Genomic DNA, 41,431 nt, shown 5'->3' on the forward strand with positions numbered 1-41,431 from the left:
CTCAAAGGCCGGACATATGGACGCAAGCGATCGAAAACGACGCAAAACAACCGTTGCAGGCAGGGCGCCGTCCACATATGGATCCCAGGGTCTCCGCGACGCCGCTTCGCGGCTGCTACGCCCCAGGATGACGAAGCTGGGCTCACGCGCTGCGCCGCTCGGCCGGCAGCGCATCGAGCAGCTTCTGCAGCTTGGCGATCGAGTTCTGCTCGGCGAGCGGCGTGTAGACGATCAGCTTCATGTCCGAGCCGTCGTCGATCGACAGGCTCATATGCTCGAACGCCATGGCACCCGCTGTCGGATGCCTGACATGCTTTACACCCGACAGGTTACGGGCCACGTCGCGTAGCGGCCACCAGGCGCGAAACTCCGGGCTCGAGCGCGTCATCAGCGCGATCAGCCGCTCGAAATCCGGATCGCCGACATATCTGGCGCTTTCTGCCCGGAATGACGCCAGCACGGCACGTGCCAGTTCCTCCCAATCAACGAGCAGGCGCCGATGCTGCGGGCTGGTGAAAACCATATGGACGATGTTGCGGGCATCGCCCTCCAGCAGGCCATAGTCGCCGAACACGGCTGCCGCAGCAGAATTCCAGGCCAGCACGTCCCAGCGCCGCCCAAGGACATAGGCCGGCTGCAGGACCAGGCTCTGCAGCATGTGCAGCAACGGGCTATCGACTTTTTCCGGCGCGTCGACGCGACGCTCCGGCTGCGGGCGGCCGGCAAGAATGAACAGATGCCGTTGCTCGGCCGTGTCCAGGCGCAGCGCCCGGCTGAGCGCCGTCAGCACTTCCACCGACGGCCGAACGTCGCGGCCCTGCTCCAGCCAGGTGTACCAGGTCGTGCCGACGCCGGCGATCATCGCCACCTCCTCGCGCCGCAGCCCGGGCGTGCGCCGGCGCAGGCCGGTCGAAATGCCGGTGGCCGAAGGCGTCAGCCTTTCGCGCCGCGAGCGCAGAAAGGCGCCAAGCTCGCGGCGGCGGCTGTCTTCGGCGGAGTGTGTCGGTGAATCCATCGGTGCTATTATAGCAGTATCGATACCAGGATAAAGCTTGAACTGTTTGGCAAGTGGCCGGTGCCCCATCTTTCCGTTCAGAGCGATGACATGGAGGCTCTGAACATGGAACTGAAAGACAAGACAATCCTCATCACAGGATCGACCGACGGCGTCGGCCGCGTCGTCGCGCAAAGCCTCGGCGCCGGCGGCGCTCGTATCCTGGTGCATGGCCGCGACGCGACTAGGGGCAAGGCGACCGTGGCCGAAATCGAAGCCGCCGGCGGCAAGGCCGAGCTGCTGGTCGCCGACCTCTCCTCCCTGGCGGAAGTCCGCCGCCTCGCCGAGGCGGTGCGCGCAAGGACCAAGCGGCTCGATATCCTTATCAACAATGCCGGCGTCGGCACAGCCGGCCCCAACTCCAAACGACAGGTTAGCGCCGACGGCTACGAGTTGCGCTTTGCCGTCAATTATCTCGCCGGCTTCCTGCTCACCATGGAGCTGCTGCCGCTGCTCAAGTCCAGCGCGCCGGCGCGCATCGTCAACGTCGCCTCGGCCGGCCAGCAGGCGATCGACTTCGACGACGTCATGCTGACCCGCTCCTATGACGGCGTCCGCGCCTACTGCCAGAGCAAGCTGGCGCAGATCATGTTCACCATCGACCTGGCGGAGCAGCTGCACGGCACCAATGTGACCGTCAACAGCCTGCATCCGGCAAGCTACATGAACACCACGATGGTGCGGCAGGCGGGCATCACGCCGTGGAGCTCGGTCGAAACCGGCGCCGAAGCCATCATCAACCTCGCCACATCGCCGGCACTCGAAGGGCGAAGCGGCCTCTATTTCGACGGCCAAAGGGAATCCCGTGTCGATGCGCAAGCCTATGACGTGAAGGCGAAGCAGCAGTTGCGCGAATTGAGTCTCGGCCTTGTCGGGCTCGCACCCGTTTCCGCAACATCGAAGAAAGAAAATTCATGACCGAGAAAACGCAGCACGCCGTGATCGTCGGCGGCTCCTCCGGCATCGGCCTCGCCACCGCGAAAAAGCTGCTTGGCCCGGGCATGAAGGTGACGATCACCGGGCGCAACCGGGAAAGGCTCGACAACGCCTGGCAAAGCCTTGGCGGCGCAGTCGAAAAGGCTGCCTTCGATGCCGCGAAGCCGGACGAGGTTCGCCGGTTCTTCAACGATCTCGGCCCTTTCGATCACCTGGTGCTGGCCGCCAGCGGCGGCAAGGGGCTCGGTCCGTTCGAAACGCTTGACCTGACCGACATCGGCGGTGGCGTCGACGAGAAGGTCCGGCCACAGCTCTCCTGCCTGCAGGCCGCCTTGCCGACGCTGAACAAGAGCGGCTCGGTGACTTTCATCTCGGCGGTGTCGGCGCAATTGTCGGCGCCGGGTGTCGCCGGCATCGCCGCCGTCAACGGCATGCTGCTGACCGTGGTGCCGATCCTGGCAATGGAGCTGAAGCCGCTACGCGTCAATGTCGTGGCGCCGGGCGTCATCGACACGCCGTGGTGGGATTTCCTGCCCGATGAACAGCGCCATGCGGTGTTTGCCGATTATGCCGGCAAGACACCGGTCGGCCGCATTGGCCGCGCCGAGGACGTCGCTGAGGCAATTGCGTTCCTGGTTTCGAACAGCTTCGTCACAGGCCAGATCCTGACCTGCGACGGCGGCTTGCGGTATGCGGCGTGAGCGGCTGCCTCCAAGAGGCATCAGTCGTTGTCAAAGCGGCTGCGCGATCAGCGCCAGAAATCCTCCGGCCAGCGCGACGTTGCCGACAAAGCCGTTGATGCGGGACGCGCGCTCCGGGCCCTGATGATCCCAGAAGTTATGGAACATCGGCGTGGCGACGATCAGGAACAGGATCAGGCATGCCGCCGCCGGAGCGGTCCAGATGCCCGCGATCACCAGCGCTCCGGCAGTGATTTGCAGGACGATCCCCAGCCAAAGAACCAGCCGTGCCTGCGGCACGCCGCGCGTCGTCATCAATTGGCTCACCAACGCCGCGTTCTGAATGTTGCGCAGGCCGGCAAAGACAAAGGCGCCGCCAAGCAGCAGGCGGGCGGCGAATAGGATCTCACTATCAAAGTTTGAAAACATGCTGTCGGGTCCTCGGGCAGAAAAGAGGCGCGCGGCGCAAGGCCCCGCGCCTGGTCCATGCTCAGGCGGCCAAGACTGCTGGCATCGGATGGATTGCATGAAACGGAACGCAAAGCCGGTTCCAGGTGTTGATCATGCCGAGCGCAACCGAGAGCTTGACCAGCTCCTCTTCCGAGAAATATTCGAGCGTCCTTGCATAGAGTTCGTCCGACACACCGTTGTCGGCAATCCTGGTCAGCGCGTCGGTCCAGGCCAAGGCCGCGCGTTCGCGCTGTGAAAACAGCGGCGATTCCTTCCATGCGGAGACGAGATAGAGCCGCTGCTCGCTTTCGCCGTCGCGGCGCGCTTCGCGGCTATGCATCTCGACGCAATACGAGCAGCCGTTGATCTGCGACGCCCTGAGCTTGATCAGATGCAACAGGCTTTTTTCGAGCCCGCATTCGTCGACTGCCTTGTTGAGCGCCGACACCGCCTTCATGATCTCCGGCGCCGCGCCGAAAAATTGCAGCCTCTGTTTCATCGTCTGTAGCCTTTCATGCTTGCTTGGTTGAACTTGATTTCTGCGGCCGCCGATGGCGCTCGACGAAGGCGCAGTTCGCGGCGACCGAACGGGGATCGGCATCGGCCGTATATTCTGCAACGATGTCGGACAGCCGGGCGTCGGCGAGCGCGGCGCGATAGGCACGCTCGGCCTTCAGCATGGCTACGTTGATGCCGCAGGGTTTGACATAGACCGAGGCATCGAGCTTCGCTGGGCCGCGCTGGCGGATTTCGGCGCAGCGGAACGCCGGTTCACGCCCCTCGACGGCCAGCACGATATCGAGCAGCGTTATGCGTTCCGCCGGCCGCGCCAGCCGGTAGCCGCCGGACGGCCCCGGCACTGATTCCAGAATGCCGGACGCAGTCAGCGCGTTGAGATGCTTAAGCAGATAGCTCGGCGACAGCCCGAACGCTTCGGCCATGGCCGCACCTGGCAAGGTCGCGGCGCCATCAACGCCGGCGAGCATCGCGACGCAGTGGATGGCCGCTTCGACGCCTTCGCCCAGCTTCATTGCGCTCTCCTGTTCATGGATATAGATTATCGTGGATAAATTTTATCTGCAATAGGAAAGTCAAAAAGCGGCGCCCATGGACGCCGCTTTTTTCGCAATGCTATTCCGCCGCCACCTTGGCCATCGGATTGTTGGGATGCGTCGTCCAGTTGGCATAGATCGGCGACACCGGCCTGCCGGTGCGCTGGTCCATCACGCCGACCGCCAACGCCTCCATGGTGATGCAGTTCTCGACCGGACAGACATTGACGCAGAGATTACAGCCGACGCATTCGGCCTCGATCACCTCGAAATGCCTGACGCCATCGACGATTGCGGTGATCGCCTGGTGCGAAGTGTCCTCGCAGGCGATGTGGCAGCGGCCGCATTTGATGCAGGCATCCTGGTCAATATGCGCCTTGGCGACGTAGTTGAGGTTGAGATACTGCCAGTCGGTGACGTTGGGCGTGGCGCGGCCGACGATGTCGTCGAGCGTGGCATGGCCCTTCTCGTCCATCCAGTTTTCCAAGCCGGCGATCATTTCCTGCACGATCTTGAAGCCATAGGTCATCGCCGCCGTGCACACCTGCACATTGCCGGCGCCGAGCGCCATGAATTCAGCCGCGTCGCGCCAGGTGGTGATGCCGCCGATACCGGAGATCGGCAGGCCATGCGTTTCCGGATCGCGCGCGATCTCGGCCACCATGTTCATGGCGATCGGCTTCACCGCCGGGCCACAATAGCCGCCATGCGAGCCTTTGCCGTCAATCGTCGGCTCCGGTGCGAAATTGTCGAGATTGACGCCGGTGATCGAATTGATGGTGTTGATCAGCGACACCGCGTCGGTGCCGCCGGCAAGGGCAGCGCGTGCCGGCTTGCGGATGTCGGTGATGTTGGGCGTCAGCTTGGTGATGACAGGCATGCGGGTGTTGGCCTTGCACCAGCGCACCACCATTTCGATGTATTCCGGCACCTGGCCGACCGCCGCACCCATGCCGCGTTCCGACATGCCGTGCGGGCAGCCGAAATTGAGTTCGATGCCGTCGGCGCCGGTCTCCTCGACTACCGGCAGGATCGCCTTCCAGGCATGCTCCTCGCAAGGCACCATCAGCGAGACGACGATCGCCCGGTCGGGCCAGTCCATCTTGACCTGCTTGATCTCGCGCAGATTGACCTGCAGGTCGCGGTCGGTGATCAGCTCGATGTTGTTGAGGCCGAGCAGACGACGGTCGGCGCCCCAGATCGCGCCGTAGCGCGGACCGTTGACGTTGACCACCGGCGGGCCCTCTTCGCCGAGCGTCTTCCATACCACGCCGCCCCAGCCCGCCTTGAAGGCGCGAATGACGTTGTAGGCCTTGTCGGTCGGCGGCGCCGAAGCCAGCCAGAACGGGTTCGGCGATTTGATGCCGACGAAATTGTTGCGGATGTCTGCCATGCTCATGCCCTCCCGTTCGAGGTCAGTGCCCGATGAATGCTTTCCGCAGCATCGCGGCCTTGTGCGACGGCCGAGACTGTCAGGTCGTCGCCGCCAAAGATGCAGTCGCCGCCGGCCCAGACGTTTGGCAGCGAGGTGCGGCCTTCGGCGTCGACCTTGATGCGGCCGGCTTCCAGGTCAAGCAAAGCCCCGCTGCCGTTGAGCGCAGCCGGGACAAAACTCTGGCCGATCGCCTTGAACACCTGATCGGCGACGAGCGTCAGCCGCTCGCCGGTGCCGACAAGCCGGTCGCCGTGCATCGCGGTATATTCGAGCTCGATCGCCGACACCTTGCCGGCGTCGGCAATGACCCGCTTCGGCTGCAACCAGTGCCGGATAATGACGCCGTTGGCGGCAGCCAGATCCTGCTCGAATTCGGAGGCATTCATGTGCTCCGGGCCGCGCCGATAGCAGATCGTCACCTCTTCGGCTCCGAGCAGCTTCGACTGCACCGCCGCGTCGATCGCCGTCATGCCGCCGCCGATGACGACAACACGCCGGCCGACCGGCAGGCTGGCCAGATCACTGGCCTGACGAAGCTCGGCAATGAACTCGACGGCGTTGGTGACGCCCTGCACCTCCTCGCCATCCGCTCGCAAGGCATTGACGCCTGCAAGCCCCATGCCGAGGAACACCGCATCGTAATTCCTGGTCAGGTCCGACAGCTGGTAATCACGGCCGAGCGCCTTGCCGTTCTGGATGTCGATGCCGCCGATCGACGTGACATAGTCGACTTCGGCCTGGGCAAAATTGTCGACGCTTTTATAGGCGGCGATACCGTACTCATTGAGGCCGCCGGGCTTCGGGCGGGCTTCCAGGATGGTCACGTCGTGGCCATGACGGGCAAGCCGATGCGCGGCCGCAAGCCCGGCCGGTCCGGCGCCGACCACGGCGACCGTCTTGCCGGTCGGTTCGGGGCGCTCGTAGAACTGCTTGTTTTCGGCCATGGCGACATCGGTGGCGTAGCGCTGAAGGCGACCGATCTGCACCGGCTTGCCTTCGGCCACCTCGCGCACGCAGACTTCTTCGCACAGCGTCTCGGTCGGGCAGACGCGGGCGCACATGCCGCCCAAAATGTTCTGATCAAAAATAGTCTTGGCCGAACCGATCGGATTGCCCGTCGAAATCTGGCGGATGAACAGCGGGATGTCGATCGAGGTCGGGCATGCATTCATGCACGGCGCGTCGTAGCAGAAATAGCAGCGGTCGGACTCGACCAACGCCTCGTGATGATCGAGTGGCGGGTGCAGATCGGAAAAATTATCCGCGTATTGCTCGGGCGACAGCCGGCCGCCGGCAATGCCTTCCCTAAAATGACCGGTCGCCATTCCTCTTCCCCTTTGTTTTCGTTTTGGGGAAGGCTAGCACGTTTTATTTTTTTATCAATTGGTCAATTTTCGGCGCAAGTTGCTGAAAAGGCTTTATGAAAACATGATAAATGAACTCATGTTATGGGAGGAAGCATACCTGTTTCGGATGCGCGTTCATGGATCGACTTGATCTCGTTCGCGACCAGTTTCTGCAGCCGCCACAGATTGCAGTCGCGAATACCGAATTCCTCGAGATGACTGACGGTATTGTAGAGATATTCGGCACCCGACCCGACATGCCCGCACGCCCGCGCCAGCACCTGAGCCACCCTCTCCAGCGGCTGCCTGAGCGACGTGCCTCTGCCAGTCACGCCAACCCAGAAGCCCAATGCCCTCAATGATCCTTGGGCCGTACGCACGGGAAGCCATCTGACCGAGCCGACACTTTCGTGGTCGTCGATCTCGCGCCGCAACAGCCTTTCGATCCGCTCACGCTTCTCGCCGTCGGGCAAGCGGTAGATCACCCCGTTGCACCGGCCGCCCCGCTCCAGCGCCATCATCAGCCCCGGCTGCTCGGCGCTGCCGCGCCAACGGACCATGTCGAGGCAGAAGGACCGATGCCAGCCGAAAGCAGTGGCGCGTTGTTGTTCGACGGATTCGAAGGCCGGCTTCCAGATCAGAGAACCATAGGCGAACACCCATAACGGCCCCTCGTCGGCTTCGCCTGACAGCCGCAAGGCAAGGGCCCGGAAATCCTCATCGGTCAGTTGCGTCCAACTCGAGTCCGGACCGGGATCGGTCTCCTCCCGATGGCACAGTGCGACAAGCTCCGGCGTAAGCGACATCAGGCGCATGGATCGACACCCCTCTGTTGAAGGTAAGCAAAGTCGAAAACCGCAACGCACGCAAGATTGCGAATGAGGGACACCTTGCCGCCATCGGTTTCCGGACCAGATGTCGGATTTCTGTCGCAAGGATCGTCCTAGGATGGATCGAACTGCGATCGATGCATGAAACGGTGAGGAGACCGACAATGCCCAAATCCCCGATGCCCTTCTTCTGGTACGAACTGATGACCACCGATCTCGATGCCGCCGAGGCGTTCTACACTGCCGTAGTCGGCTGGAAGGCACAGCCCTTTGACGGCTCGCCGGGCATGCCGCGCTATGTCGTCATGAATGTCGGCGAGCGCGGCGTCGGCGGGCTGATGGCGCAGCCCGAAGAAGTACGCAAGATGGGCATGCCGCCGGCCTGGGTCGGCTACATCCACACCAGGGATGTCGACGCCGCGACGAAGTCGCTGAAGGCGGCTGACGGCACTGTTCACCGCGAGCCCAACGACATTCCGGGCGTTGGCCGCTTCGCCGTCGTCGCCGATCCGCAAGGCGCGGTGTTCAATTTCCTGCAGCCCAGCGGCCCTGACCAGCCTCCCCTGCCGGCCACCACTCCTGGCAATATCGGCTGGCACGAGCTCTATACATCGGATTGGCAGGCTGCCCTCGATTTCTACTCCGAGCAGTTCGGCTGGGAGAAGGGCGATGCCATGGATATGGGACCGATGGGCATCTACCAGACCTTTTCCGCCGGCCCCGAATCCGGCGGCGGCATGATGAACAAGCCGGAGCAGATTCCAGTGCCGGTCTGGATGTTCTACTTCAACGTCCCCGCCATCGATGCGGCGGCCAAACGCGCCACCGACAATGGCGGCAATATCCTGATGGGTCCGATGGAGGTTCCCGGCGGCAGCTGGATTGTGCAGGGCCAGGATCCGCAGGGCGCGCATTTCGCGCTGATGGCGCCGGTGCGGTAGCAACGTCGCGTCACGATTGGCGAAACCGGCAGCAAAAGCCGATCTCCCCCTCGTGGGGTTGAGGAGTGGTCCGCGCAGCGGACGGGAAGCCAATTGCTTGGTTTTCCGAACGACGAAAGCCGGCTGGACAGAGAGGGGCGCTGTCCTTCCAACCTTACGCTCTTTGAGAACTACTCCGGCGTCAGCACGGAAACTTTGAGATCGGGCTTCTTTGCGCCGCTGAGCTGGATGGTCGCCGGGCCGGCGGTCAGCTTGAAGCGCAGGCTCTTGCGGATGCCCGGACAGGTCTTCACACCGCTGAAAGCCGCCGACTTCACGGCTTTGCCGTCCTGAACGACATCGATCCAGGCCTCATCGGACAGGCTGATCTGGAGCTCTCCCTCCGGGGGCACGGCCACGCTTGCCGTCGCGCCGAATGTACCGGCTGCCGGCGCGCGTTCCGGCGGAACGGTGAAGCTGATCGTGTCGACCGGCGCCAACGCCACATCTGCAGCTTCGCCGACCGAAAGGTCAGCGCCGGACTGCGCGGCGGGCGCCGCCGCGAACAGGGCGGCCTCGCGTGTCACTGGCCATTTGAAGGCTTCACAGCCGGGATCGTCGGCCATAGCGAAGCTGGTGCCTGCAAGGATTGCGAATAGGCTGACGGCGACTTTTCTCATGGCAAAGGGAATCCACATGGTTTGAGTATCTGGACATCAATACAACTATAGCGTTCTAAATACAACCCTAGCGAGAAAAAACATTTAAGGGACAAGGAACGTTGCCAATCACCGATTGTTGATGGCAGGCCGTGCGAAATGAATGGCCCCTTGCCGGGCGACAATCTATGGCCGTCCGGGAGGGTAAAATGGAGTTTAGATGAAGCTTTTTGACGGTCTTGCCAGATACCAGTCGCAGGCCTTGGCCGTGCTGCGCATCATGACCGCGCTGCAATTCATCGAACATGGCACGCAAAAACTGTTCAATTTTCCGGTCAGCGACCATACCGGCGCCTTGACCGGGCTGACGCTGACCGCGGGCATCCTCGAATTCGCCGGTGGCATTCTCCTGGCGCTTGGGCTGTTCACCCGCCCTGTAGCCTTCCTGCTGGCCGGTGAGATGGCCATCGCCTATTTCATGGCCCACTACCCGCGCGATTTCTTCCCGATCAACAACAGCGGCGATTCGGCGATCTCGTTCTGCTTCATCTTCCTCTATCTGGTATTCGCCGGCGCCGGCGCCTTCGCGCTGGACAACCGCCGGATTTCGTAATTCACCGTCTCCCGGCCGTGGGCCCGCTGCCTCCGGCAGATCCCCAGCGTTCGGAACCTTTCGCCGGGCCACCGGCACGGCGAATTCGCTGCGCGAACCGGTTCCTCACCCGCGCATTCGCTCGAAATTGGCGTCGAACAGCGGCGCCGATTGCATGCGCGCGGCATGACGTTTGCCCAGGAGTTCGATCTCGAAACCATCGGTCTCCTCGGCGATCTCCTTCGGCACATAGCCCATGGCGACTGATTTCTTCGAATGATGCGCATAGCCACCTGAGGTGACCCAGCCGCGCACGGCGCCGTCATACCAGATCGGCTCGTCACCAATGACATCGGCATCGGCGGCATCGACGACAAAGGCGCGCAGCCTGAGCTTGCCGCCCTGCTTGCGCTCGGCAAGCGCTCCAGCCTTGCCGATGAAATCGATCTCCTTGCCATAGGCGACGAAACGATCGAGCCCAGCCTCCAGCGGCCCATAGATCGGCCGGTATTCGCGCGCCCAGGAGCCGTAATTCTTCTCCAGCCGCAATGCGTTGAGCGTGCGCGAGCCGAACAGGCCGATCGAAAATTCCTCGCCGGCCGCCATCAGCGCCTGGAACGCGGCACGCTGATATTCCGGCGCCAACCACATCTCGTAGCCGAGATCGCCAGTATAACTGACGCGACCGACCAGGCACGGCGCCATGCCGATATCCATCCTGGCGATGGCCATGAACGGAAACGCCACATTGGAGACATCTGTGCGCGTGACCTTTGCCAGGAGTTTCCGTGCTTTCGGTCCCGCGATCGACAGGCCTGTCAGCTTCGGCCCGAGCGCCTCGATGCGGACCGAGCCATCGTTTGGCAGATGCGCCTCGAACCAGCGCATATGGTACTGCTCGGCGACGCCGGAGCCGGCGAGGAACCAGCCTTCTCCGTTGGAATTGAGGCTGCCGAGATTGGCGAGCGTGAAATCGCCGATGAGCTTGCCATCGTCCTTCAGCATCGGCGCCAGGGTCATGCGGCCGGGCTTCGGCAGCTTGCAGGCAAGCAGCCGGTCGAGCCAGGCTGCAGCCCCCTCGCCTGTCACTTTGTATTTGGCGAAGCTCGAAATCTCCGCCAGGCCAACGCCGTCGCGAACCGTCTTCACCTCGTTCGCGACATGCTCGAAATCGCTCGAGCGCCGCCACGAGAACTCGTCCCGGACGCCTTCCGGCGCGTACCACAGCGGCACTTCCAGCCCAAAGGCCACGCCCCATTGCGCGCCCTTGGCCGACAGCAGATCATAGACCGGCGTGGTTTTCAGCGGCCGTCGGGCCGGCAGCTCCTCATTGGGGAAACGGATCGAAAACCGTCGCGAATAGTTCTCGCGCACCTTGGCGTTGGTATAGGCCATCGTCGCCCAGTCGCCATAGCGCGAGACATCCATCGCCCAGATGTCGGCGCCGGGATCGCCCTCGATCATCCAGTTCGACAGCGCCAGGCCAACGCCGCCGCCTTGCGAAAAGCCGGCCATGACCCCGCAGGCGACCCAGAAGCCCGGCAGGCCACGCACCGGTCCGACCAGCGGATTGCCGTCCGGCGCGAAGGTGAAGGGCCCGTTGATGATCTGCTTGATGCCGGTGTTCTGGAAAGCCGGGAAATGCCGGAAGCCGATCTCCAGCGACGGCGCGATGCGGTCGATATCCGGCTCCAGCAATTCATGGCCGAAATTCCAAGGCGTCTGGAATTCCGACCACGGCTTGTTCGCCTTCTCATAGGTGCCCATCAGCATGCCGCCGCGCTCCTGGCGCAGATAAAGCTCGCCGTCGAAATCGACCGCGTGGATGATCTCCGTGCCGGTCTTGGCGTTCCAGGCGGCGACCTCCGGCATGTCCTCGGTAATCAGGTACATATGCTCCATCGCCAGCACCGGCAGTTCCAGTCCGACCATGCGGCCGACCTCGCGCGCCCACAACCCGCCGGCGTTCACGACATGCTCAGCAACCACCTCGCCCTTGTTGGTGATGACGCGCCACAGCCCGTCGGGTCGGCGCACGATGTCCTCGACCTTGGTGAAGCGTTCCACGTCCGCCCCAAGTTTCCGCGCGGCCTTGGCATAGGCGTGGGTGACGCCCGAGGGATCGAGATGGCCGTCCTCCTTGTTGCGCACCGCACCGACGAACTGCTTGGGATCGAGCAACGGCATCAGCTCGGCCGCCTCATCAGGCGAGATCACCTCGAGGTCGATGCCGAGATAGCGGCCCTTGGCGACGACACCGCGCAGCCAGTCGAGCCGCGCCTCGGTCGCCGCAAGAAGCACGCCGCCGGTCAGATGCACGCCGGTCGCCTGTCCCGACAGCTCCTCGATCTCCTTGTAGAGCGAGATCGTGTATTTCTGCAGCTTGGCGACGTTGGGATCGCCATTGATGGTGTGCATGCCGCCGGCGGCATGCCAGGTCGACCCGGAGGTCAGCTCGTCGCGTTCCAAAAGAACGACATCGGTCCAGCCGTGGCGGGCGAGATGGAACAGCACGGAACATCCGACGACACCGCCGCCAATGACCACGACCTTTGCATGCGACTTCATGATTTTTCTCGTTATTTCAGGGCGTTGTAGGGGTGAGTGGATTCAGGATGCGAAGCGCGTTTTGTCGGAGGATCGCGACCGTCACGGCTCGCCCTGCCCAATCGCTTCTTTGCGCTTTGTCACATAGGCCTCCAGCGCTTCGCGCACAGCCATATCCATTACCGGCTGGACGTATTCCTCCAGCGCCTTCTTCCACAGCCGCGTCGCGCGCGCCGTGGCGTCGAGCCCGCCGGCTTCCTGCCAGGCCTCGTAATTCTGCCAGTTGGACAGCATCGGCTGATAGAAGGCGGTGGCGTAGCGCTCCAGCGTGTGCGGCTCGCCGAAGAAATGGCCGCCGGTCGGCACCGCGCCCAGTGCCTCGACCGCAAGCTCGGCCTCGCTGACCTCGATCGGGCGCAGGAACTCCATCATGTGCTGGATCATCTCGACGTCGATGATGAACTTCTCGAACGACGCTGTCAGCCCACCCTCCTGCCAGCCGGCAGCGTGATAGACGAGATTGCCATGGCCGAGCACGGCGCCCCAAAGCGCCATCAGCGTCTCGTAGGCGCCTTGCGCATCGGCGGCGTTGGAGGCCGAGCCCGGTGTCGTGCGATAGGGCAAACCATACCGCCGCGCCAACTGCCCGGACGCGATATTGGCCTTGGTATTCTCCGGCGTGCCGAAGGCAGGCGCGCCGGACTTCATGTCGACATTGGAGGTGAAGGCGCCATACATGACCGGCGCGCCGGGGCGCACAAGCTGCGTCAGCACCACGCCGAACAGCGCCTCGGCGTTCTGCTGCGCCAGCGCGCCGGCCAGCGTCACCGGGCTCATCGCCCCCATCAGCGTGAATGGCGTCACCGCGACCGACTGGCCGAATTCGGCCATGGTCATCAAGCCCTCCGCCATCATCTCGTCGAAACGGCGCGGCGAGTTGACCGAAATGATGGTAGTGATGCCGGGATCATCGCGCATCTGGTCCAACGTCAGCCCGCGCGAGATCGCCATCATCTCGATGCCGTCCAGCGCCCTGCCCCGCCCGATGGCCGAGACATGGAAGCTTTTGTCGGTCAGCGTCAGATTGGTGAAATAAGTGTCGAGATGGCGCGAGTTGGCCGGCAGCTCGACCGGTGCGCAGACCTGGTTGCCGAGCATATGGATGCAGTTGAAATGCTGCGCCAGCCGGGTGAGATCGGAATAATCGCGCAGATTGCCGGCACGGCGGCCGCGCTCCATGTCATGCACATTGGGCGGGCCGGCAACGAGCGTGAAGTTGATCGTGTTGCCGCCGAGATGGACAGCATGGGCTGGATTGCGCGGGGTCAGCATATAGTTCGACCGGGTCGTCTTCAGCGCCTCCTCGACCATGGCCCGGTCGATGCGGACATTCGCCGATGCATGATCGACCGTAGCGCCCGCCTTCTCGAACAGCGACAGCGCCCGGGGGCTCATCACCTCGATGCCGAAATTTTCCAGGATGTGCATCGAGGCCTGGTGGATCGCCTCGACCTGGTCGGCCGAGAGCATCGCCATCGGCGGATAGGGATTTCTCACCTGCCTGGGCGGCAGTTGCGGAATGGCGGCTGGTCCCCTGTTGCTGGTTCGCTCTGCGCCGCGCTTGCGTCTCGGTTCTGTCATGCCCGGCATCAAAGCGCCGTGGCTGAAACCAGGCTGTCAGAAATCCGTCGCCCACGGGCGCGATTTTAGCCAAGGCGGCATATCAGGAATTTCGTCTTGGCAAAAGCGACAGGAAAGGTCGCAATACCTACACTCGTTCTGCCTAGGCCAAAGCGGCCGATGGGCCATTAAGAAACACAGCAAGATTCCTTTTATGTTTTCGGCCTATTCGTCTTCCAATGCGTAGGTCGAGTTTTAGTAAAATTGTAGCCGTCTCCGTGCTGCTGGCGCTTTCGGCCTGCGCGACGCCGCCAAGCCATATCAATGATGTCTGCGCCGTGTTCGACCAGAATGACGGCTGGTTCGACAACTGGCAGGCGGCGGCACAACGCACCGAGCAGAAATACGGTGTGCCGGTTCCCGTGCTGATGGCGACGGTGCGCAAGGAATCCGGCTTCAAGAGCAACGCAAGGCCGCCGCGCACCAAGCTGCTGGGCTTCATTCCCTGGAAACATATCTCCAGCGCCACCGGCTTCTCGCAGGCGCTCGACGGCACCTGGGCGCAATACCAGAACGAGACCGGAAGCTGGGCGGCGCGCCGCACCAGGTTTGCCGATGCCGTCGATTTCGTCGGCTGGTATCATTCCAAGACCGCCGACACGCTCGGCGTCGCCCGCAACGACACCTACAATCTGTATCTCGCCTACTATCTCGGCTGGAATGCCTACAAGCGCGGCAGTCGCGGCGACGCCGACGTGCAGCGCTATGCGCATGCCACCGAACAGATGGCGCAGGACTACGCCGCGCAGCTACGGCAATGCGCGCCCTAGCCTATTAACGGCTCTCAGCCGCCCTTGGGTTTGCGCGGCTTGCGCGTGGCGTCCTCGGCCTGTCGGCCGTCGCCGACAGTCGGCGGCATGATTGGTGCCACCACGCTGTCGGCAGAGCTTGAGGTGCCGGTCTCTGAAACCTCGTCGCGAACCTCGTGACGGCGGGCTTTGGCGACCGCTTCGGCATTCTCCACTGCCTGGCCCTCGGCATCGGCTTCAACGCTGCCAGTCTTTCCATGCGGGCGCTTGGGCGGATCTCCGGCAAAGCCCGGGCCAACACCGTGGTTTGCATCATCCGGCACGCCCTCATTTGCGGCGTGCTCCTTGTCGAATTTGATCACCGGCTCCATTTTCGCCAGCACGTCGTCGGACAGCCAGCACAGGCTCATATGGCCGTCGCCGAGATTTTTGACTGGCGGCACCTTGGTTTCGCAAAGGTTGTCCGGCACCAGTTTCTTGTAGCCGCAGCGCGTCTGGAACGGACAGCCGGACGGCGGGTTCATCGCCGAAGGGATGTCGCCCTCCAGCACGATGTGCTTCTTGACCACGCTTGTGTCGGCGATCGGGATCGCCGACAGCAATGCCTCGGTGTAGGGGTGATAGGGCGGCGCGAATATCTGGTCGGTCGTGCCTTGCTCAACGATATAGCCGAGATACATGACGACTACGCGGTCGGCGATGTAGCGCACCACCGACAGATCGTGGCTGATGAACAGCATCGTCGTCTTGTTCTTGCGCTGGATGTCCATCAAGAGCTCGGTGACCGCGGCCTGGACCGACACATCCAGTGCCGAGACCGGCTCGTCGGCCACCACCACCTTGGCGTCGCCGGCAAAGGCCCGCGCCACGCCGATGCGCTGTTTCTGGCCGCCTGAAAGCTGGCGCGGCTTGCGCGTCTCGAACGCCCTCGGCAGCTTCACCAGGTCCAGCAGTTCCAGCATTCGCTTGCGGCGGTCGGCCACCGTGTCGCCGACGTTGAACTTTTCCAGCGTACGGATGATCTGCGAACCGACCGAATGGCTGGGATTGAGCGTGTCGAACGGATTTTGGAACACCATCTGGATCGATGACACCGTGTCGACGCTGCGCTTCTCGATCCCGGTCGACTGAATCTCCTTGTTGCCGAGCTTGACGCGGCCGGAGCTTGCCGTTTCGAGGCCGAGCAGCACCTTGGCCAGGGTCGATTTTCCGCAGCCGGATTCGCCGACGATAGCGACGGTCTCGGATTCGCGCGCCATGAACGAGATCGTCTCGTTGGCCTTGACGACACGGCCCTCGCTCGAGCCGAACACTTCGCTGCCACCGACCTTGTAGTACTTCCGGAGGTCTTCGATCTGGAGCACCGGCGCACCGGGTACCACCCGCTCGTTGACCTTCTTGGCGCCGGGTGGCAGCGCCTCCCAGTCGATCTCGTTGAAGCGCACACAGCGCGAGAAATGCCCGTCATGGCCTTCGACCGCGATCATCGGAATTTCGGCGGCGTTGCAGACGCCCTCGACGAAATGGTGGCAGCGCGGGCCGAAATTGCAGCCCTTCGGCCGCTCGTGCGGTAGCGGCAACTGCCCCGGGATGGATATCAGCGGCCGCGAATTCTTGTCGGCGCCCGGCAACGGGATCGAGCGGAACAGGCCTTGCGTGTAGGGATGGCGCATCCGGTCGAAGACGTCCTTGATCTTGCCGGTCTCCACCGCTTCGCCCGAATACATCACCGTGATGCGGTCGCAGGTCTCCAGGATCAGGCCGAGGTTGTGCGACACGAAGATCATCGAGGTGCCGAACTTCTCGCCCAGCCCCTTGACCAAGTCGACGATGCCGGCCTCAACCGTCACGTCGAGCGCTGTCGTCGGCTCGTCGAGCAGAAGCAGCGCCGGCTTCGACAGCAGCGCCATGGCAATGACGATGCGCTGCTGCTGACCGCCGGAAAGCTGGTGCGGGTAGGAACGCATCATGCGCTCGGGATCCGGCAGCTTCACCGCGCGCACCATTTCCAAGGCGCGTTTGTAAGCTTCGTCCTTCGAGACCTTGTCGTGGATCAGTGGCACTTCCATCAGCTGCTGGCCGACCTTCATCGCCGGGTTAAGACTGGCCATCGGCTCCTGGTAGATCATCGCGATCTTGTTGCCGCGGATAGCTCGCAGTTCCTCGTCGGACAGTTCTCCCATGTCCTTGCCCTGGAATTTGATCTTTCCGCCGACGATCTTTCCGATGTTGGAGAGGTCGCGCATGATGCCCAGCGACACGGTCGACTTGCCGCAGCCGGATTCGCCGACAATACCCATCGCCTCGCCAGGCATGACCGTGCAGGAAAAATCCATGACCGCCGGGATCTCGCCCTTGCGGGTGAAGAAGGAGATCGACAGGTTCTCGATCTCGATGATCGGCCCATTGGTCGGCTTGGCGGGATTTCGAACTGCCTCGTTCATGGGTCGCTCCAATCCTTGTTCTTCAGGCATGTCGGGCCGAACCCGGCATCGATCTTCCCGGCATCAATCTTTCATAGACTGTTCACGCAACGAATCCGCCAGGAGGTTGAGGCCGAGCACGAACGACATCAATGCGATCGTCGGCGGCAGCGCCGGGTGGATGAAGGAGCGCAGCAGCCGGCTTGCATCCTTGATCGCCGTGCCCCAGTCCGGGCTTTCCGGCGCCAGTCCCAGCCCGAAATAGCCGAGCGTACCGAGCAGGATCGTGGTGTAGCCGATGCGCAGGCAGGCGTCGACGATAAGCGGCCCGCGCGCATTGGGCAATATCTCCCACAGCATGATGTACCAGGGCGATTCACCGCGCGTTTGTGCCGCCGCAACATAGTCGCGCGTTTTGATATCCATGACCAGGCCGCGCACGATGCGGAACACGCCGGGGCTGGAGGCGAACACCACCGCCACGAAGATGTTGAGCTGGTTGGGATCGATGTGGATGATCTTGAACGGATCGGCATCGAAGACAAGGCCTGCATAGATCCAGCCGCCAAGTACCAACGTCAGGCCAAGCAGGATATAGAGGCGGTCGGGGCGGTTCTTGTAGCGCGTCCAGAACAGCACACTGAAGAAGATGATCGGAAACAGGAAGAACAGCCCTGCCATCGCGTAGGGGATCGGCGTGTCCATGATACCCGGCGTCACCAGCAGGTAAAACAGGAGGATCACCGGGAAGGCCAGCACAAGGTTGGCGAGGAAGGACAGCACCGTATCGATCTTGCCGCCATAATAGCCGGCCGGCAGGCCGAGCGTAATGCCGACCATCAGCGCAAAACCGGTCGCCGCCGGCGCGATGATCAGCACGATCTGGCTGCCATAGACCATGCGGGAGAACACGTCGCGGGCGAGCTTGTCGCCGCCGAAATAGTATACAAGTTTCGACGCCGGCTCGATTGCGCCCGGCAGCGCGTCCTTCATGATCGGCACTTGGGCGAGCGGATCGAAGGGCGAGATGGTCGACGCGAAGATCGCCGTAAACAGCCAGAACAGGCAGATGCCGACGCCGACGATGCCGACGCCGCTGTCGAAAAGCTGGCCGTAAAGGCCTAGCTTCTTCTTGTAGCCGAAGCTCGCCCCCATCACCAGGGCGAGAGCGATCCAGACCGGCCAGAAGCGGGTAAGCACGCCGAGTACGACGTTGAAGGCGCTGAGATATTCGACCTGCATCCGCCGGTCTCCTATTGAACTCTGATGCGCGGATTGAGGAACGCGTAGCCGACATCGGAGATGAGCTGTGTGATCAGGACGATAAACACCGAGACCAGCGAGCAGCCGAGCAGAAGATCGATGTCGTTGTTGCCGGCGGCCTCGACCAGGGTGTAGCCGAACCCCTGGTAGCGGAACATCACCTCGACGATGACGACGCCGGTGAGCAGCCAGGGGAACTGCAGCATGATGACCGTGAATGGCGCGATCAGCGCGTTGCGCAGAGCGTGCTTTATCACCACGCTGCCGAAGGAGAGGCCCTTCAGCCGGGCGGTTCGGATATATTGCTGTGTCATCACCTCCACCATCGAGGCGCGGGTCATGCGAGCGATGTAGCCGATGCCGTATATCGCCAGCGTCATCACCGGTAAGGTGAAATTATAGAAGGTGATGCCCTGGCTGGCCGAGGCCGCCGAACCGTTCAGCACGCCGAGCCAGGAGGCAAAGATCACGGTGAAGATGACGCCCGAAACATATTCGGGCGTCGCCGTCGAGGCGATCGAAGCCACCGACAATGTGCGGTCGGTGCGTGAACCCTCGCGCATGCCGGCGAGAATACCGATCAAAAGCGAGATCGGCACCATTGCGGCCAGCACGCAGAGCATCAGGATGCCGGTGGCGCTGAGCGCCGGAAAGAGTTTCGAAGCGACCGTCGTCTTGAACTTGGTCGAGCAACCGAAATCGCCTTGCAGGATGCCGGAGAATGTCGGCACGACCGGATCGTTGCAGAAGGAGAAACGCTGTGCGGGCTTGCCGGTCGCCGGGTCGGTCACCGGCTGCTTGGGCATGATGCCCAGCCATTGGCCGTAGCGGATAAAGAAATTCTGCCGATAGCCGTGGTTGACCAGCCAAGCCTCAAGCTGCTCGGCGGATGTGTGCATTTCGGTCTGGCTGATCGCGAGCTTCTTCAGATTAGGCCCGAGATTGACCAGGAAGAAGACGATCATCGTCAGGCACAGCATCGTCACTGCCATGGTGCCGAGACGCCTGATAACGAAAGAAAGCATGGCGGTCCCCTGCCGGTCGGGTTGGGGGGTGGAACCGGTTTGCAAGCCGTGCGCTGCCGCCAGCGGCAGAACAAGCCTTCAGACCAGTCCCAGATGCAATACCCTTTTTATTGCAGACCCAGGCCGAAGAGTCCGCAACTTTTTGCTGCGCCGACTTCCGGTCCAAGGACCATGCAAAGAGCGAGGGAAAGGGGCGAGACGCCCCTTTCCGGATCGTCCGGTCAGGCCTGGTCGAGCCAGACCTTGCCGTAGTCGCGCTCGAAGGTCGGGTGCATCTTGTAGTTCTGCACCGCCTTGACCGAATGGCTGTAGAGCTTGCGCCAATAAGGCTGGATGATAATGCCGGAATCCTGCAGGATCTGCTCGATATCCTTCATCATTTCCTTGCGCTTGGCGGCGTCGGCAACTGCCAGCGCAGCGTTGAGCTTGGCATCCCACTCCGGATTCGACCAGGCCGTCTCGTTCCAGGCCTCACCTGTGCGATAGCCGATCGCCAGAACCTGGACGCCGAGCGGCCGCATGTTCCAGTTGGTCATCGACAGCGGATACTTCGTCCAGTCGTTCCAGAAGGTCGAACCCGGCAGCACCGTACGCTTGACCTTGATGCCGGCGTCGCGCATCTGCGCGGCGATCGCATCGCCTGTGTTCTTGTGCCAGTCTTCGTCGACCGTGATCAGTTCGTGCTCGAAATCGGCCTGGCCGGCTTCGGCCATCAGCGCCTTTGCCTTGGCCGGGTCGCGAGCAATCTTCGGCAATTCATAGTATTCCGGATGGATCGGGGCGACATGGTGGTTTTCGGCAACCGTGCCGGCATTGCCGTAGCCGAGCTGGAGGACGACATTGTTGTCGACCGCGAGCTGCAGGGCGTTGCGAACCTTCTGGTCGCCGTAAGGCTTGTTTGTGACGTTGGTGCGGCAGACGATCGTCGACGCGGTGACGACCTCCGACTTCGCCAAGTCCATGCCGTCGAGAATGGACACATAGTCGGCCGAGGTTTCGAAGTTGGTGTGCACTTCGCCTGCCTCGAAGGCGCTGACCATGGCCGCCGGATCGGTGCCGTAGTCGATGAACTCGATGCCGTCGAGGAAGACCTCGCCGTCCCACCACTTGTTATCTTCACGACGCTTGTAGACCACCTTCTGGCCGACATCGTAGGAGACCAGCTCGAACGGCCCAGTGCCGATCGGGCAGGACTTGAAGTCGCCGCCTTTTTCGTCGAACGTCTTGTGGACGATGAGGCCGGGATAGTCGCACACGTTGGGAATGAGAGCGATATCCGGCTTGCTGAGCGTCAGCTTGATCGTGTGGTCATCGACCTTGGTCACCGCGCTCTCATCCAGCTTGTCGTCCTTGACCAGCGAACCGAGGCGACCCGGCATGGAATTGCCTTCGGCCTTCTTGTCGGCCCAACGCTTGAGGTTGAAGATGACGTCGTCTGCGGTGAACGGATCGCCGTTGTTCCAGGTGACGCCTTTGCGCACATGCAGCGTGTATTCGGTGGCGTCGTCATTCACGTCCCAGCTCTCCAGCAGATAGGGGCGGAACGTGTATTCGGTGGTGTATTTGACCAGCGGCTCGAGCGCCTGGCGCTCGGCATTGGCGATTTCCGACCAGTCGGACTTGCGCGGATCCTTCGGATCCTTGATCCATTGCGCGACCTTCAGTATGCCGCCTTTCTTGCCCTTCACCTCTTCCGCCTTGGCCGGCGTGGGGTCTGCGAGGCCAAGCATGCCATAAGCCATCGCCGTCGAGGCGCCGAAGACGCTGGCGAGAGCCAGAAATTCGCGACGATCCATCTTGCCTGCCTTGGCATCTTCGGCCATGGCCAGGATGTGATCGGGAACGCGGTCGCCGTTACTCTTGTAGATCGTCATGACTAACTCCCATTGTTGGCTTTCTGCCTTTTAACATTCCGCATCCGCGCCATGATGTCAAAGACGGCACGGATTGGGAACATGCCAAGGAATGTGCAACTTTGAAAGCAGGGCGGTTCGCGCGATAACGACAGTCTTGGCGCAAATTTGCTACTGCGCCAGGGATTTCGTCTGAAATCTCAACGGGCAATTAAACTGGGACATTCGCCGCTGCGCCGCTCGTTCTTCAGGCAACCAACTGTTCTGCGCGAACGGCCGGTTTCAATATTCCCGTTCGTAGAAAACACCGCCTTTGGCTTCGCCGGCGTCGGTTGCCTCGCCACGCAGCTTGACGCCGCGCCCGACGTCGAGATCGACGGTTGCCTTGCCCGAGCCCGGCCTGTCGCCCTTCTGGATCGTCACGTAGGTGCGGTCGTTGAGATACTTGCCCGCCGAGACGGCGGTGCCGCCCTGTTCGTCGGTGATCACGTCGAGGTCGTCGACGCCGATCGCGCTGCGCAGGTTCTGCAGCAGGGAGGTCGAGCCGCCGACGCCGGCCAGTTGTCCGGCAGCCTCGGCAAGCTGCGCGATCTGCAGCGGCGACAGGTTCGACATCGAACGGCCGAAGATCAGCTGCGCCAGCACCTCATCCTCCGGCAACGCGGGTACCGAGGAGAAGGTGAATTTCGGGTTGGTCGCCTCGCCCGACACCACGATGGTCACGGTGGCGCTGGTCGTCTTCGACTGCGCCGTGAGATTGAGGTAGGGCACCAGAGAGCCGGAAAAACCGACGGTGCCTTCGGTGAAGGTCAGCCGCTTTGCAAGGATCGTCAGCCGCCCGCGCCGCAAGGTGAAGGTGCCGACCGCCTGGGGTGACGACGCCGGACCTGTCAGCCGCAGCGAACCGCCGAGCTCGGCGTCGACGCCCCTGCCCTGGATGAAGATCTGGCTCGGCGCATTGACCGTGACGTCGAGGTTGAGGCCGCTGCCTCCACCGCCGCTGCTTGCTGCGGCCGGGCGCAACGCCTTGTCCTGTGCACGCACGGCTGGCGGCGCATTCTTGTGCTTGACGTTGAGCTCGGCCAGCGAGCCGGGTAGCCTTTCGGGTACGGTGATGACGGTCTTGGCCAGGTTGACGGTACCGGAAATCACCGGCGCGGAGGTGAGCGGTCCCTTGATGGTCAGGTCGCCGCCGAGATTGGCGGTGACCACCTTGCCGTCGGTATAGCGGCCATCGACGAGCTTGACCGACAGGTCGGCCGGAAAACCTTTTGCCGGATCGATGCCGACGGTGCCGCTGGCCGAAAGGCTGCCGCGTGTCGACAGCGTGCCGGTCAGGCGGTTGATCCTGGCCACGCCATTGCCGATAGCGACATCGGCAGTGATGTCGTTGATCGCAAGCCCCGATCGCGCATCGACCAGACGGGCGCCCGACGTGCGGACCGTGCCTGAGATCACCGGCGACGTCGCCGGGCCGCGCACCTGCACATCGACGTCGGCCGTGCCGCTCAAGGACAGGCCTTGCGCAGCGAGTGTCCTGGTGAGGAAGGCGAACGGCACCTTGCCGGAAAAGTTGAGATCAAGGGTGGGCCCGCCTGATGTCGTCATCGTGCCGCCGCCCTTGAGGCCGAGACCGGCGGCATCGCTCATGTTGGCGTCGAAGGTCAGCCTGTTGCCCGAATACGTACCTGAGGATGAGACGCCCATGCCGCCGAAACCTGCACCGCGGGTCTGCGACGTCTGAACGCCTGCGGCGTCGATCTTGAAGGCAACGGCGGGATTGGCCGGCGCCCCCGTCACCTTCACTGTGCCCGAGATGGAACCGGCGGCATCGAGGCCCGGCGAAAAACTGTTGGCTATCGAGATCGGGACGCGGGTCAGCGTCGCGTTGAGGTCGAACGCCTGCCCAGCCTTGCCCGTGACCGTCGCCGTGCCGCCGCCGAGGTTGAGCACCAGCCTGTCGAGGCTGGTCACTCCATTGGCGATGTTGATGGTCGAGGCCTGGGCGATGGCCGCCTTGATGCCGCGGATGGTCGCCTCGCCGGAGGCAAGTTCGACCGTCGTCGTGCCCTTGACCGCCTTGACCCGGCCGGCCGCCCTCAGCGGAATATCCTTGACGGTGGCGCCACCGGAAAAGCCGGTCCATTCGCCGTCGCGCTTGAGATCGACGTTGACGCCCCGAATAGCCGTGCCGCCGGAAGTTACGCTGTCGGCACGGATTTTGCCCGAGATCACCGGTGCCGCCAGATAGTTGGCGATCAGCGCATCGATGCTCACGGCCTTGGCCGAGACATCGCCGCGCGAGATCGAGGCCGTCGTCGCCTTGACGGCGACTTGCGGCACGGTACCCGCCTTGGAGAAGGCGATCGTGCCGCGCACATCGCCATCGGCCTTTTCCAGCGCCAGGGCCGCAAGCGGACCGATATCGGGCAGGTCGAGCGCCACGGTGCCGGCCGGCAGGAAGGCATCGTCGAGCGCCAGGTCGCCGGAGATACGGTTCTTGCCGAGCGACAGCAAAAGCCCGTTGATGGCGCGCTTGCCGTCCGATGTCGCCAGCACGGCGCTGCCCTGCAGCGACTGGCCCGCGACATTTCCGGTGAGTTGCACATTCGCAGCCGGGTTGGCCGCATCAGCCTTGCCGGTGGCGGTGAGCTTCAATCCGGTGATCTCACGCGCGGCCACCGAAAGCTTGTCGCTGTTGACAGTCAGCGACAGATCCGGCGCAGTGCTGGCGCCTTGCGCATTCAGCGCGAAAGAAATAGCGCCTCTGGCATCCTTGGACAGCAGCGAGACGTCGCCTAGTGCGCCTTTGACGTCGGCGCTGAGCTTGTTGTCGGCAAGGCTCGCCTGGCCGTCTGCCGTCAGCGAACCGGACGACAGCCTGACGGTATTGGCGGTGACATTGCCATTGGCGTCCCGCTTCAGCGCGGCACTGAATTGCGTTCGCTCGGCGAGCACGCCACGTACCGCCCCCGGCAGTGCCGCCGAGGCGGCGTCCGCCTTGACATTGAGGTCGATGGCGCCGTCGGCCAGCGAGACCCGCCCGTTGAAGCCGCTGTTCAACGCGTCGCTGGTCACCGTGCCGCTATCGATGACGAAGGCATCGGCGGCAAGGCTGCCGGCGAGTTTGGCGGTGACCTTGCCGGCGATCAGCGGCGCGATAGTCGGATTGTCGAGGCCGATTTTTTCGGCAATCACGGTGCCGGAGATCGGCCCGCTCCGGGCTTTCACGTCAAAGCGATCGGAGTGCAGCGCAAGCGTGATGCCCTCGATCATAGCTAGATTGGTGGCGGCCGATGGCAGCGTCGCGGAAATGTCGAGCTTCGGCTGGGCGCCCTGCCCGGCCGCCGTTAGCGATATCGCCTGCAGCTCGAGCTTGATCGGGCTCTCCTTGCTGCCAAGCGACAACGGCAGGCTCGGACCGGTAGAGGCCAGGTCGAGCGAAAAATCGCTGGCACCGTTCGGATTGAGGGTGCCGGCTGCCTTGCCGGAGATTTTCTCGCCGGCAAGCGTCGCCTGCTCGATGGCCAGGCCGCTGGCCGACGAGAAACGGCCTGCCGCATCGAGATCCAGCGGCCCGAGCCCAGCCTGCCGGGTCTGGCTGGTTTCGGCGCCGCTGAGCCGGGCGGTGAAGCGAATATCTGGGGCAGCCGACGATCCGGTGACCTGCGCGGTGCCGCTGAGCGCGCCCACGGCATCGAGACCCGGTGAAAAATCATTGGCAAGCGCTGCCGGCACCGCCGACAAGGTGGCAGTGAGATCGAGCGTCTGGCCAGCCGTACCCGACACGGCAACCGAACCACCACCGACACCGAGCGCCAATTTCTCTATGCTCACCCTGCCATTGGCGATTGTCAGCGCTGATGGCTGCGCGACAGCTGCCTTGATGCCGCGGATGGCCGCCTCGCCCGAGGCAAGCTCGATGCTGGTGGTGCCGTTCGCAACCCTGACCCGCCCGGACGCGCTGGCCGGAATGCCGGCGACCGTGGCGCCGCCGCTAAAGCCGGTCCAGTCGCCATCGCGCTTCAGGTCGACATCGATGCCGCTGATCACCGTGGTTCCGGAGGTGATCGTGTCGGCCTTGATCTTGCCGGCGATTGCCGGTGCTTTGAGATAATTGGCGACCAGCGCGTTGACGGCGATTGTCTTCGCCGCCAGTTCGCCGCGCGAAATCACGACGCTCGTCGCATCGATCGCGACCGTCGGCGCTCCGTTGTCGTTCGCAAAGCGGATGGTGCCGCGCACGTCGCCGGCGACCGACTGGCCTGCGAGTGCGGCCAGCGGAGCAATATCGGCGGCATCGAGGGTCAACGTGCCGAGCGGCAGCAGGTTGTCGTCGAGCCCGAGGTCGCCGGAGACCTTGTTGTCGGCTAACGAGACGGCAAGTCCATTGATGGAGCGCTTGCCGTCGGTTGTGACCAGCGATGCCTTGAGGTCGAGCGGCTGGTCGTCGACCGAGCCGGTCAGCGAGACATCGGCGGCGGGACTGGCGATATCGGCCTTGCCGCTCGCGCTCAGCTTGATCTGCTTCACCGCATGGCCGGACGCCGTCAGGCTGTCGCTGTTGGCCGAAACCGAGAAATCCGGTGCGCTGCGCGCGCCGCTTGCGGTAAGCCCGAAACCGACGGCGCCGCCGACCTTGGCGCCGACCAGCGGCGACAGCACCGACACGTCGCCCAGCGTACCCTTGATATCGGCCCGGATATCGGTGCCTTGCGCACTGGCGGTGCCGCTGGCGCTAAGCGTGCCCGAGGTGAGTTGCAATGCGTTGGCGGCGAACGCACCGTCCGGGTCGCGTGTCGCGGTTGCGGAAAACTGCACGCGCTCGCCGAGAACCGAGCTGATTTGCGGCGGCAGCGCCGTCGAAGCCGCGTCGGCATTCATCTTGAGCGTCATCGACAGATCGGCAAGCGCCACTGTGGCTGTTACGGACGCATTGAGCGCGTCGCTGCGTAGCGTGCCGTCGTCGACGACAATCTGTTCCTTGCTGACGGAGCCGTCGAAACCGGCGCTGACCCTGCCCGTTACCAGCGGCGCCAAAGTCGCGACGTCGGTGTTCAGGCCGGCCGCCGTCAGCTTGATGGTGACCGGCCCGCTACGGTTCTGGATGTCGAAACCATCGGAATGCACTTGCCCGATCAGGTCGTCCACCCGCGTGCCGCCCGCCACCACCGAGATCAGCGACGCGCCGATATCCACCATCGGCGCCTTGCCATCGCCGAAAGCGCGGGCCGTGGCATCCTTGATTGCCACGGTTATCGGTTGCGCCTCGCTGCCGAGGCTGAGCACGATCGGCGGCCCCTTTGCGGCGAGCTTCACCGAAAGGTCGCTGGCGCCGTTCGGATCGACAATGCCGGCGGCGGTCGCGTGCAAGGCGCCGCTGTCGATATTGGCTCGCTCGACATCGACGCCGCCGGCCGCGGTCGCCGTGCCGGCGAGGTCGAAGGTGGTCTTGCCGGCAAACAGCGGTTTCAGGGTTTCGGGCAGGAAGCGCTCGAATTCGCCATCGCCATTGGCCTCGACATAATGACCCTTGTCGGTGAGCTGATGGCGACCGGTAAGCTGGGTGACGATCCGGCCGTCGACAACGAAGGTCCCGATGCCATTCCAGTTGGCGAGCGGTCCGGTGCCGGAAACGACAATGTTGACCGGCGGCGCGCCCGGCAGGTTGAGCAGGTTGGCGATGATGCCGCCGGCCGGCTCGGATGCCTTAAGGTCGAGGTCGAGCTTGTTGTCGGCCGGCGCGAAATGGGCTTTGGCGTCGACCGTGCCTTGCTTACCGTCGTGGCGAACGATGTTGAGGTTGGTCTCGATCGCCAATGGTGAGGCGTCCGCCTTGAGCGCTCCCTTGGCTGCAAGTTCGGCGACACCGCTGCCGGCCAGAGCCTGCCCGAGCGCGATTTCGGGAAGGTCGAGTTGCCTGACGTCGATGGAAACCGGCAGCGTCGTCGCTCCGCTTTGGCTCGACTGTGTATTGGCCACCGGCAGCCTTGCCAACTCGATACGCTCGGCCCCAATGCGATCGGCGCTGAAGCTCTTCGACAGGAGTGCCAGCGGCGACCAGTCGATGGCCACGTTGCGCGCCACCATCCAGGCGCCTTCGCGATCCTCCAGAACGACATGATCGACCCTCAGCGCGCCCGACCAGATACCGTCGATGCCGACGACAGTGACCTTGCGATCACCGGTCGAGGCCATGGTCGAGATGATGCCGGCAAGGTTTTCGCGGCCGCGCTCGGTTTTGGTCAGCACGACGAGCGCCCCCACCGCCGCTGCCACGACGATGAGCAGCGTGTAGAAAAGGATACGGAGGATGCGCCTGAATATTGCCATCAGAATGCCTGGCCGATGCCGGCATAAATGCCGAAATGAGGATCGTCGGGGCCGCGGTTGAGCGGCACCGCCGCGTCGACGCGCAGCGGCCCGAACGCCGTCAGATAGCGCAAGCCTACACCCGCGCCGACCTTCATGTCCGAAAAATCGGGGACCTGCCTGGTCGACACCGTGCCGGCATCGACGAACGGCACGACGCCGATCTTGTCGGTGACGGCGATGCGCATCTCGACCGAGGTCTCGAAGAAGGAAAGCCCGCCGATCGGCTCTCCATTGCTGTCCTTCGGGCCGATGCCTTGATAGGCATAGCCGCGCACCGAACCGCCGCCGCCTGAGTAGAAGCGTCGATCTGCCGGAACATCTTGAAGACTGGCTCCGATGATAGAGCCGATGGCGACACGTTCGGCGAAAACGAATTTCGAGGTCGAATCGAGTGACTGGTAGGCCGACCCCTCGCCCTTCAGCTTGACAAACGCAGCCCCGCTCAAAATGTCGTAGCTCGGCTCGCCATAGGCCAGCACCCTGAAGCCCCGGGTCGGATTGAGCTTGCTGTCGCGATTGTCGTAGACATATTGCAGTGGAATGCTGGCGATCAGATAGGTGTGCTTGCCGAAAGCGTCGTGGATCCTCGAATAATCCAGCGCGACTTGCGCGGAAACCGTCTGCTTCTTGTCCAGTTCGTAGGATAGGCCGGTGCTGCCCTTGACCGAGAAATGGTCGTAGGCGTCGGGGTGCTCCAGCACGGTATTGACGCTGGCAATGAATTTCGACGCCGGCCCGATCACACCCGGTTTTTCGAACATGACGCCGGCATTGTAATTGAGCTGGGTCAAGTCGTTGCTGCCGATGCCGCTGATCTTGCCGTCGATGCGCAGCCTTTCGGCGCGGCCAAACAGATTGCGATGCCCCCAATAGCCTTCGAGGCCCAGCCCTTCGGTGTTTGAGAAGCTGCCGCCAATGCCGAAATAGCGCGGCTTGCGTTCGCTTACCTGGACACCGATCGGGATGTTGCCCTCGGCGTCGAGGGCGTCGGCTTCCTTCACCGTCACGCTGTTGAAGACCTCGAGCCCGAGCAGCCGGTCGCGCGCATCGTCGATCTCATCGGGCGAATATTGGCGCCCGCGCTTAAGGCCGGTCATATATTCGGTGAAGTCGCGGTCGACCTTTTCCGTGCCCTCGACAGTGGTGTCGCCATAGCCGGCGACCGGGCCGGCCGCGACGGCAAGCGTCACGTCGAGCGTCGAACCGGCGTGCTCGGCGACGATCTCGCGGCCCGTCACCTTGGCCAGCGGCCTGCCTTCTTGCTTGAGTGCCCGCACGATCGCCGCCTCGGCCTTGAGCACGGCGCCCGAACTGGCGTCACCGCCGGCGATCAGGCCGAAATCGGCACTTGCCAGCCCCGCCGCATCGCCTTCCAGTCTGATGTTGCCAAGCGTGAATTTCGGCCCGGCTGCTATGCTTATCACCACCGGTATCGGCTGCGGACCCGAAAATTCGGCATCGGGCGGCAGATCGTCGAGCGGTTTGCCTTGGATCGTGATAGTGACCACACCCTCGTAGCGCGCGTCAGCGTAGAGTGCGGCAACAAGTTGCTCACGGTCACTGCGCGCCTTGGCCAGCAGGCCGAGAGAACCGGATACCGGGTGTTCCTCGTCGGCCTTCAGCGCCGAGGCGTTTTCGAGCTTCTCGGCGAGATCCTTGTCGGCGTCCGGCGCCTCGATCGTCACCGCATAGCGCAGCGGGTCGACGATATCGGCATCTTCGTCTTTGGATCCCCACAGCTTGATGCCGAAAATCTCGAAGGCTGCCGCACTTCCGGTTTCGGCAACAAGTGCCGTAGAGCACAACAATGCGAAAAGCAGGGCGCGCGAAAGCGCGCGCCGTGGCGCGGTTCCTCCCGACATCTGCCTTTCATACGCCGGCATTACGCTCCTAGCCTAGCTCGCAAACCTAAAATTGGAATGAAGTTCTGAAGCACTCGTAAAGGGGCCACAATCCAATTGCTGAAATAGACAGGGCTTGGAACTCACACCTTCTGCGTCGCCGCAAGAAAGCGTGATCCCCTGTCCTATGGAGCTACTACCGGTCACCGGCCGGAAAGCAAACCGTTGGCAGGCGGATCCTGCCGCGTCCCGATGTTGACAAGCGCGACTGAAGCTTGAAGATTTCTGGACGTAAGCACTTGTCTGGAGGGGTTTATGGCAATGCGCGCGGCTCGTGGTCTATCGATTCTTTTCCTTCTCTTTTTTGCCTGGAGCGGTGTCGCGCAAGCGGCCGAAGCCCGGCGGGTGGTGACATCGGACAATTCCGACTATTTCGGTTTCGATCTCAGATCCGACCAGAATGTCAGCCTCGACCAGTGCAAGACCACCTGCCTCGGCGACCCGGCCTGCCGCGCCTTCACCTACAACCTCAAGGCCAAATGGTGCTTCCTTAAATCCGATTACAATTCGTTGAAACCCTTCGGCGGCGCCGTCGCCGGCAAGATCGTCAACATCGATGGCGATCCCGACATCGGCGCGCCACCCGAACTCGCCTTCTTCCCCAACTGGATGGCCGACCAGGCCCAGCAATACCGCAACAAGCTCACTGGCCCGACCTACACCAAGCCGACAGAAGGGCTGACGGCGCTGAGGGCCGCCGCCGAACAGTCGGCGCTGACGGGCGATCATCGCTCGGCCATGCACAAATACGAAGCGGCGGTTTCGGTGTTGCCTTATGATGGCCAGCTCTGGCTCGAGCTGGCGCGCGAAACGCTTGCCGTCCATCCGACCGCCAACAGCTCGGAGCCGTCGACCCTACCGGCGAACGCCACTTCCGCCGCCTTCAACGCCTACAAATTGCTGCGCACCACCAAGACGCGCGCCGACGTGCTGGCGCTGCTCGGGGACGGCCTTGATCGCCGCGATCTCTACAGGCCGGCCCTGCAGGCCTACGAGGCGAGCCTCGCTCTCGTCAATTCGCCGGCAGTCAGGGCCGCCTATCAGGATCTCAAGGCCCGCAAGGGCTTCCGCGTCATCGATCATACCGTCGATGCCGACACCAGCGCGCCACGCATCTGCGCGCAGTTCTCCGAGGAACTGGTCAAGACCGGCGTCGACTACTCGCAGTTCGTTACTGTCGACAACGCCGCTCCCAAGGGCGTCGAAGCCAAGGACAAGCAGATCTGCGTCGAAGGACTCGAGCACGGCCAACATTACGACGTGACCTTCCGCGCCGGCTTGCCGGCCGCCATTGGCGAAGTCACCGCGGCACCGGTGGTTCTGTCGATCTACGTGCAGGACCGCGCGCCTTCGGCCCGCTTCACCGGCGACAGCTTCGTGCTGCCCGCAGGCGCACGCCGCGGCATACCGGTCGTCACCGTCAACATGAATGCCGCCGAAATGAAGCTCTTCCGCATCGGCGACCGCTCGCTGGCCCAGCTTCTGTCGGGATATCAGTTCCTGCGCCAGCTTGACGGCTACGACATTTCGAACATCTCCGAACAGATGGGCGAGCCGGTCTGGCAAGGCCAGCTCGACATCGCCAACGACCTCAACAAGGAAGTCACCACCTCCTTCCCAATCGACGAGGCTTTGCCGAAGCGCAAGCCCGGCGTCTATGTGCTGACCGCACAAGCCGTCGACGATCGCAGCGACGACTATGATTCGCACGCCACGCAATGGTTCGTCGTCTCCGATATCGGCCTGTCGACCTATACCGGACAGGATGGGCTGAACGTCTTTGCCCGTTCGCTCGCAACCGCCAAGCCGATCGCCGGCGCCGAGCTGACGCTGCTGGCCAGGAACAATGAAATCCTCGGCACCGCGACCACCGACGCGGAAGGGCGGGCGGTGTTCAATCCCGGCCTGACGCGCGGCGACAGCGGCATGGCGCCGGCCGTGCTGATGGCCAAACAGGGCGACGACGATTTCGTCTTCCTCGATATGGGCCGCGCCGGCTTCGACCTGTCCGACCGTGGCGTCGCCGGACGGCCGGCACCTGGCGCGCTCGACGTCTATGCCTGGACCGAGCGCGGCATCTACCGCGCCGGCGAAGATGTCCATGTCGCGGCCCTTGCCCGCGACAGTGCCGCCAAGGCGGTCGAGAACCTGCCGCTGACCTTCATCTTTTCGCGGCCCGACGGCGTCGAGGACCGCCGCATCGTCAGCGATGGCGCATCGGCCGGCGGTCACGCAGTCGACCTGCCGCTGGAACCCAACGCCATGCGCGGCACCTGGACGGTGGCGATCCATACCGATCCCAAGCAGGCGGCGGTCGCCAGCCAGATGTTCCTGGTCGAGGACTTCGTACCGGACCGCATCGAGTTCGACCTGTCCTCCGACAAGCAGGAGATCGCCCAGGGCGAGACCGCCAACATTACCGTCGACGGCCGCTTTCTCTACGGCGCGCCGGCCGCGGGCCTCGCGCTCGAAGGCGAATTGACGCTGTCGACCGCCAGCGATTGGGACCGCTTCAAAGGCTATTCCTTCGGTCTGGCCGACGAACAGTCGGCGGAACCGACTGTGACGCCCTTCACCGGCCTGCCGGTGGTCGGCGAGGACGGCAAGGCGACCTTCCCGGTCTCCGTCGATCAATTGCCATCCACCACCAAGCTGGTCGATGCCAAGGTCACTGTCAGGATGCGTGAAACCGGCGGCCGTGCCGTCGAGCGCTCGCTGAATATCGGCATCCGCCCGCAGGGCCACATGATCGGCATCCGCCCGGATTTCGACGACAACGAGGTGCCGCAAGGCGGCACGGCCAAGTTCAGCCTGATCGCTGTCGACCCAGACGGCAAGCGTGAGGCGCTGAAGGGCGCGCAGTGGTCGCTGGTCAAGGTCGAGCGTAGCTACCAGTGGTACCGCTCGAGCAACTCCTGGAACTATGAGCCGGTCACCTTCACCAAGGCGGTGGCCAACGGCCAGGTCGACCTGAGCGCCGATGGCGAGGCGACGGTGTCGCTGCCGGTCGACTGGGGCCGCTACCGGCTCGAGATAGAGACAGCGGATCCGGAAGGCCCGGCCACCAGCTACGAGTTCGACGCCGGCTGGTATGTCAGTTCCACCACCACCGAAACGCCCGACGGCCTCGAGATCGCCCTCGACAAGGATACCTATGCGGCGGGTGAAGTGGCCAAGCTCAAAGTGTCGCCGCACTTTGCCGGCGAGCTGCTCGTCACCATCGGCGCCGACAAGCTCCTGAAGACCGTCACCGCCAGCGTGCCGGCCGGCGGCAGCACCGTCGACATCCCGGTCGGCGACGACTGGGGTGCCGGCGCCTACGTCACGGCAACGCTGTTCAGGCCGGGCGATGCGCAAGAGACACGCATGCCGGCGCGCGCCATCGGCGTCAAATGGCTGAAGCTCGATCCCGGCTCGCGGAAGCTTGCCGTCAGCTTGGCGCCGCCGGACAAGACCATGCCGCGCCAGCAGCTGTCGATCCCGGTCGCCGTAGCCGGCGTGCAGCCCGGCACCAACGCCTATGTCATAGTCGCGGCCGTCGACGTCGGCATCCTCAACCTGACCAACTACAAGGTACCGGATCCGGAGAACTGGTTCTTTGGCCAGCGCATGCTCGGTCTCGAGGTTCGCGACATCTATGGCCGGCTGATCGACGGCTCGCTGGGCACAACCGGTAAGCTGCGCACCGGCGGCGACGGCGCCAACATGCAATCGCAAGGCAGTCCGCCGACCGAAAAGCTGGTCGCCTTCTTCTCCGGCCCGGTCCAGCTCGACGCCGACGGCAAGGCGCGGATCGACTTCGACATTCCGCAGTTCAACGGCACCGTCCGCGTCATGGCCGTCGCCTGGACAAAGGAAGCAGTCGGCCATGCCCAGTCCGACGTCATCGTTCGCGATCCGGTGGTGATCACCGCCGGCCTGCCGCGATTCCTGGCGCCCGGCGATTCCGCCGTCATGCGGCTCGACGTCGCCGACACCGACGGCCCCGCTGGCGACTACAAGCTGACCATCGACACGACGGGCGACCTGTCTACCGGCAGTGCCGCCTTGCCTGAAAAGCTGACGCTGGCCAAAGGCAAGCGGCAGACGCTGACCGTGCCGTTGATTGCGCAGACCGCGGGCAACGCCTCGATCACCATCAAGCTTGCGCATGCCGACGGCACCGCCGTCGAGCAGACGCTCTATGTGCCGGTGCGCCCGGCGCAACTGCCTGTGACCACCCGCATGGTCGTCGACCTCAAGGGCAATGGCGGCGCGCTGCGCGTCGACAAGGAACTGCTGGCGGCAAGCCTGCTCGATGGCGCTTCGGTCAGCGTCGGCGTTTCGCAGGCTGCTGCCTTCGATGTACCGTCGCTGCTGATGACGCTCGACCGCTATCCCTATGGTTGCGCCGAACAGACCACCAGCCGCGCCATGCCGCTTCTCTACGTCAACGAGATGGCTTCCGGCATCGGCATGGCCAGCGACCCCGATCTGCGTGGCCGCGTCCAGGACGCCATCTACAAGGTGCTGAGCTATCAGGCATCGGCCGGCAGCTTCGGCCTGTGGGGTCCGGGTTCCGGCGATCTGTGGCTCGACGCCTATGTCACCGATTTCCTCACCCGGGCGCGCGAGCAGAAATACGACGTGCCGGCCCTGGCGATGAACCAGGCGCTGAGCAATCTGCAGAACGCGATCGGCTACGATCAGGACGTCCAGGATCGCGGCAGCGAGATCGCCTATGCGCTTTATGTGCTTGCCCGCAACAAGAAGGCCTCGGTCGGCGATCTGCGTTATTATGCCGACACCCAGCTCGAAGCCTTTACCAGCCCGATGGCCGTCGCCCAATTGGCGGCGTCTCTCGCGCTCTACGGTGACACCCAGCGCTCGGAGGCAACCTTCCAGGCCGCGCTGCAGCTGGCCAAGTCGACGCCCGAATATGACTATTACCGGTCCGACTATGGCTCGCCGCTGCGCGACGGCGCGGCGATCCTGGCGCTTGCCGCGGAAAGTAAGCCGGTGCCGACCATCGTGCCGGCGCTGATCCAACTAGTGACCAGGGAACGCGCCGACGCCAGGTGGACCAGCACACAGGACGAGTCCTGGATGCTGCTGGCGGCCCGCGCGCTGAAGGCCGGCAATGATTCGATCGCGCTGACCGTCAACGGCGCACCGCATGCCGGCGGCTATTCGGACCAGATCGCCGGTGGCGACCTGGCCGACAGTCCGCTGACCATCGTCAACACCGGCAGTAATCCGCTGCAGGCGGTCGTCACCACCGTGGCCTCGCCGATCCAGCCTCTGCCGGCCGGCGGCAACGGCTTTACCATCAGCCGTACCTACTACAAGCTAGACGGCACAGAGGCCAACGTGACGGAGGTCAAGCAGAACGAACGCTATGTCGTCGTGCTCAAGGTTTACGAGCAGAACACCTGGCCTTCGCGACTGCTGATCACCGACCTGTTGCCGGCCGGCTTCGAGATCGACAATCCGGGCCTGGTCTCCAGCGCCCAATTGACGAACTTCTCCTGGCTGGCGCAGACCGATGCCGCCCATCTCGAATTCCGCGACGACCGTTTCGTCGCGGCGTTCAATCCCAACGACGGCGACGGCGACCGCAACATCACACTCGCCTACGTCGTGCGCGCGGTGACGCCGGGCACCTATGCCCACCCGGCGGCAACGATCGAGGACATGTACCGGCCGCAATATTCGGCCCGCACCGCCACCGGCATGATGGAGGTCAAGGCGCCGTAAGGCAAAAAATGGCGGATAGGAATATGGCGATGGCGCTGCCCCTCATTGCCCTGCCGGGCATTTCTCCCCGTATAGAGACGGGGAGAAAGAGCCATGCGCCGAAGTTTTCGCCGAACTTTAACGTCGCAGAAAAGGCGCCAAGGTTCGCGACAGCCCCCTTCTCCCCGTCACTAAACGGGGAGAAGGTGCCGGCAGGCGGATGAGGGGCGGCGCCATGCTCTCCAGAAAATTCCTGCGCCGAGCGGCCATCACGGGCATCTCCTTGGCCGGTCTCGCTGCAATCACCGCCGCCGCCCTCTGGCAGCTCGACCGCGCTTTTCCGCCGCCGCTGCCGGCTGCTTTGACGGTCTCGACCGAGGTGCAGGACCGAGACGGCCAGCTGCTGCGCGCCTTCGCTACGCCGGATGGCTACTGGCGGCTCGCTACCACCCTGGACCAGGTCGACAAGCAGTTCGTCGACATGCTGGTCACCTATGAGGACAAGCGTTTCTGGGATCATCAAGGCGTCGACGTGCTGGCACTGGCGCGTGCCGCCGGCCAGTTCGCGACCAGCGGCCATATCGTCTCCGGTGGTTCGACGCTGCCGATGCAACTCGCCCGGCTGATCGAACCGCGCGACAGCCGCAGCCTCGGCTCGAAGATCAAGCAGATGCTGCGCGCCCTCCAGATCGAACGGCGGCTTTCCAAGCGCGAGATCCTCGAACGCTATCTGACGCTGGCGCCCTATGGCGGCAATCTCGAAGGTGTGCGCGCCGCTTCGCTTGCCTATTTCGGCAAGGAGCCGAAACGGCTGACGGTCTCGGAGGCGGCCCTGCTCGTCGCTTTGCCGCAATTGCCGGAAAAGCGGCGCCCTGACCGCAACCTCGACGTCGCCCATGCCGCCCGCGACCGCGTGCTGACCCGCATGGTCTCGGCAGGCCTGCTCGGCGAACGTGAGGCCGCGCGTGCCGCGCTCGACGATGTGTCGGGGCTGCGGCGGACCTTGCCGGCGCTCGCTGCCCATGCGGCCTATACGACGCTGTCCAAGGCCATTCCCGGCCAGAAGCTGCAACTGACGATCCGCAAGAGTGTCCAGGAAGGGCTGGAGCAGGTGGCCAAGGACGCGGCCGCCAGGCTCGGCCCTCGCCTCTCGGTGGCCATGGTGCTGGCCGATGCCCGCACCGGCGATATTCTTGGCGAGGTCGGCTCTGCCGATTTCTTCGATGCCAGCCGTTCGGGCTGGATCGACATGACCAAGGTCGTTCGCTCGCCTGGCTCGACGCTGAAGCCGTTCATCTACGGCCTCGCCTTCGAACAAGGCCTGGTGGCGCAGGAGATGCTGATCGAGGACAGCCCAGCCGATTTCTCCGGGTATCGGCCGAAGAACTTCGACATGGGCTATCAGGGCGATGTCAGCATCAGGCAGGCGCTGCAATTGTCGCTCAACGTGCCGGCGATCCGCGTGCTCGACGCGGTCGGCCCGGCCCGGCTGATGGCACGCTTTCGCCAGGCCGATGTGACCCCTATCCTGCCCGTCAACGAAGCGCCCGGCCTGGCGATCGGCCTCGGCGGCGTCGGGGTGACCCTGCGCGACCTGGTCCAACTCTATGCCGGCCTTGCCAATGGCGGCAAGGCACACACGCTGCATGACGGCACCGAGCCGGCGAATGCCGAACGCTCGACCACCACCATCCTCGACGGGCAGGCGACCTGGCAGATCACCGACATCCTGTCAGGCGTCAAGCCTCCCCAGGGTGCCGCCCAACGCGGCATCGCCTACAAGACCGGCACCTCCTACGGCTATCGCGACGCCTGGTCGGTCGGCTTCGACGGCCGCTACGTGCTCGGCGTCTGGGTTGGCCGCCCCGACGCCGGCGCGGTGCCCGGCCTGTCCGGCTATGTCTCGGCTGCGCCCATCCTGTTCGAAGGTTTTGTCCGTTCCAGCCTGGCCGCCGTACCGCTGCCGAGCCAGCCGTCCGGCGTCCGGCGTCCGAAGCGCGAGTAGCTGCCGGTGACGCTGACGCGCTTCGGCGCCGGCGCCGATGGGCTGGTACAGGCGACGCCGACCGAACCTGCGCCAACCATCATCTTTCCGCCCGACGGCGCTCGCGTCGATCTCGGCACTTCCTCGGCCGACGCCTCGCCGCTGGTGCTCAAGCTGCAAGGCGGCCGCGCACCATTCCGCTGGCTGGCCAACGGCAAGCCGCTGGTCGGCATCGACCGGCGGCGCACCGCGACCTGGCAGCCGGACGGCGCCGGCTATTCGACCCTGACCGTGATCGACGCGGCGGGACGCGCGGCCAGCGTGAAGGTTTTCGTCGAGTGAAAATTTCCCTTGAATAGATTCCGGCAGGTGATTCAGGGGATTGGATTTTACGTCTTGCTTTCGGCCGCCGGTATTTCCTCGGCGTCTGCTGACGCGCTGCCCGCCAGCTTTGTTCGGCTAGCCGACATCGATCCCAATATCCGGCAGGATATCCGCTATGCCGGCCCCGAAAATTTCCTGCATCGCAAGGTAAGCGGCTACGATGCGCCGGTATGTGTCCTCACCAGGCAAGCGGCGCAAGCGCTTTCGGCAGTGCAGAAAGCGATTGCCGCCGAAGGACTGACGCTGGTCGTGTTCGACTGCTATCGCCCTGCGCGGGCTGTCTCCGACATGGGTGAATGGACAAAAACGAGCGGGCCACCGGACCCGCAATGGTACCCAAAGGTCAAGCGCAAGGATCTCATCGCCAAGGGCTATATCGGCGAACTGTCCACCCATTCGCGCGGATCGACGGTCGATGTCGCGATCGCGCGAGCCGACCGCAAGAGCGCTCCGAAACCGGCCTGCGGCGCGACCGATGCCGACACGCTCGATTTCGGCACGGGTTTCGACTGTTTCGATCCAGCGAGCGAAACGGCTCACCGACCGATAGCCCGTGAAGCGGCGGCTAACCGCAAAAGACTTGTCGAGGCGATGCGTGCCCGCGGCTTCAAGAATTACGCCCGCGAATGGTGGCACTTCACGCTGGAGAACGAGCCGTTTCCAAAAGAGCGCTTCAACTTTCCCGTTACCGCCGAATAGCCGGCCGAAACCTTCGGGCGCGACGCAGCCATTGCCGAAGAGCTAGCCGTCTCTAGATAATCGCGTCGGGAGCGCGATCATGGTCCATGCGGGAAAATAGTTTCTCGCATCGCCGAAACTAGGCGAAAAATTGCTTCAATAGGCCAAAAAAGGCAACATTGAATGCATCTAAATTCTATCAATTCGGTAGATTTGGCGCGAGTTCAACGGAGGCGGAAATGACCAAACCTCATTTCAGGAAACTGCTCGGCGCACTGGTCGCCACGTCTGTCCAGTTCGGCACGCTCGGTTTCGCGTTTGCCGACACCACCATTCTCAACGTGTCCTATGATCCGACGCGTGAGCTCTACAAGCAATTCGACGAGGCCTTCACCGCCCACTGGAAGGCCGAGACAGGCGAGACGGTCACCGTCCAGCAGTCGCATGGCGGGTCGGGCGCGCAGGCTCGCGCCGTGATCGACGGCCTCGACGCCGACGTGGTGACGCTGGCGCTCGAAGGCGATATCAACGCCATTGTCTCGAAAGCGAAGAGGATCAATCCCGACTGGCGGACGAAATTCGAAAACAATTCGGCGCCCTACACCTCGACCATCATCTTTCTCGTCCGCAAGGGAAACCCCAAGGGCATCCATGACTGGGGCGATCTGGTCAAGGACGACGTCCAGGTGATCACGCCGAATCCCAAGACCTCCGGTGGTGCGCGCTGGAACTATCTCGCCGCCTGGGCCTACGCCAGCGCCAAGGATGGCGGCGACGAGGCCAAGACCAAGGAATTCGTCGGCAATCTCTATGCGCATGTCCCGGTTCTCGACACCGGTGCGCGCGGCGCAACCGTGACCTTCGCGCAAAAAGGGCTGGGCGACGTGCTGCTCGCCTGGGAAAACGAGGCCTATCTGGCGCTCGACGAGTTCGGCGCCGACAATTTCGATATCGTCTACCCGCCGACCTCGATCCTGGCCGAGCCGCCGGTCGCCGTGGTCGACGCTAATGTCGACGCCAAAGGCACGCGGAAAGTTGCCGAAGCTTATCTGAGCTATCTCTATTCCAAGGAAGGCCAGACGCTCATCGCCAAAAACCATTATCGCCCTTCGAAGCCCGAGTTGGTGCCGGCGGAGGACTTGGCCAAGCTGCCTGAGATCAAGCTGATCACCATCGACGACCCGCTTTTTGGCGGCTGGAAGAAGGCACAGCCTTATCATTTCGGCGATGGTGGTATATTCGACCAGATCTACAAGCCGGCCCAGTAGCATTTAGATCAGGACGACATGACCACAGCACCCGCCAAGGCGAGGTGGCGATTCAGGCAGCCGAGCGTCATTCCGGGTTTCGGATTGACGCTCGGCTTCTCGCTTGCCTACCTCACCCTCATCATCCTCATCCCCCTGTCCGGGCTGATCTGGCGCTCGGCGGCGCTCGGCTGGACCGACTTCTGGGCGATCGTCACCGACCGCCGCACCATCAACGCGCTTGAAATCAGCTTCGGCACCGCCTTCATTGCCGCCGCCGTCAACGTCGTCTTCGGCACGATCGTCGCGTGGGTGCTGGTGCGCTACAGCTTTCCAGGCCGCCGCATCGCCGATGCCATGGTCGACCTGCCCTTCGCGCTGCCGACGGCGGTTGCCGGCATCGCGCTGACCACGCTTTACGCACCGAATGGCTGGATCGGAAGCCTGCTGACGCCGCTCGGCATTAAGGTCGCGTATACGCCGCTCGGCATCGTCATCGCGCTGGTCTTCATCGGTCTGCCCTTCGTCGTGCGCACCGTGCAGCCGATCATGGAGGAGATCGACAAGGAGGTAGAAGAAGTGGCCGCCACGCTCGGCGCCAATCGCTTCCAGATTATCAGCCGCGTTCTACTACCCGGACTGGCGCCGGCCATCGTCACCGGTTTCGCGCTGGCCTTCGCGCGTGGCGTCGGCGAGTACGGTTCCGTCATCTTTATCGCCGGCAACCTGCCGTTCAAATCCGAGATCGCGCCGCTTCTGATCGTCATCCGGCTGGAGGAATATAATTACGCCGCGGCGACCGCGATAGCGGCGATCATGCTGGCGCTGTCCTTCGTCATGCTGCTGGTCATCAACCTGGTGCAGACCTGGAGCCGCAAGCGCTATGGCTGACCCGGAGATCAAATCCTACGCGCCGCACCATGAAAGCCAGTCGCCGGCGGTGACCGAGAGCCGCACGGCGAGAACCGTGCTGATGATAGTGACCTTTGCCTTCCTCGGCATTTTCCTGCTCCTGCCGCTGATCATCGTCTTCAAGGAAGCTTTCGCCAAAGGTATCGAGGCCTACACACAGGCGCTGAGCGAACCGGACACGCGCTCGGCGATCCGCCTGACGCTTCTGGTCGCGGCGATCTCGGTGCCGCTCAACATCGTCTTCGGTATTTCCGCCGCCTGGGCGATCGCCAAGTTCGAGTTCAAGGGCAAGGCGTTCCTGACCACACTGATCGACCTGCCGTTTTCGGTCTCCCCGGTCATTTCCGGCCTGGTCTATGTACTTCTGTTCGGCGCGCAAGGCCTGCTCGGCGCCTGGCTCAAGGCGCATGGCATCGTCATCCTGTTTGCCGTGCCGGGCATCGTGCTGGCCACCGTCTTCGTCACCTTCCCCTTCGTCGCCCGCGAATTGATCCCGCTGATGCAGGAACAGGGCAATGGCGACGAGGAGGCTGCCCTGTCGCTCGGGGCCAACGGCTGGCAGGCGTTCTGGTACGTGACATTGCCCAACGTCAAATGGGGATTGCTCTACGGCGTGTTGCTGTGCAATGCCCGTGCCATGGGCGAGTTCGGCGCGGTCTCGGTCGTGTCGGGCCACATACGCGGGCTAACCAACACCATGCCGCTGCATGTTGAAATCCTTTATAACGAGTACAATGCCGC

General features: G+C 63.4%; 26 protein-coding genes and 1 pseudogene. 11 read left to right on the top strand and 16 right to left on the bottom strand.

Annotation, left to right across the window (positions count from 1 at the left end; all coding sequences use genetic code 11):
• Positions 1-142: 142 nt before the first annotated feature.
• The gene (locus NKI24_RS30640) at positions 143-1,015 is read right to left on the bottom strand and encodes a helix-turn-helix transcriptional regulator (RefSeq protein WP_352750218.1); all 873 of its coding nucleotides are present in this window, start codon (positions 1,013-1,015) and stop codon (positions 143-145) included.
• 105 nt (positions 1,016-1,120) lie between these two features.
• Between NKI24_RS30640 and NKI24_RS30645 the strand changes: the two genes are divergently transcribed.
• The gene (locus NKI24_RS30645; protein ID WP_352750219.1) at positions 1,121-1,972 is read left to right on the top strand and encodes an SDR family NAD(P)-dependent oxidoreductase; all 852 of its coding nucleotides are present in this window, start codon (positions 1,121-1,123) and stop codon (positions 1,970-1,972) included.
• Positions 1,969-2,691 (top strand): SDR family oxidoreductase, encoded by a 723-nt coding sequence (locus tag NKI24_RS30650; protein WP_352542903.1) that lies wholly within the window; start codon positions 1,969-1,971, stop codon positions 2,689-2,691. The genes NKI24_RS30645 and NKI24_RS30650 overlap by 4 nt, the downstream gene beginning before the upstream one ends.
• A gap of 30 nt (positions 2,692-2,721) precedes the next feature.
• On the opposite strand, the gene NKI24_RS30655 is transcribed toward NKI24_RS30650, so the two are convergent.
• The 6 genes from NKI24_RS30655 to NKI24_RS30680 all read right to left on the bottom strand — a co-directional run bounded on the left by NKI24_RS30655 (position 2,722) and on the right by NKI24_RS30680 (position 7,768).
• The gene (locus NKI24_RS30655; RefSeq protein ID WP_352750220.1) at positions 2,722-3,099 is read right to left on the bottom strand and encodes a DoxX family protein; all 378 of its coding nucleotides are present in this window, start codon (positions 3,097-3,099) and stop codon (positions 2,722-2,724) included.
• Between the two features lie 61 nt (positions 3,100-3,160).
• A complete protein-coding gene (locus NKI24_RS30660) occupies positions 3,161-3,619 on the bottom strand; it encodes a carboxymuconolactone decarboxylase family protein (RefSeq protein ID WP_352750221.1) in 459 nt (152 codons plus the stop codon).
• A gap of 13 nt (positions 3,620-3,632) precedes the next feature.
• Entirely contained in the window at positions 3,633-4,151 is a 519-nt protein-coding gene (locus NKI24_RS30665; RefSeq protein ID WP_352750222.1) for an RrF2 family transcriptional regulator, read from the bottom strand.
• Positions 4,152-4,251: 100 nt separating this feature from the next.
• A complete protein-coding gene (gene preA, locus NKI24_RS30670; RefSeq protein ID WP_352578713.1) occupies positions 4,252-5,565 on the bottom strand; it encodes an NAD-dependent dihydropyrimidine dehydrogenase subunit PreA in 1,314 nt (437 codons plus the stop codon).
• Positions 5,566-5,567: 2 nt separating this feature from the next.
• On the bottom strand, positions 5,568-6,932 hold the full coding sequence (locus NKI24_RS30675) for an NAD(P)-dependent oxidoreductase (RefSeq protein ID WP_352750223.1): 1,365 nt from the start codon (positions 6,930-6,932) through the stop codon (positions 5,568-5,570).
• A gap of 116 nt (positions 6,933-7,048) precedes the next feature.
• Entirely contained in the window at positions 7,049-7,768 is a 720-nt protein-coding gene (locus NKI24_RS30680; RefSeq protein WP_352750224.1) for a gamma-glutamylcyclotransferase, read from the bottom strand.
• Positions 7,769-7,947: 179 nt separating this feature from the next.
• Here NKI24_RS30680 and NKI24_RS30685 point away from each other — a divergent pair, with 179 nt between their 5' ends.
• Positions 7,948-8,724: a VOC family protein gene (locus NKI24_RS30685; protein ID WP_352750225.1), complete on the top strand. Its 777-nt coding sequence runs from the start codon at positions 7,948-7,950 to the stop codon at positions 8,722-8,724.
• Between the two features lie 170 nt (positions 8,725-8,894).
• Here the strand turns inward: NKI24_RS30685 and NKI24_RS30690 are convergent, their stop codons facing one another.
• Positions 8,895-9,383, bottom strand: coding sequence for a hypothetical protein (locus NKI24_RS30690; RefSeq protein ID WP_352750226.1), 489 nt, complete (start codon positions 9,381-9,383; stop codon positions 8,895-8,897).
• A gap of 199 nt (positions 9,384-9,582) precedes the next feature.
• On the opposite strand from NKI24_RS30690, the gene NKI24_RS30695 reads away from it, so the two are divergent.
• On the top strand, positions 9,583-9,975 hold the full coding sequence (locus NKI24_RS30695; RefSeq protein ID WP_352750227.1) for a DoxX family protein: 393 nt from the start codon (positions 9,583-9,585) through the stop codon (positions 9,973-9,975).
• A gap of 105 nt (positions 9,976-10,080) precedes the next feature.
• Here the strand turns inward: NKI24_RS30695 and NKI24_RS30700 are convergent, their stop codons facing one another.
• Together NKI24_RS30700 and NKI24_RS30705 are read right to left on the bottom strand one after the other, a co-directional pair.
• Positions 10,081-12,522, bottom strand: a complete 2,442-nt coding sequence (locus tag NKI24_RS30700; RefSeq protein ID WP_352750228.1) for a GcvT family protein — start codon at positions 12,520-12,522, stop codon at positions 10,081-10,083.
• An 81-nt stretch (positions 12,523-12,603) separates the two neighbouring features.
• Positions 12,604-14,142, bottom strand: a complete 1,539-nt coding sequence (locus tag NKI24_RS30705) for a trimethylamine methyltransferase family protein (protein WP_352750229.1) — start codon at positions 14,140-14,142, stop codon at positions 12,604-12,606.
• 218 nt (positions 14,143-14,360) lie between these two features.
• On the opposite strand from NKI24_RS30705, the gene NKI24_RS30710 reads away from it, so the two are divergent.
• Positions 14,361-14,951: a transglycosylase SLT domain-containing protein gene (locus tag NKI24_RS30710; RefSeq protein ID WP_352750230.1), complete on the top strand. Its 591-nt coding sequence runs from the start codon at positions 14,361-14,363 to the stop codon at positions 14,949-14,951.
• Positions 14,952-14,965: 14 nt separating this feature from the next.
• On the opposite strand, the gene NKI24_RS30715 is transcribed toward NKI24_RS30710, so the two are convergent.
• From NKI24_RS30715 to NKI24_RS30740, 6 genes are all read right to left on the bottom strand, one after another.
• Positions 14,966-17,374, bottom strand: a complete 2,409-nt coding sequence (locus NKI24_RS30715) for a dipeptide ABC transporter ATP-binding protein (protein WP_352750231.1) — start codon at positions 17,372-17,374, stop codon at positions 14,966-14,968.
• A gap of 63 nt (positions 17,375-17,437) precedes the next feature.
• Complete coding sequence (locus NKI24_RS30720; RefSeq protein WP_023675848.1) at positions 17,438-18,595, bottom strand: ABC transporter permease; 1,158 nt, start codon at positions 18,593-18,595, stop codon at positions 17,438-17,440.
• Positions 18,596-18,606: 11 nt separating this feature from the next.
• Positions 18,607-19,641: an ABC transporter permease gene (locus NKI24_RS30725; protein ID WP_352750232.1), complete on the bottom strand. Its 1,035-nt coding sequence runs from the start codon at positions 19,639-19,641 to the stop codon at positions 18,607-18,609.
• Between the two features lie 221 nt (positions 19,642-19,862).
• On the bottom strand, positions 19,863-21,515 hold the full coding sequence (locus NKI24_RS30730) for an ABC transporter substrate-binding protein (RefSeq protein ID WP_352453205.1): 1,653 nt from the start codon (positions 21,513-21,515) through the stop codon (positions 19,863-19,865).
• A 261-nt stretch (positions 21,516-21,776) separates the two neighbouring features.
• Complete coding sequence (locus NKI24_RS30735) at positions 21,777-27,827, bottom strand: translocation/assembly module TamB domain-containing protein (protein WP_352750233.1); 6,051 nt, start codon at positions 27,825-27,827, stop codon at positions 21,777-21,779.
• On the bottom strand, positions 27,827-29,752 hold the full coding sequence (locus tag NKI24_RS30740; RefSeq protein ID WP_352750234.1) for an autotransporter assembly complex protein TamA: 1,926 nt from the start codon (positions 29,750-29,752) through the stop codon (positions 27,827-27,829). The genes NKI24_RS30735 and NKI24_RS30740 overlap by 1 nt, the downstream gene beginning before the upstream one ends.
• Before the next feature lie 273 nt (positions 29,753-30,025).
• Between NKI24_RS30740 and NKI24_RS30745 the strand changes: the two genes are divergently transcribed.
• The 6 genes and pseudogenes from NKI24_RS30745 to cysW all read left to right on the top strand — a co-directional run.
• Positions 30,026-35,506: an alpha-2-macroglobulin family protein gene (locus NKI24_RS30745; protein ID WP_352750235.1), complete on the top strand. Its 5,481-nt coding sequence runs from the start codon at positions 30,026-30,028 to the stop codon at positions 35,504-35,506.
• 214 nt (positions 35,507-35,720) lie between these two features.
• Positions 35,721-37,811: pseudogene (gene pbpC / locus NKI24_RS30750) on the top strand (penicillin-binding protein 1C).
• Between the two features lie 54 nt (positions 37,812-37,865).
• Positions 37,866-38,552: a M15 family metallopeptidase gene (locus NKI24_RS30755; RefSeq protein ID WP_352750236.1), complete on the top strand. Its 687-nt coding sequence runs from the start codon at positions 37,866-37,868 to the stop codon at positions 38,550-38,552.
• Positions 38,553-38,770: 218 nt separating this feature from the next.
• Positions 38,771-39,799 carry a sulfate ABC transporter substrate-binding protein gene (locus NKI24_RS30760; protein ID WP_023675840.1) on the top strand — a complete coding sequence of 343 codons (1,029 nt, stop codon included), beginning with the start codon at positions 38,771-38,773 and terminating at the stop codon, positions 39,797-39,799.
• A gap of 18 nt (positions 39,800-39,817) precedes the next feature.
• Positions 39,818-40,669 (top strand): sulfate ABC transporter permease subunit CysT, encoded by an 852-nt coding sequence (gene cysT, locus NKI24_RS30765; protein WP_352453212.1) that lies wholly within the window; start codon positions 39,818-39,820, stop codon positions 40,667-40,669.
• A partial coding sequence (gene cysW, locus NKI24_RS30770) for a sulfate ABC transporter permease subunit CysW (protein WP_352453213.1) occupies positions 40,662-41,431 on the top strand: 770 nt, incomplete at its 3' end. The genes cysT and cysW, both read left to right, overlap by 8 nt.

Origin of the sequence: Mesorhizobium sp. M0701, from assembly GCF_040320365.1 — a bacterium.
In the GTDB taxonomy this organism is placed as follows: domain Bacteria; phylum Pseudomonadota; class Alphaproteobacteria; order Rhizobiales; family Rhizobiaceae; genus Mesorhizobium.

Coding starts and splice junctions, on each gene's coding strand:
- NKI24_RS30640 (WP_352750218.1), bottom strand. CDS start 1,015: ATGGATTCACCGACACACTCCGCCGAAGACAGCCGCCGCCGCGAGCTT.
- NKI24_RS30645 (WP_352750219.1), top strand. CDS start 1,121: ATGGAACTGAAAGACAAGACAATCCTCATCACAGGATCGACCGACGGC.
- NKI24_RS30650 (WP_352542903.1), top strand. CDS start 1,969: ATGACCGAGAAAACGCAGCACGCCGTGATCGTCGGCGGCTCCTCCGGC.
- NKI24_RS30655 (WP_352750220.1), bottom strand. CDS start 3,099: ATGTTTTCAAACTTTGATAGTGAGATCCTATTCGCCGCCCGCCTGCTG.
- NKI24_RS30660 (WP_352750221.1), bottom strand. CDS start 3,619: ATGAAACAGAGGCTGCAATTTTTCGGCGCGGCGCCGGAGATCATGAAG.
- NKI24_RS30665 (WP_352750222.1), bottom strand. CDS start 4,151: ATGAAGCTGGGCGAAGGCGTCGAAGCGGCCATCCACTGCGTCGCGATG.
- preA (WP_352578713.1), bottom strand. CDS start 5,565: ATGGCAGACATCCGCAACAATTTCGTCGGCATCAAATCGCCGAACCCG.
- NKI24_RS30675 (WP_352750223.1), bottom strand. CDS start 6,932: ATGGCGACCGGTCATTTTAGGGAAGGCATTGCCGGCGGCCGGCTGTCG.
- NKI24_RS30680 (WP_352750224.1), bottom strand. CDS start 7,768: ATGCGCCTGATGTCGCTTACGCCGGAGCTTGTCGCACTGTGCCATCGG.
- NKI24_RS30685 (WP_352750225.1), top strand. CDS start 7,948: ATGCCCAAATCCCCGATGCCCTTCTTCTGGTACGAACTGATGACCACC.
- NKI24_RS30690 (WP_352750226.1), bottom strand. CDS start 9,383: ATGAGAAAAGTCGCCGTCAGCCTATTCGCAATCCTTGCAGGCACCAGC.
- NKI24_RS30695 (WP_352750227.1), top strand. CDS start 9,583: ATGAAGCTTTTTGACGGTCTTGCCAGATACCAGTCGCAGGCCTTGGCC.
- NKI24_RS30700 (WP_352750228.1), bottom strand. CDS start 12,522: ATGAAGTCGCATGCAAAGGTCGTGGTCATTGGCGGCGGTGTCGTCGGA.
- NKI24_RS30705 (WP_352750229.1), bottom strand. CDS start 14,142: ATGACAGAACCGAGACGCAAGCGCGGCGCAGAGCGAACCAGCAACAGG.
- NKI24_RS30710 (WP_352750230.1), top strand. CDS start 14,361: ATGCGTAGGTCGAGTTTTAGTAAAATTGTAGCCGTCTCCGTGCTGCTG.
- NKI24_RS30715 (WP_352750231.1), bottom strand. CDS start 17,374: ATGAACGAGGCAGTTCGAAATCCCGCCAAGCCGACCAATGGGCCGATC.
- NKI24_RS30720 (WP_023675848.1), bottom strand. CDS start 18,595: ATGCAGGTCGAATATCTCAGCGCCTTCAACGTCGTACTCGGCGTGCTT.
- NKI24_RS30725 (WP_352750232.1), bottom strand. CDS start 19,641: ATGCTTTCTTTCGTTATCAGGCGTCTCGGCACCATGGCAGTGACGATG.
- NKI24_RS30730 (WP_352453205.1), bottom strand. CDS start 21,515: ATGACGATCTACAAGAGTAACGGCGACCGCGTTCCCGATCACATCCTG.
- NKI24_RS30735 (WP_352750233.1), bottom strand. CDS start 27,827: ATGGCAATATTCAGGCGCATCCTCCGTATCCTTTTCTACACGCTGCTC.
- NKI24_RS30740 (WP_352750234.1), bottom strand. CDS start 29,752: ATGCCGGCGTATGAAAGGCAGATGTCGGGAGGAACCGCGCCACGGCGC.
- NKI24_RS30745 (WP_352750235.1), top strand. CDS start 30,026: ATGGCAATGCGCGCGGCTCGTGGTCTATCGATTCTTTTCCTTCTCTTT.
- NKI24_RS30760 (WP_023675840.1), top strand. CDS start 38,771: ATGACCAAACCTCATTTCAGGAAACTGCTCGGCGCACTGGTCGCCACG.
- cysT (WP_352453212.1), top strand. CDS start 39,818: ATGACCACAGCACCCGCCAAGGCGAGGTGGCGATTCAGGCAGCCGAGC.